The 56,558-nt window shown below is 63.8% G+C and carries 48 protein-coding genes, 1 tRNA gene, 3 rRNA genes, 1 other RNA gene, 1 pseudogene and 1 riboswitch (2 of these 55 running past the window's edge); of the genes and pseudogenes, 25 read left to right on the top strand and 29 right to left on the bottom strand.

The features are described from left to right. On the bottom strand, window positions 1-393 hold the start of the coding sequence (locus M1D40_RS00870; protein ID WP_461169857.1) for a hypothetical protein. 441 nt of this gene lie to the left of the window's left edge; the window shows 393 of its 834 coding nt (coding positions 1-393); its start codon is at window positions 391-393; the stop codon falls past the left edge of the window. Window positions 394-545: 152 nt separating this feature from the next. Then, a riboswitch (SAM riboswitch) is annotated at window positions 546-661 on the top strand. A gap of 36 nt (window positions 662-697) precedes the next feature. On the opposite strand from M1D40_RS00870, the gene M1D40_RS00875 reads away from it, so the two are divergent. Together M1D40_RS00875 and M1D40_RS00880 are read left to right on the top strand one after the other, a co-directional pair. Continuing rightward, window positions 698-2,113, top strand: coding sequence for an LLM class flavin-dependent oxidoreductase (locus M1D40_RS00875; protein ID WP_461169858.1), 1,416 nt, complete (start codon window positions 698-700; stop codon window positions 2,111-2,113). 121 nt (window positions 2,114-2,234) lie between these two features. Further along, window positions 2,235-2,852, top strand: a complete 618-nt coding sequence (locus M1D40_RS00880; protein ID WP_341394708.1) for an alpha/beta fold hydrolase — start codon at window positions 2,235-2,237, stop codon at window positions 2,850-2,852. Window positions 2,853-2,880: 28 nt separating this feature from the next. Here the strand turns inward: M1D40_RS00880 and M1D40_RS00885 are convergent, their stop codons facing one another. Together M1D40_RS00885 and M1D40_RS00890 are read right to left on the bottom strand one after the other, a co-directional pair. Continuing rightward, window positions 2,881-3,654 (bottom strand): MerR family transcriptional regulator, encoded by a 774-nt coding sequence (locus M1D40_RS00885; RefSeq protein ID WP_461169859.1) that lies wholly within the window; start codon window positions 3,652-3,654, stop codon window positions 2,881-2,883. Continuing rightward, window positions 3,641-4,942, bottom strand: coding sequence for an MFS transporter (locus M1D40_RS00890; RefSeq protein ID WP_461169860.1), 1,302 nt, complete (start codon window positions 4,940-4,942; stop codon window positions 3,641-3,643). Before M1D40_RS00890 ends, M1D40_RS00885 begins: the two co-directional genes overlap by 14 nt. A 287-nt stretch (window positions 4,943-5,229) precedes the next feature. Here M1D40_RS00890 and M1D40_RS00895 point away from each other — a divergent pair, with 287 nt between their 5' ends. Beyond that, window positions 5,230-8,943 (top strand): DUF5979 domain-containing protein, encoded by a 3,714-nt coding sequence (locus M1D40_RS00895; protein WP_461169861.1) that lies wholly within the window; start codon window positions 5,230-5,232, stop codon window positions 8,941-8,943. Window positions 8,944-9,050: 107 nt separating this feature from the next. Next, window positions 9,051-9,479: a CoA-binding protein gene (locus M1D40_RS00900; protein WP_461169862.1), complete on the top strand. Its 429-nt coding sequence runs from the start codon at window positions 9,051-9,053 to the stop codon at window positions 9,477-9,479. A gap of 6 nt (window positions 9,480-9,485) precedes the next feature. Here the strand turns inward: M1D40_RS00900 and M1D40_RS00905 are convergent, their stop codons facing one another. Then, window positions 9,486-10,313, bottom strand: a complete 828-nt coding sequence (locus tag M1D40_RS00905) for a DUF1206 domain-containing protein (RefSeq protein ID WP_461169863.1) — start codon at window positions 10,311-10,313, stop codon at window positions 9,486-9,488. Window positions 10,314-10,437: 124 nt separating this feature from the next. Between M1D40_RS00905 and M1D40_RS00910 the strand changes: the two genes are divergently transcribed. After that, window positions 10,438-10,824 (top strand): MmcQ/YjbR family DNA-binding protein, encoded by a 387-nt coding sequence (locus tag M1D40_RS00910; RefSeq protein WP_461169864.1) that lies wholly within the window; start codon window positions 10,438-10,440, stop codon window positions 10,822-10,824. Beyond that, a complete protein-coding gene (locus tag M1D40_RS00915; RefSeq protein WP_461169865.1) occupies window positions 10,821-11,390 on the top strand; it encodes a DUF1990 family protein in 570 nt (189 codons plus the stop codon). Before M1D40_RS00910 ends, M1D40_RS00915 begins: the two co-directional genes overlap by 4 nt. Here M1D40_RS00915 and M1D40_RS00920 read toward each other — a convergent pair. After that, window positions 11,366-11,944, bottom strand: coding sequence for a GNAT family N-acetyltransferase (locus M1D40_RS00920; protein ID WP_461169866.1), 579 nt, complete (start codon window positions 11,942-11,944; stop codon window positions 11,366-11,368). The two genes, M1D40_RS00915 and M1D40_RS00920, sit on opposite strands and share 25 nt — an antisense overlap. 208 nt (window positions 11,945-12,152) lie before the next feature. Here M1D40_RS00920 and M1D40_RS00925 point away from each other — a divergent pair, with 208 nt between their 5' ends. Then, on the top strand, window positions 12,153-13,145 hold the full coding sequence (locus M1D40_RS00925) for an endonuclease domain-containing protein (RefSeq protein ID WP_461169867.1): 993 nt from the start codon (window positions 12,153-12,155) through the stop codon (window positions 13,143-13,145). 38 nt (window positions 13,146-13,183) lie between these two features. Here the strand turns inward: M1D40_RS00925 and purL are convergent, their stop codons facing one another. The 4 genes from purL to M1D40_RS00945 form a co-directional block, all read right to left on the bottom strand. Then, complete coding sequence (purL, locus tag M1D40_RS00930) at window positions 13,184-15,490, bottom strand: phosphoribosylformylglycinamidine synthase subunit PurL (RefSeq protein WP_461169868.1); 2,307 nt, start codon at window positions 15,488-15,490, stop codon at window positions 13,184-13,186. Beyond that, a complete protein-coding gene (purQ, locus tag M1D40_RS00935; RefSeq protein WP_445818913.1) occupies window positions 15,491-16,267 on the bottom strand; it encodes a phosphoribosylformylglycinamidine synthase subunit PurQ in 777 nt (258 codons plus the stop codon). Continuing rightward, the gene (gene purS / locus M1D40_RS00940; RefSeq protein ID WP_461169869.1) at window positions 16,267-16,521 is read right to left on the bottom strand and encodes a phosphoribosylformylglycinamidine synthase subunit PurS; all 255 of its coding nucleotides are present in this window, start codon (window positions 16,519-16,521) and stop codon (window positions 16,267-16,269) included. The genes purQ and purS overlap by 1 nt, the downstream gene beginning before the upstream one ends. A gap of 230 nt (window positions 16,522-16,751) precedes the next feature. Next, on the bottom strand, window positions 16,752-17,162 hold the full coding sequence (locus tag M1D40_RS00945; RefSeq protein ID WP_341394720.1) for a hypothetical protein: 411 nt from the start codon (window positions 17,160-17,162) through the stop codon (window positions 16,752-16,754). A 156-nt stretch (window positions 17,163-17,318) separates the two neighbouring features. Here M1D40_RS00945 and M1D40_RS00950 point away from each other — a divergent pair, with 156 nt between their 5' ends. Continuing rightward, complete coding sequence (locus M1D40_RS00950; RefSeq protein WP_461169870.1) at window positions 17,319-17,879, top strand: DUF4442 domain-containing protein; 561 nt, start codon at window positions 17,319-17,321, stop codon at window positions 17,877-17,879. Here the strand turns inward: M1D40_RS00950 and M1D40_RS00955 are convergent. Next, window positions 17,842-18,162 (bottom strand): serine protease inhibitor, encoded by a 321-nt coding sequence (locus M1D40_RS00955; protein ID WP_461169871.1) that lies wholly within the window; start codon window positions 18,160-18,162, stop codon window positions 17,842-17,844. The genes M1D40_RS00950 and M1D40_RS00955 overlap by 38 nt on opposite strands. Between M1D40_RS00955 and M1D40_RS00960 the strand changes: the two genes are divergently transcribed. After that, window positions 18,131-18,412 carry a hypothetical protein gene (locus M1D40_RS00960; protein WP_461169872.1) on the top strand — a complete coding sequence of 94 codons (282 nt, stop codon included), beginning with the start codon at window positions 18,131-18,133 and terminating at the stop codon, window positions 18,410-18,412. The genes M1D40_RS00955 and M1D40_RS00960 overlap by 32 nt on opposite strands. A 24-nt stretch (window positions 18,413-18,436) precedes the next feature. On the opposite strand, the gene M1D40_RS00965 is transcribed toward M1D40_RS00960, so the two are convergent. The 3 genes from M1D40_RS00965 to M1D40_RS00975 are packed head-to-tail and all read right to left on the bottom strand — an operon-like array spanning window position 18,437 to window position 20,350. Further along, window positions 18,437-18,973: an SRPBCC domain-containing protein gene (locus M1D40_RS00965; protein WP_461169873.1), complete on the bottom strand. Its 537-nt coding sequence runs from the start codon at window positions 18,971-18,973 to the stop codon at window positions 18,437-18,439. Then, window positions 18,916-19,896, bottom strand: a complete 981-nt coding sequence (locus tag M1D40_RS00970; RefSeq protein WP_461169874.1) for a 3-methyladenine DNA glycosylase — start codon at window positions 19,894-19,896, stop codon at window positions 18,916-18,918. Before M1D40_RS00970 ends, M1D40_RS00965 begins: the two co-directional genes overlap by 58 nt. A 7-nt stretch (window positions 19,897-19,903) precedes the next feature. Further along, window positions 19,904-20,350 (bottom strand): MarR family winged helix-turn-helix transcriptional regulator, encoded by a 447-nt coding sequence (locus M1D40_RS00975; RefSeq protein ID WP_461169875.1) that lies wholly within the window; start codon window positions 20,348-20,350, stop codon window positions 19,904-19,906. Window positions 20,351-20,448: 98 nt separating this feature from the next. On the opposite strand from M1D40_RS00975, the gene M1D40_RS00980 reads away from it, so the two are divergent. Both M1D40_RS00980 and M1D40_RS00985 read left to right on the top strand, forming a co-directional pair. Beyond that, window positions 20,449-20,661, top strand: coding sequence for a hypothetical protein (locus tag M1D40_RS00980; protein WP_341394726.1), 213 nt, complete (start codon window positions 20,449-20,451; stop codon window positions 20,659-20,661). Window positions 20,662-20,806: 145 nt separating this feature from the next. After that, on the top strand, window positions 20,807-21,121 hold the full coding sequence (locus M1D40_RS00985; RefSeq protein ID WP_461169876.1) for a hypothetical protein: 315 nt from the start codon (window positions 20,807-20,809) through the stop codon (window positions 21,119-21,121). Window positions 21,122-21,224: 103 nt separating this feature from the next. Here the strand turns inward: M1D40_RS00985 and M1D40_RS00990 are convergent, their stop codons facing one another. Next, entirely contained in the window at window positions 21,225-22,511 is a 1,287-nt protein-coding gene (locus M1D40_RS00990; RefSeq protein WP_341394728.1) for an aspartate kinase, read from the bottom strand. A 235-nt stretch (window positions 22,512-22,746) separates the two neighbouring features. Between M1D40_RS00990 and M1D40_RS00995 the strand changes: the two genes are divergently transcribed. Together M1D40_RS00995 and M1D40_RS01000 are read left to right on the top strand one after the other, a co-directional pair. After that, window positions 22,747-23,733: an ABC transporter ATP-binding protein gene (locus M1D40_RS00995; protein ID WP_341394729.1), complete on the top strand. Its 987-nt coding sequence runs from the start codon at window positions 22,747-22,749 to the stop codon at window positions 23,731-23,733. Then, window positions 23,730-24,821 carry an ABC transporter permease gene (locus M1D40_RS01000; RefSeq protein ID WP_341394730.1) on the top strand — a complete coding sequence of 364 codons (1,092 nt, stop codon included), beginning with the start codon at window positions 23,730-23,732 and terminating at the stop codon, window positions 24,819-24,821. The genes M1D40_RS00995 and M1D40_RS01000 overlap by 4 nt, the downstream gene beginning before the upstream one ends. Before the next feature lie 21 nt (window positions 24,822-24,842). On the opposite strand, the gene recR is transcribed toward M1D40_RS01000, so the two are convergent. From recR to M1D40_RS01020, 4 genes are all read right to left on the bottom strand, one after another. Then, window positions 24,843-25,439: a recombination mediator RecR gene (recR, locus tag M1D40_RS01005; protein WP_268910227.1), complete on the bottom strand. Its 597-nt coding sequence runs from the start codon at window positions 25,437-25,439 to the stop codon at window positions 24,843-24,845. 89 nt (window positions 25,440-25,528) lie between these two features. Next, a complete protein-coding gene (locus M1D40_RS01010) occupies window positions 25,529-28,558 on the bottom strand; it encodes a DNA polymerase III subunit gamma and tau (RefSeq protein WP_461169877.1) in 3,030 nt (1,009 codons plus the stop codon). A gap of 79 nt (window positions 28,559-28,637) precedes the next feature. Further along, window positions 28,638-28,733, bottom strand: an RNA gene (ffs, locus tag M1D40_RS01015) — signal recognition particle sRNA small type. Between the two features lie 7 nt (window positions 28,734-28,740). After that, window positions 28,741-29,292, bottom strand: a complete 552-nt coding sequence (locus M1D40_RS01020) for a GNAT family N-acetyltransferase (RefSeq protein ID WP_461169878.1) — start codon at window positions 29,290-29,292, stop codon at window positions 28,741-28,743. An 845-nt stretch (window positions 29,293-30,137) separates the two neighbouring features. Between M1D40_RS01020 and M1D40_RS01025 the strand changes: the two genes are divergently transcribed. The 5 genes from M1D40_RS01025 to M1D40_RS01045 all read left to right on the top strand — a co-directional run bounded on the left by M1D40_RS01025 (window position 30,138) and on the right by M1D40_RS01045 (window position 36,954). Continuing rightward, window positions 30,138-31,667: ribosomal RNA gene (locus M1D40_RS01025) — 16S ribosomal RNA — on the top strand. Window positions 31,668-32,194: 527 nt separating this feature from the next. After that, window positions 32,195-35,360 (top strand): 23S ribosomal RNA (locus tag M1D40_RS01030). A 314-nt stretch (window positions 35,361-35,674) separates the two neighbouring features. Continuing rightward, window positions 35,675-35,791, top strand: a 5S ribosomal RNA gene (gene rrf, locus M1D40_RS01035). Together the 16S, 23S and 5S rRNA genes form the textbook arrangement of a ribosomal RNA operon. Before the next feature lie 363 nt (window positions 35,792-36,154). After that, the gene (locus M1D40_RS01040; protein WP_341395894.1) at window positions 36,155-36,802 is read left to right on the top strand and encodes a TMEM175 family protein; all 648 of its coding nucleotides are present in this window, start codon (window positions 36,155-36,157) and stop codon (window positions 36,800-36,802) included. A gap of 67 nt (window positions 36,803-36,869) precedes the next feature. Next, window positions 36,870-36,954, top strand: a tRNA-Ser gene (locus tag M1D40_RS01045). Window positions 36,955-37,042: 88 nt separating this feature from the next. On the opposite strand, the gene M1D40_RS01050 is transcribed toward M1D40_RS01045, so the two are convergent. The 4 genes from M1D40_RS01050 to M1D40_RS01065 all read right to left on the bottom strand — a co-directional run bounded on the left by M1D40_RS01050 (window position 37,043) and on the right by M1D40_RS01065 (window position 40,591). Continuing rightward, complete coding sequence (locus tag M1D40_RS01050) at window positions 37,043-38,137, bottom strand: phosphatase PAP2 family protein (protein ID WP_461169879.1); 1,095 nt, start codon at window positions 38,135-38,137, stop codon at window positions 37,043-37,045. 125 nt (window positions 38,138-38,262) lie between these two features. After that, a complete protein-coding gene (locus M1D40_RS01055; protein ID WP_461169880.1) occupies window positions 38,263-38,940 on the bottom strand; it encodes a DsbA family protein in 678 nt (225 codons plus the stop codon). A 194-nt stretch (window positions 38,941-39,134) separates the two neighbouring features. Continuing rightward, complete coding sequence (locus M1D40_RS01060) at window positions 39,135-40,037, bottom strand: oxygenase MpaB family protein (RefSeq protein ID WP_461169881.1); 903 nt, start codon at window positions 40,035-40,037, stop codon at window positions 39,135-39,137. Between the two features lie 128 nt (window positions 40,038-40,165). Beyond that, window positions 40,166-40,591, bottom strand: coding sequence for a winged helix-turn-helix transcriptional regulator (locus tag M1D40_RS01065; protein ID WP_461169882.1), 426 nt, complete (start codon window positions 40,589-40,591; stop codon window positions 40,166-40,168). A 132-nt stretch (window positions 40,592-40,723) separates the two neighbouring features. Between M1D40_RS01065 and M1D40_RS01070 the strand changes: the two genes are divergently transcribed. Continuing rightward, entirely contained in the window at window positions 40,724-41,596 is an 873-nt protein-coding gene (locus M1D40_RS01070; protein WP_461169883.1) for an oxidoreductase, read from the top strand. A 55-nt stretch (window positions 41,597-41,651) separates the two neighbouring features. Here the strand turns inward: M1D40_RS01070 and M1D40_RS01075 are convergent, their stop codons facing one another. From M1D40_RS01075 to M1D40_RS01095, 5 genes and pseudogenes are all read right to left on the bottom strand, one after another. Continuing rightward, the gene (locus M1D40_RS01075) at window positions 41,652-45,005 is read right to left on the bottom strand and encodes an ATP-binding protein (RefSeq protein WP_461169884.1); all 3,354 of its coding nucleotides are present in this window, start codon (window positions 45,003-45,005) and stop codon (window positions 41,652-41,654) included. Next, the gene (locus tag M1D40_RS01080; protein WP_461169885.1) at window positions 45,002-45,802 is read right to left on the bottom strand and encodes a DUF4194 domain-containing protein; all 801 of its coding nucleotides are present in this window, start codon (window positions 45,800-45,802) and stop codon (window positions 45,002-45,004) included. The genes M1D40_RS01075 and M1D40_RS01080 overlap by 4 nt, the downstream gene beginning before the upstream one ends. Continuing rightward, a complete protein-coding gene (locus M1D40_RS01085) occupies window positions 45,795-47,297 on the bottom strand; it encodes a DUF3375 domain-containing protein (RefSeq protein WP_461169886.1) in 1,503 nt (500 codons plus the stop codon). The genes M1D40_RS01080 and M1D40_RS01085 overlap by 8 nt, the downstream gene beginning before the upstream one ends. 597 nt (window positions 47,298-47,894) lie before the next feature. Next, window positions 47,895-48,752: a hypothetical protein gene (locus M1D40_RS01090; protein WP_461169887.1), complete on the bottom strand. Its 858-nt coding sequence runs from the start codon at window positions 48,750-48,752 to the stop codon at window positions 47,895-47,897. A 971-nt stretch (window positions 48,753-49,723) separates the two neighbouring features. Next, window positions 49,724-50,254, bottom strand: a pseudogene (locus M1D40_RS01095) (integrase core domain-containing protein); the annotation flags it as partial. Between the two features lie 719 nt (window positions 50,255-50,973). On the opposite strand from M1D40_RS01095, the gene M1D40_RS01100 reads away from it, so the two are divergent. After that, window positions 50,974-51,228 (top strand): hypothetical protein, encoded by a 255-nt coding sequence (locus M1D40_RS01100; RefSeq protein ID WP_461169888.1) that lies wholly within the window; start codon window positions 50,974-50,976, stop codon window positions 51,226-51,228. Between the two features lie 87 nt (window positions 51,229-51,315). On the opposite strand, the gene M1D40_RS01105 is transcribed toward M1D40_RS01100, so the two are convergent. Beyond that, window positions 51,316-51,573 carry a hypothetical protein gene (locus tag M1D40_RS01105; protein WP_461169889.1) on the bottom strand — a complete coding sequence of 86 codons (258 nt, stop codon included), beginning with the start codon at window positions 51,571-51,573 and terminating at the stop codon, window positions 51,316-51,318. A gap of 413 nt (window positions 51,574-51,986) precedes the next feature. Continuing rightward, on the bottom strand, window positions 51,987-52,781 hold the full coding sequence (locus M1D40_RS01110; protein WP_461169890.1) for a TIGR04255 family protein: 795 nt from the start codon (window positions 52,779-52,781) through the stop codon (window positions 51,987-51,989). Window positions 52,782-52,995: 214 nt separating this feature from the next. On the opposite strand from M1D40_RS01110, the gene M1D40_RS01115 reads away from it, so the two are divergent. The 5 genes from M1D40_RS01115 to M1D40_RS01135 form a co-directional block, all read left to right on the top strand. Next, the gene (locus tag M1D40_RS01115) at window positions 52,996-53,835 is read left to right on the top strand and encodes a MerR family transcriptional regulator (RefSeq protein WP_461169891.1); all 840 of its coding nucleotides are present in this window, start codon (window positions 52,996-52,998) and stop codon (window positions 53,833-53,835) included. Between the two features lie 152 nt (window positions 53,836-53,987). Continuing rightward, a complete protein-coding gene (locus M1D40_RS01120) occupies window positions 53,988-54,605 on the top strand; it encodes an ArsR/SmtB family transcription factor (protein WP_461169892.1) in 618 nt (205 codons plus the stop codon). Beyond that, entirely contained in the window at window positions 54,602-54,820 is a 219-nt protein-coding gene (locus tag M1D40_RS01125; RefSeq protein ID WP_461169893.1) for a hypothetical protein, read from the top strand. Before M1D40_RS01120 ends, M1D40_RS01125 begins: the two co-directional genes overlap by 4 nt. 553 nt (window positions 54,821-55,373) lie before the next feature. Beyond that, complete coding sequence (locus M1D40_RS01130; protein ID WP_461169894.1) at window positions 55,374-55,655, top strand: PLD nuclease N-terminal domain-containing protein; 282 nt, start codon at window positions 55,374-55,376, stop codon at window positions 55,653-55,655. A gap of 289 nt (window positions 55,656-55,944) precedes the next feature. After that, window positions 55,945-56,558, top strand: partial view of a PhzF family phenazine biosynthesis protein gene (locus M1D40_RS01135; protein WP_461169895.1) — the 5' portion only. Its footprint extends 223 nt past the window's final position; only the first 614 of its 837 coding nucleotides appear in the window; it begins with the start codon at window positions 55,945-55,947; its stop codon lies off the right edge, out of view.

Genomic DNA, 56,558 nt, shown 5'->3' on the forward strand with positions numbered 1-56,558 from the left:
CACTGTTTCGCCCGGTTCCAGAACGATTCCCCACACTTCAAGGGACGCCGGCCGGTGTCCCGCCGAGAGTTGTGCAACCAGGTTTCTGGCCGCGGCCCATGAGTTCTCGTAGTTTTGTTGAAGATTTGCCTGGGCCTGCTCCGACTTGGTGAGATGGCCGCCGGACCGCCGATAGCCGCGGAAAACGCGGTAACCGTTCCGCACCGTACGGATCACCAAAACAATGGTGAGCACAACCCACATCAGGAAAATGGCGAGTTGAATGAGGGCCTGAACATTGACACTGCTGCCGGACTGGAGGTTGATGTTTGTCCCCAGGGCCGCGCCGAGATAAAGCGCAAAAACACCAACAAACGGCACGATCCAGCTCAGGTGTCTTTTCATGTCGCACACAATAGCGACTGGGCGCGCCAGCGGAAGCGTGTTTTGGGTCCGGCAACGGGCGGGACCCCGGCCGGCGGCAGGGGTGGGCAGCAACGGGCAGGTTCACAAAAGGTCATTGACTTCCCAAGCGCTGCAGTGCTGTGCAGATACTGGAGCCGAAGGATCATGAGTCCCAACGCGAAGCTCTGGCTGGTTGGGCGGCAACCCTCTTCTCCGTAGCGGGGTGCCCCAGATGAGGATCCGGCCGTCCCGCGTCCGCGGACGGCAAGTACGGCGCTCCTTTGCGGGTGCGTCCCGTTCCGAAAGGTTCGCCATGTCAGAGCAGAGCATCCCCGCGACCGAAGAGAGCAGCCGGCGGCAGATCCGCTTCAATGCCTTCGACATGAACTGCGTGGGCCACCAGTCGCCGGGCCTGTGGCGCCACCCGCAGGATAAGTCCGCCGAGTACACCGACCTCCGCTACTGGGCCCATCTGGCCAGGACCTGCGAAAAAGGGCTGTTTGACGGCATTTTCCTCGCGGATGTGCTGGGCACCTACGACGTGTACGGCAGCTCCAACGAGGCCACCCTGCGGCAGGGAACCCAGGTTCCGGTCAATGATCCGCTGCTGCTGGTGTCCGCGATGGCCCTGGTCACTGAACACCTCGGCTTCGGCGTCACTGCCGGAACCGCGTACGAGCATCCTTATCCGTTTGCCCGCCGGCTCTCCACGCTTGACCACCTCACCAACGGCCGGGTCGGCTGGAACGTCGTGACCGGGTACCTGCCCTCCGCCGCCCGGAACCTGGGGGCTGAAGACCAGCTGGAACACGATGAGCGCTACAACCACGCAGATGAGTACCTCGAAGTAATCTACAAACTGCTGGAAGGCTCCTGGGAGGACGGCGCCGTCGTCCGCGACAAGGAGACCGGCGTTTTCACCGACCCGGCCAAGGTTCATGACATCAACCATGAAGGCAAGTACTTCAAAGTTCCGGGAATCCACATCAGCGAGCCGTCGCCGCAGCGCACGCCGGTGATTTATCAGGCCGGCGCCTCCCCGCGGGGCATTACGTTTGCGGCTGCCAACGCCGAGGCGGTTTTTGTCGGAGCGCCCACCAAGGAAAAGCTGAAGGCAACGGTCACGAAAATCCGGGACGCCGCCGAGGCCGCAGGCCGGGACCGGCATTCCATCCGGATCTACACGCTGATGACCGTTATCACTGCCGCCACCGCAGCAGAAGCCGCCGCCAAACACGAGGACTACCAGCAGTACGCCAGCCATGAGGGTGCCCTGGCGCTGATGTCCGGGTGGATGGGCGTGGACCTGTCCGGCTACAACCTGGACGAGCCGCTGGGCAACGTGAAATCCAATGCCATCCAGTCCGCCGCGGGCAACTTCCAGAAGCCCAAGGACGACGGCGAACCCTGGACGGTGCGCGACATCGCCGATTCAGTGGGGATCGGCGGCCTGGGGCCGCGGATGGTGGGTTCGGGAGCGGAAATCGCCGAGGAGATGATCCGCTGGGTGGAAGAGACCGACGTCGACGGTTTCAACCTTGCCTACGCGGTTACGCCGGGCACCTTCGAGGACATCGTCGAGTTTGTGGTGCCCGAACTGCAGAAGCGCGGCGCCTACCGGACCGAATACAGCGCCGGCACGCTGCGTAACAAGCTGTTCAACCGGGGAGACAAGCTGCCGGAGGAACACCGCGGCGCCTCGTACCGGCTGCAGCCGGCGGTGCATTAAACCGGAGTACGCAAGTCGGCTCTGCCTCCGCCGCCATTGACCGTACCCGGGGCCGCTCCTACGTTTGAAAGGTGGCGCATCCAATCCGGTGCGTCGTCCCCAGCCTGTGCAGGAGCATGCCATGGAACACTCTCCCAGCGCTTCCGGAATCGCTCTGTCCGCAGACGGAACCCGCATTGCCTGGTCCCGGCAGGGCAGCGGCCCGCCGCTCGTGATCGTCGATCCCCTCACGGCGGACCGCAGCAGCTCCAGCACGCAGGTTCTTGCCGACCTGCTTTCGGAGAACCACACGGTTTACACCTATGACCGGCGCGGCATGGGGGAGAGCGGAATGGGGGAGGAATACACGGCAGAGTCCGACGTCGATGACTTGCTGGCGGTGGTGCAGGTGGCCGGCGGTTCCGCGAGCCTTTACGGGTTTGCCTCCGGCGCTTTCCTGGCGCTGCGCGCCGCTGAGGAGTCGGCGGTGATCACCCGGGTGGTGGCGCTGGAGCCAACTCTGGCGCTGGAGGAAGGTGAGGACGAGCTTCTGCTCCTGCAGACCGAACTTGAAGGACTGGGCGGCGTCCAGGTCCCGGTTCTCGTTCTGGCGGGCAGCACCAGCGGCGACGAAACCCAGGACCTGGCCCGCCGCGCCGCGGCCGCTCTCGATGAGGGGGAGTTCCAGCTGCTGGAGGGCGATACGACGAGCGTGCCTGACACAGCGCTTGCGGACGCCATCGAGTCCTTCCTGAACTAGCGCCGGCGAAGTATCCGGCGTCGCCAGCTCAGCCCACTCCCTCCAGCCGCTCTGTGATCCGGGCCAGGGCCAGCTGCTGGGCCGGATTCAGTGCGCTTTGCCGGTACTCGTCAAAAACGGCCGTGACGGCGGACTCGTCCGCGGCCAGAAGCTGCCCGGAACCCGCGAGCGCGTCCCGGACGGGAACAGCGACTGTTTCCACGAAACCGGTAACCAGCTGCTCCAGCTCTTCGTCGGAGGTTTCCTGGGTGAGCCCGGCAAAGTCGGTGTAAAACTGCAGCACCCCGTCGGCAAGCTCCGACGAGCTCAGTTTCTCGTAGACCTCCGCAAGGCTGTCAACACCGTCCTCACCCGCAAGATGTGCCAGCAGGATGGCCTGTTCACGATCCATCTGCCGCACGGATGCAGGAGCTGACGCGGCGAAGGCGTCAACCACCTGCGCCAGCTCCGGCGGCAGATCCAGTGCGCGGGCCGTCCTGAGCCCGGTGATCAGCCGTTTCCGGCGCTGCAGCAGGTCCATTTCCGCGTCAATGCGGGCCTCCAGCTCGTCCAGCAGGGCCGTGGCTTCAGCTCCCGGGCCGCCGGTTCCGCCGTCGCCGTCCAACAATTCCGCCATTGCGTCCAGCGGAATTCCGATGGCGCCAAGCCGCTTGATACGAAGAAGGCGAATGAGGTCCCGGGCGTCGTAATTACGGTACCCGTTGTACCCGCGCTCCGGTTCCGGCAGTACTCCCAGCTGGTGGTAATGCCGCAATGTCCGCACCGTTACACCGGCCAGCGCTGCCATCTCACTGCTTTTCATCTCCCACCGTCCTCTCGGGGTCCATTGTGCCCGGTGCCGCGGGCGTTCCGGGTGTGGACGCGGAGGCCTCGAGCGGAACCTGCGGGGCAAGACGCAGGGAGGGCGATCCCAGTGCCCACCCCGCCGCCGCGGTCCACAGGCCTGCCACGGTCAGGCCTGCCGCAACCAATCCGTGCCGCTCGGCGACAAGGGCTGCTGCCGCCATCCCCGCGGGCGCTGCCAGAAGGGCCAGGGAGTTCTGGGTTCCCATGATGCGCCCCAGCATCTGTTCCGGGATGCGTTCGACCATGACGGTTCCGGTTACGCATCCGAGCAGGGCGGAGGCGAGGCCCAGGATCAACGCTCCGGTGAGCATGGCCCACGACGCCGGCAGTGTGCCGAGAATGGCCAGGCCGGCTGCCGTTCCGGCCAGACCGGCGGTGAGCCAATACCGGCGGAGCCCCGGTCGTGAGGCCAGGACTGCGTAGAGTGTCCCGCCCGCCAGCGTCCCGGCGGCGAGTGCGGCGAGGACGAGCCCCAGCTCTCCGGGCCGGTTCAGCAGGAAGAAATGCGCGGGCAGGATGATGCCCTGCAGGGCAACCAGGACGCCCACCATCATCAGGGTCAGGAGGGTGGCCGCGCGCAGGGTTTTGTCGCGCTGAAACAAGACGCTCCAGCCCTGCCGCAATTGATTCCAGGCCGGGCGATTTTTTGTTAGGGACTCCGGCTCGGGTTTAAGGGCGCAGGCACTGCCTGGAATGAGAAGCGTCACCGCTGCTGCCGCAAGGGAGGTCCCCGCGGTTATCCAAAGGACCGTGGACCCCTCAAATAAGACCATTAGTCCGCCCGCGGCCGCCGGCCCGATCACCATGACCAGCGCTCCAATGCTCTCCCGAATTCCGAGGAGTTTCCCTGCGGAAAGACCGGCCGCACGGGCTATTGCCGGAAGGAGCGCCTCCCGTGCGGTCAAACCCGGCATATCACCTACTGCGCCAAGAATGCCGAAAACAATAAACCAGCCCAGATCCAGACCGGTCAACGCATCAACCACCGGCAGAGCCGCAAGTGAAACGGCAGAAACAGCGTCGGCAGCAGCGGAGGCGGTGCGCCGGTTGACCCGGTCGATCACCACCCCCGTTAGCAGGCCGGCCAGGAACGCGGGGACGGCGGTGGATGCCGCCAGGATGCCCGCAGACATGATGCTGCCCGTTGCCTGAAGCAGGATCAGGGGCAGGGCAATTGCCGCAATGGAGTTTCCCAGCAGTGAAAGCGAGTACGAGGTGAGGTAGAAGACTGCGGTTGGTTTCATGCTCTCGAGTAAGAACTATGACGCTGCGTCGGAGTCAAGTTTCCGTTTCCGCCCGCACGGCAGTATCCGTCCCGTATGTCTTCGATTCGAAAACAAGTATCAGTCCGGCAGGGGAAAAGGAACCTCCGGTGGTTTGCTCCACCCACCGGACGCAGTTTCTAAAAAACTTCTTCCCGGAAACAGCCAATTTTGCTTTCTGCTCTGGAATACCCCAGCAGCCGGCCTATAGGTTCAGGGCTCCGAGCGTTCCACTGCGCTTTTGATCTCACTTTAGGCAGGCACACCCTATGAGTCGTTTCCAACCACTTCATGAGGCTCGATCACACACCGGGCGCAGGCGGCTGCGAATTGCCGCCCGAGGCCTGCTGGGTGTGCTTCTGGCGATGCTGATGATCGCTCCGCTCGCTTCACCGGCGTCCGCCAGAATCGATTATGCGCGGGAGGTGCCGGCCAACAATCCCTATGGCCCCAACACCGACATCGTCATCAGCCGGCTGGGGGAGGGCCAGTCGCTGACCGGAGCCCTGCCTCCGGTGGGGACCACCTGGCCGGTTGCGTCATATCCAACGTCCATTCCCTCGGGGTACCAGACCAACAACCCCGGCTTTGCCGGCGTCATCGTTACCGAGGACATCAACGGCGAAACAACGGCACCCATGTACTGCATCGATATCCGCACCGAAACACGTGTCGGGATCGGCTATGAGAACGGCACCTGGGACGAAGCGACAGTGCCCAACATCGGGTACGTCAACCGGATTCTCAACTCGTATTACCCCACCGTCCCCAACCAGCCGGCGGGGCTGAACAACAACCAGCGGGCGGCAGCCGTCCAGGCGGCCATCTGGTTCTTCAGCGACGGCTACGTCGTGAATCCCCGGAACGAGCTCTACCCGGCCGTTCAGGCCATCGTGAACGCCACGATCGCCGCCGGCCCTCTTACCGAACCGGACGCTCCGGATATCAGCATCACCCCGGCCACTGCAGCGGGACCAAGCGACGGAGTCACAGGCCCCTACACTGTGGCGGCCGAAGGCGGCGCGACGGTGACCCTCAGCGTGCCCCGCGGGTACGGCCTGTTCGCGAACGCAGCGGGCACCCAGCCGCTGGACAATCCCGTTGCGTCCGGCAGCCAGTTTTGGGTCCGCAGCACTACCGGTGCGACCGAACCTGCAACCATAACGGCACGCGGTGTGGTCACGGTGCCCACCGGAAACGTCTATTTGTACGACCAGACGAATCCGGACGTGACGGCAGCGCAAAAGCTGATTCTCGCCAGCACCCGCGAACTTTCCAGCACGGCCACCGCCACCGCAGAATTCTTCGCCGTCGGGTCCCTGACCGTCACCAAAACCATCCTCGGTGAGGCCGTCGGCAGCCAGGGCGCCATCAGTATCAACATTGACTGCGGACCCGGTTATCAATTTACCCTCGCGGTGGACGCGGGCAGCACCACCGGGGCATCCCAAACCTTCGACGGGATTCCGGCGGGTAATACCTGCACCGTCACCGAACCGGCCAGCGGGGCCAATGACACCGTCCTCGTCAGTACGGCGCTGCCGCAGCCCGTCATCATCGAGGCCGGAACGCCGGCGCAGGCCACAGTCACCGACACCTACACCTTTGCGCCGGGCACTCTCGTAGTGCAGAAGCTCTTTACCGGCGAAGCTGCCGGCAACCACGGCGTGGTTGTCCTGCAGGTCACCTGCGGCAGCGCACTGAACACCACGGTGACGATTCCGGCGCGGCAGACCGAACCCTTCTCCACGGAATTCTCCGGCGTGCCCGCGGGGACGGTCTGCACCGTCACCGAACCGACCACCGGCAGCACAACCGAAGTAACCGCAACACCAACTCTTCCCGCCGACGTCACCATCACGGCCGCCGGGAGCGTGACCAGCACGGTCAGCAACGACTACACCTTCAACCCCGGCGTGATTGGGGTCAACAAGACGATCGCCGGTCCCGCGGCCGGACAGCAGGGCGACGTAGTGCTGTCCCTGACCTGCACCAGCGCCGGCACAACTGTCTTCACCCAAACCGTCACTATCCCGGCCGGCTCCACCGGCACGGTCCACAACGAATTCCCCGGAGTTCCCGCCGGCGCCACCTGCTCCGTGGTGGAAACCGCCACCGGTGCCACCACCGCCGTCGGAGTCGTCACTGAAAGCACGGGAGACGTGACAATTCCACCCGCCGGAGGAGCGGAAATCACGGTGACCGACACCTACTCGCTCAACCCCGGCAGCCTGGCCGTCACGAAGGCACTGGCAGGTCCGGCGGTGGGACAGCAGGGGGCAGTGACCCTGCAGGTGACCTGCACCAGTGACGGAGCCACCGTACTGAACGAGACCGTTTCGCTGGCCGCCGGATCAGCCACCGGTGTCTCACAGACCTTCACCGATATCCCGGCCAACGCCGAGTGTGCCGTCACCGAACCGGCGACCGGTGAAACTGCGACTGTCGCGGTCGAAGTTGCACTGCCGGATACGGTGGTGATCCCGGCCGGCGGGAGCGCAGCCGCCACGGTCACCGACACCTACACCCTGAAACCGGGCATCCTGCGGGTGCTCAAGACGATCGACGGCGAGGCCGCGGGCTTCCAGGAGGCCTTTACCATTCTCATCAGCTGCGGCCCGGACGGATCCATTCTGCAGGAAACCTGGAATGTCCCGCCGGGTGTTACAGGTACGGGTGAATCCCAGTACCTCAACATTCCGGCCGGAACCGAGTGCACCGTCACGGAACCCGGCGCCGGAACCACGCCGGCCATCTCGGTGGTTACGGTGACTCCGGATCCGGTGACCATCCCGGCGGCCGGAGTGGCCGAGGAACAGGTGACCAACACCTATTCCTTCAACCCGGGCACGCTGGCGGTGCGCAAGACCTTTGCCGGTGAGGCTGCCGGCTCCCAGGGCGATGTGCAGCTTCTGGTGACCTGCACCGACGACGGCGACACCGTGCTGAGTGAGACGGTGGACATTCCGGCCGGTGAAACGGAAACCTTCGAGAGGGCTTTCGAGGATCTGCCCGCCGCCGCTGAATGCACGGTGACGGAACCGGTCACCGGCGCCACGGAAACGGTGGGAGTGCAGACGGTACTGCCGGATCCCGTCACGATTCCGGCCGGCGACGGTGCGGAAGCCGTGGTTGGCAACACGTACACCTTCATTGCCGGTTCGCTGGTGCTGAACAAGGTCCTGGCCGGAGAAGCAGCGGGGGCCCAGGATGAGATTCAGCTCAACGTCGTGTGCCTCTCCGGTGACGTTGAAGTGCTGAATGAGACCGTCACTGTTGCCGCCGGGACCACCGCACCCGGTTCCTGGACCTTCGACGCGGTGGCCGCCGGAGCCGAATGCGTGGTGACAGAACCGGTGACCGGTTCCACAACGGAAGTCGGGGTGACCACGGACCTTCCGGGCATCCTGACCATCGTCGGGGGCCAGGAAGTCGCCGGGACGGTGACCAACACCTACGGCTTCAACCCGGGGGTCATCACCGTCACCAAGGCCATCGCGGGAGAAGCTGCCGGCCAACAGGGTGAGGTCAGGCTCGCCGTCCGGTGCGTCATCGGTGAGGACCTGACCCTGGAAACGGAGATCAGGGTTCCGGCCGGCTTCACGGGCAGCTACAGCCAGGAAGTTCCCGGAGTGCAGGCAGGGTCCGAGTGCATAGTGACGGAGCCGGAAGACGGCAGCAGTGAAAGCGTTACTGTGCAGACCACTCTGCCTGAGCCGGTTGCCGTGGCCGCCGGCAGCACTGCGGACCTGACGGTAACCAATGCCTACACCGCGGTGCCGGCTCCCACCCCCACGCCGGCACCAACCCCCGCGCCGGAAAAGCCGGAACGGCCGGAGAAGCCCGGAAAGTCGGGGAAGCTCCCCAAGACCGGCAGCGACGGAACGGCCCTGGCCGTGTCCGCCGGAGTCGGAGCCCTGGGGCTGGGCGGGCTGCTCCTCCTCGCGGCAAAGCGGCGCCGCGGATCCGGTGAGGATCTGTAACCGGGATCCCCGAGCTTCATGCCCGGGCTGCGGACACCTCCTCGCGGGTGTCCGCAGCCCGGGCGTAAGCTGGAGCCCCCTTTACGGTTTCCATCGAAGGACGGCACATGGCAGTTGACGGCGCACACGTAAATGACCCGGCGGTAGTCGAACGCCTGCTTCGGCAGAAGGGCCGGTGGGCCGTCGTCGGGCTCTCCAATAACCCCATGCGCACGGCCGTGGGCGTATCGAAGTACGTCCAGGATCATCTCGGCATGGAGATTATTCCGGTCAGTCTCAAGGGCGACGATGTCCACGGCAACAAGGGCTACCGGCGGCTCAGCGACATCCCGGGCCCGATCGACGTCGTCGACTGCTTTGTAAACTCCGCCCGGGTGGGCGATGTGGTGGACCAGGCCATCGCCGTCGGGGCGAAAGCCGTGTGGTTGCAGCTCGGCGTCATTGACGAGGCAGCCGCCCGCCGCGCAGCCGATGCCGGCCTGGACGTCGTGATGGACACCTGCCCCGTCATTGAGGCTCCACACTACGGCTTGTGAGCGTTCCTACAGCTTGGCGAACCGCGCCCGCAGGATCCCCGTGTAGAGGCCGTAGCAAATCAGCCCCGCGCCCACCGCGCCCAGTGCCAGCCAGCCGAAAGGCTGCTCGCGCAGGGCGTGCAGGGCGCCGTCGAGGCCGCTGGAACGTTCCGGATCGGCGGTGGCGGCTGCAACCATCACCAGCACTCCAAGAATGGCCAGGGAAATGCCCTTGGCAACGAATCCCAGCACGCCCGTGACCGTAACCGCCCGGTTCCATGTTCCCGGCGGAACGGCGCGGAGGTCATTGCGGAACCGGCGGCTGGCGCCCTTGAACACAAAGTAGCCGCCGACGACGACAATTCCCAGGCCGACCAGGCCCAGCAGCAGCGCCCCGGCAGGCTGGGCCATAAGCCGGGCACTCCAACTGGAGGAACTCTCACCGCTGTCCGTTCCGCCGCCGAGGGCGAAAGAACCAAAGGTCGAGCCGATGGCGCCGTAGGCAATGGCCTGCCCGGCGGCCGAGCCGCGCATCTTCCACAGGTCCTTGCCCTTTAGCCCGCCGCCCTCCAGCCAGATCCGCGAAAGCTGGAAGAGGGCCAGGGTGAGGCAGCCCAGGAAGCAGACCCAGAGCAGGATCAAGCCGCCGGGCTGCCCGGCCAGCGCCGCCACCGCACCGGAGGAATCGGCGTCGCCGCTGCCGCCTGACGCGATCTGCAGTGCAATGACCCCGATGAGCAGATGCAGCAGCCCGCTTGCGACGTATCCCATGCGGGCCGCGCGTTCAAAGCCCTTGGAATCGGCAGCCTTCGCCGCGGCCGAGGCCAGCCTGTCCCCGTGTCCTGTGCGAGCCAAAGTGTCCTCCGTGAGTGAATGAGCGAGTGAGGCGCACGCCATGGCATGCGCCGGTTAGGGTTGTGGGTTCCTTCCATCCTGTCACCTGTGGCGCCGCCGCGCGGCGTCGGACTAGGCTCGGAGGATGGATGCGGCAGAGGTAAGGCGGGTGTGCCTGCAGTTCCCGGGCACCTATGAGGACTTTCCGTTCGGGCCCGATGCCTCCGTGTTCAAGGTCCAGGCATCGGGCGGCAAAGCGAAAATGTTTGCCCTGTGCTGGCTGGACGGCTCGCCGCTGACCATCAGCCTCAAGTGTGAACCGGAGCTGGCGGTCCAGCTGCGCGCCGCCCATTCCCAGATCAACGGGGCGTGGCACATGAACAAGAAGCACTGGAACTCTGTGCGCCTCGACGACGGATTCGCTCCGGACCTGGTGCAGGACCTCGTCGAGGATTCCTATGATCTGGTGGTGGCCTCGCTGCCGCGGCGGGACCGGGAGTCGCTGATGTGGAAAGGACTGGCCGGCGGATGAGCCGGTCCCTGACCTACCCGGACTCCGGCTACACCCGCCGGCCCTATCCCCAGCCGCTGACGCACCGCTGGCCCGAGGGGTACCGGCTGGTGCTGCGCCGGGAGCAGCTGAGCGTTCCGGATCCGGCGGCGGGATTCCTGAGGCTGGCCAACGGCATCCTGGACTGGGATCTGCACCGGCTGTCCGGGCTGCGCGTCGCTGCCTCCACGCCCCACGCGGCTCCCGGCGTGGAGATGTCTTCCGGTGTTGGGCTGGGGCCGCTGCGCTACTTCGCGCCGTGCCGGGTTTTGTGGGCCGAAGAACCCGCAGTCGACGACGCCGGGGCTCCCGTTCCGGGCCAGCGTGCCGGTTTTGGCTACGGGACGCTGAAGGGGCACCCGGAGCAGGGCGAAGAAGGCTTTTATGCCGAACTGGACGGGGACGGCAAGCTCATCTTTCGGCTGGCGGCCTACAGCCGGCCGGCCAACCGGCTGATTGCCGCCGGAGATTTCGCCAACCGCGCCGTGCAGCAGTTCATCACCCGGCGCTATCTCGCGGCAGCCTACTCGTTGGCTTCGGGAAGCTGAGCTGCCTGAAGGATGAAGCCAAGGCCCAGGCCCGGGGTTTCCACCGGGAGGAATCCGGCCGTGAGCAGCAGCGCCTGGGAAGCGGCGTTTTCCGGCTCCGTGTACGCAATGACCCGTGACACCGCAGCCTGGTCCAGGGCATGCCGGGCCAGGGCGGTGAGGGCCTCGGTGGCGTAACCCTGCCCGCGCCGGGACGGCACCACGCTGTAGCTGACCTCAACGTCTCCGTCTTCGGGCAGCAGCAGGAATCCGATGGTGCCCACTACTTGGCCGGTTACGCTTTCCCGGATGAGCCGGGTGCTCAGGGCATCTTCCACGGTGTTCAGGCCCGCCTCGAAAAACTGCCGGGCGGCGTCGTGGTCGGTGGGCTGCGGGAAGTCCGGGGCCCAGTCCGGCAGCCGGGACTGGATGATCAGGGCGTCCAGCTCGGCGGTGGTGATGGGAGACAGCCGCAGCCGGTCGGTGGAGAGTGCGGCGGGAAGGGCTGCGGGAAGGCCGGTGGCCGGCGTGGGGGGTTCCGCGGCCGATGCTGTGTCGTCAGGGGTCAAGGTCACTGAGTAATTGTGCCTGCCCGATTTCATTTTGCCGCTATTTGGTGAGCAACATCTTTTTCGCGTCCCGTCCCGTCCCGTCGCGTCCGCCCCTCCCCCGCGAACTGGCAGAAACTGCGCTTCCCAGCTCTGAAACGTGCACTTTCTGCCAGTTCGGCGGAGGGTGTGGATAGCGGCTGCAGAAGAAATGCGAAAGGGCCATTCTTCTGGCATGCGTATTCCCGAGCCATTGCCCTCTGGGTTCTCCACCGACCCTTTCACCGTCAGCGAGGCAGACGCGTCCGGCGTTTCCCGCGGCCGGCTGCGGCACGCCCGGATTATTCGCCTGAGCAGGTCCATCCGGTGGGTGGATTCCCGGGACCTTGCGGATCTGCAGAGCATGCCCCCGCACCGCCGCTACCGGGCTTACACACAGGTGACCCCCTATTCCGTTGCCTCCCATGACTCCGCGGCCGAAGTGTGGGAATTTCCGATGCCGTCCTTCGCAGACGACGGCAAGCTGCACATCACGCGGCTGACCGGTATGTCTCCGCAACGGCGTGGTGGGGTCAGCGGCCATACCGGACAAATGTTCGCGGGGGAGATCTGTGTCGTGGATGGCCTGTCGCTGACCTCGAGGGAGCGGACCTGGCTTGATCTGGCCCAGCGGCTAACCGTCGCGGATCTGACGGTCATAACCGACTACCTGATCCGCATTCCCCGCCCCGAGTATGAAAACAGAACGACGCCGTATGCCACCAAGGAGTCTCTGCAGGCGGTTATCGACCGGCACAGCGGCAAACGGGGGATCCGTAAGGCCAGGCTTGCGTTGGAGCTGAGCCGGATCGGAGCGGATTCGCCGCCGGAAACGCTGCTTCGGCTGGCGTTGGCGGACGCCGGGCTGCCGGAACCGCTGGTGAATAGACCGATTCTCGATGCCTTCGGCAATCCGCACCATCGGCCGGACCTTTCCTACCCCGATTACCGGGTGGCCGTGGAATATGAGGGGGCGGGACACTCCGAACCCGGTCAGGTGGAGCGGGACATCAGCCGTGAGGAACGGACTCGGACCCTGGGCTGGACTGAGGTTAGAATCTCGCGCCGGCACATGGCCGACGACGGCGGTGCGGCCGTGAGCAAGGTCCGGTCGGCGTTGATTGCTGCCGGCTGGCGCCTCGATTCCCCGTACCGCCGAGATGGCAGAAAGTGCGTCTCTCAGAGCTGAGAAGCGCACCTTCTGCCATCTCGCGGGATGGGAGGTGGCTAGCCGAAGTGCTTCGGCAGGGTCCCCTCGTGGGCTTCCTTCAGCTCGGACAGCGGCAGCGAGAAGTGGCCCTGGAAATCCAGGGCGCCGATCTCGGTGTCCACCACGCCGATCCGCATGTGGGCGTAGCCGCGGGCACCGCACATGTCCTTGAAACGGACCTCTTCGCTGCGGGCCACGGACACCACGGCCCGGGACTGCGACTCGGAGAACAGCATGGTGAACAGGTCCACGCCGTCACGCTCGCAGACTTCATCCAACCCGATCCGGGCGCCGACGCCGAAGCGGAGCGCCATTTCGGACAGGGCAGCGGCCAGACCGCCCTCGGACAGGTCATGTGCGGCGTCGATCATGCCGTCGCGGGAGGCGTTGACCAGCAGTTCGCCGAGCAGCTTCTCCCTTTTCAGGTCCACCGCCGGCGGCCGGCCGCCCAGGTGCCCGCGAAGGTTCGCGAATTCCGAGCCGTCCAGTTCGTCCTTGGTGACGCCCATCAGGTAAATGGCCTGGCCGTCTTCACGCCAGCCCGACGGCGTGCGGCGCGCGACGTCGTCGAACACTCCCAGCACGCCGACCACGGGGGTCGGGTGGATGGCGACGCCGCCGGTCTGGTTGTACAGCGAGACGTTGCCGCCGGTGACCGGGATGCCCAGCTCCTGGCAGCCGTCGGCCAAACCGCGGACGGCTTCGGCGAACTGCCACATGACCTCGGGGTCTTCGGGGGAGCCGAAGTTCAGGCAGTCGGAGACGGCCAGCGGTGTTGCGCCCGACGTGGCGACGTTGCGGTAGGACTCGGCCAGGGCCAGGCGGGCGCCCTCATACGGATCCAGGTAGGTGTAGCGGCCGTTGGCATCGGTGGAGATGGCCACGCCCAGCCCGGTGGTTTCATCCACGCGGATCACGCCGGCGTCGTCGGGCATGGCCAGCGCGGTGTTGCCCTGCACGTAGCGGTCAAACTGGTTGGTGACCCAGGACTTGTCACACAGGTTCGGCGAGGCCATCAGTTCCAGCATGGCCTTCTTGACCGCTTCGCTGCCGAACGGACGGGTCCCGGCGAAGGAATCCGCCTGCAGCTTGTCCTGCCACTCGGGGCGGTGGAACGGGCGGTGGTAGACCGGTCCTTCGTGCGCAACCGTCTTGGGGTCGACGTCGACAATGGTCTCGCCGGCCCAGTCGATGACCAGCCGGCCGGTGCCGGTGACCTCGCCGAGCCAGGAGTACTCCACGTTCCACTTGGCCATAATCGCTTCAAACGCCTCGACGTTCTCCGGCGTCACTACGGCCATCATGCGTTCCTGCGACTCGGACATCAGGATTTCGCCCGGGGTCAGAGTGGGATCGCGCAGCAGCACCTTGGTCAGCTCTACGTGCATGCCGCCGTCGCCGTTGGAGGCAAGCTCCGACGTCGCGCAGGAAATGCCGGCCGCGCCCAGGTCCTGGATGCCCTCCACCACGGAGGCCTTGAACAGTTCCAGGCAGCACTCGATGAGCACCTTTTCGGCGAACGGGTCACCCACCTGCACGGCGGGGCGCTTGGAGGGCTTGGTGGAGTCGAAGGACTCCGACGCCAGCACGGAGGCGCCGCCGATGCCGTCACCGCCGGTGCGCGCACCGAAGAGGACCACCTTGTTGCCGGTGCCGGAGGCGTTGGCCAGGCGGATGTCCTCGTGGCGCATGACGCCTACGGCCAGGGCGTTGACCAGCGGGTTGCCCTGGTACACGGAGTCGAAGACCAGCTCGCCGCCGATGTTGGGCAGGCCGAGCGAGTTGCCGTAGCCGCCGATGCCGGAGACGATCCCGTGCACCAGCCGGGCGGTGTCGGGATGGTCGATCGCACCGAAGCGCAGCGGATCCATCACGGCCACCGGACGGGCACCCATGGAGATGATGTCGCGGACAATGCCGCCGACGCCGGTCGCGGCGCCCTGGTAGGGCTCCACGAAGGAGGGGTGGTTGTGGGATTCAACCTTGAAGGTCACGGCCCAGCCCTCGCCGATGTCGACGACGCCGGCGTTCTCGCCGATGCCGACCAGCAGGTGTTCCTTCATCTTGTCGGTGACTTTTTCACCGAACTGGGACAGGTGCACCTTGGAGGACTTGTAGGAACAGTGCTCGGACCACATGACCGAGTACATGGCGAGTTCCGCCGCGGTGGGGCGCCGGCCCAGGATTTCGACAACGCGGTTGAACTCGTCTTCCTTCAGGCCCAGATCGGCCCAGGGAAGCTCGGTGTCGGGGGTCGCGGCGGCGTGTTCAACCGTGTCGATGCGGAACTTCTTCGCCTCGGTGGAGGCTGCGGAAACGGTCATTTATTTGCCTCCGGCAACGAGCGAGGTGAGTACTGAGGTGAACATGCCCAGGCCGTCGGTGCCGTAGCCCAGCCCGACCTCGCCGTAGGCCGAGGAATCCGGCCCGAAACCGGCCTCGACGGCATGTTCGGGGTGCGGCATGAGGCCGACGACGTTCCCGGCGGCGTTGGAAATGCCGGCAATGTTTCGGCGTGAGCCGTTCGGGTTGGCGCCGTCGTAGCGGAACACCACGCGGCCTTCGCCCTCGAGCTCGTCTAGGGTTTTTTCGTCGGCGACGTACTGGCCGTCCTGGTTCTTCAGCGGAATGACCATGCCGGAATCCTTGGCGTAGGCAGAGGTCCAGGCCGTGGTGTTGTTTTCCACGCGCAGCAGCTGGTCCGCGCAGGAGAACTTCAGGTGGTTGTTCTTGATCATGGAACCGGGCAGCAGGTGAGCCTCGGTGAGGATCTGGAAACCGTTGCAGATGCCCAGCACGGGCATGCCGGCCTTTGAAGCGTCCACCACTTTGTCCATCAGCGGGGCGAAGCGGGCAATGGCTCCGGCACGCAGATAGTCGCCGTAGGAAAAGCCGCCGGGAATGATGACGGCGTCCACGGACTGCAGGTTGGCTTCGTTGTGCCAGAGGCCGACGGCGGTGCCGCCGGCGAGGGTTACCGCACGGGCGGCGTCGCGGTCGTCAAGGGTGCCGGGAAAGGTGATGATGCCGATCCGGACGGCCCGCAACGCGTCGTTGGCGGGCGCAGCGGCGAAATCGCCGATCAGGGGAGTGCTCAAAATCAGGCCTCCGAGATTACTTCAACGCGGGTGACGTCCTCGATGACGGGATTGGACAGCAGGGTGGCTGCTGCGGTGCGGGCCTGTTCGAGGATTTCTTCAGTGACGTCTCCGTCAACGGTCAGCTCGAACCGCTTGCCCTGCCGGACCCCGGTGAACCCGGCCAGGCCCAGCCGCGGAAGGGCACCGGCGATGGCCTTGCCCTGCGGATCGAGGATTTCAGGTTTGGGCATGACGTCAACAACGATCCGGGGCATCCGGGCAACTCCTGTGAGAGAAATGGGTGGCCGCGGACCCTGCCGTCTCACGCTGATTCAGCGCTCCGCGAGCTTGCGCTTTCATTCTAGCGGCGTTTCCCCCGGCCGTCTTTTCGTGTCGCCGGGCCATGGCTTAAACGTCTTCGGGCCGTCATCCAACTATGGATAACGGCCCGAAGACGGATGTGCGGCGCCGGGCGGCGGCGGTGCTGGCCGCCGCCCGGAGGGGATCAGGCCGGAACGCTCATTTGGAAGCCGCAGCGGCACCGCAGCACTGTGGTGTCGAGCTGTACTTCCGGGACGGTGATGGTGTCCGGTCCGGTGTAGACGGGTTCAAAGATGGACACCGAGGTGGTGTCCTTCGGCTGCATGGGCTCGCCGCAGTGCAGGTATTCGGCGTCGGTTCCGGTGGTGTTCATCCGGCGGGCCCAGACGGGGGAGTGCCGAACCGGGTGCCCGTAGAAACGATCGCACTCCGAGCAGGTGTAGCTGATTTCCAGGAACTCCGCGGCATCTTCGCCGACTGCCGGTTCCACGGATTCGATGATCAGGTATTCATCCGTCCCGCAGTTGGTGCACCACGGGGCGTTGGGTTCCGGGGCGGGATCGGCCGCGCCTTCGGGTCTTGCTTGCGTTGACATAATCGTTCCTCCAGTTCAGGTCCGGACGGAGAACTCCATCGCCCAGAACAGGTAGTAAGTATGCTTACTCATTCTACGCAAGCGTCTCCGGCACAGACAAGTCCCGGAAACACGTTCCCGGTCCGGGTGCGTTTGCGGGGTCGTTAGAGTGGGGGCGTGAAGCCTCTTGCTGCGAAACCGGCCATGGTGCGCCGGTCCATGAACCTCTGGCCGCCCTTCGCCTTTTCCGGCATCCGCATCACGCATCTGGATTCCCTGTCTGCGGAGGTGAGGCTGCGGCAGCACTGGTGGAACGGGAATGTCGCCGGGGTGCATTTTGGCGGCTCGCTGTTCGCCATGACCGACCCGTTCTGGATGATGCTCCTGCTCCAGCATCTGGGCCGGGACCATCTGGTCTGGGACCGCGCGGCCGAGGTGGAATTCCTCAAGCCGGGCAGGGGCAATGTTACCGCCCGCTTCGTCCTCGCCGAGGAGGACGTGGAGCGGATCCGCACGCTCGCTGCCGGCGGAGGCAAGGTTCTCGAGTGGTTTTCCGTAGACGTAACGGACGCCGACGGCGACGTGGTGGCCCGGGTGCGCAAGCAGGTCTATGTGCGGCGCAAGCGCGAAGAAGCGGCCGTGCCGGTGGCAGCAGGAGAGTCTGCGCCGGGCGAGCCGGCACCTGCTCCGGCTGCATCAGCTACAGGGTGGCCTCGGCGGGGCCGAACAGCCCGGTAAGGCTTTCCCAGCGGGGAATCTCGCAGCCGTTGGCGAGCGAGAACTCACGGTCCACGGCTGCCCCGTCCAGCGTGCCGCTCACGTGCGCCCGCTGCGGCCCCTTGATCATTTGCGTGCACATGAGGTTCGGGTCCAGCGGGGCAAAAACTTCGGCACCCTGCGCGGCGAGGGCGGCGCAGGCGGCAACGGGATCCGGGGCGGCGGAGCTGCCAACCGGGGCGGCGCCGTCGCACTCCAGGGAGTATGTGTCCGTGACATCGGCGCCTTCTGCACGGAACTCCACGGTCAACGACGTGGCTGCCGGCGACGACGGAGCCGCGGCGGGGCCCGAGGACGCGGGGCTGGACGGCGTCGGGCTCGACGGCGCTGTGCTCGAAGGTTCTGTGCTCGCAGTCGCTGTGCTCGAAGGTTCCGGGGAAGATTCGGACGTCCCGCTGCCGGGCGAACCGCCGCAGCCGGCAAGCACCAGGACGGTCGCAAGGGGAATCAGCAGACTGCGAAGCGGACGGAACATGTGTGAGACCTCCAGCTAGGGTGGTCCCAGCCTAGTCGGATGCCTAGGCGGTTTCCCCGGAATCCCCGCCGGAGTCAGCCGCTGCCCGGGCCTGGGCCAGGAAATAGGGGCTTTGTCCGGGATAGTACTCATCAAATGCGGGAACTGTGCTTCCGGCGAGGCTCGCCGTCAGCCGGTCAAGGTAGTACTCCCAGCCCGGCCCCACGCTTTCCGCAGCCAGCGGGTCCTCAAGATGGTGGGTGAAATCCAGCCGGGTTCCGCCGGCACTTTCCCGGAACCGGACCTCCAGGTCCCAGCTGCCGTATTCGTCTTCGACCACCAGCCGGAGCAACTCGGGCGCCGCGCATTCCGCGATCTGCAGCCGACTCCAGGGGAGTCCTTCCTCATAGAGCATCTGAAGGTCAATGCTCTCGCCCCGTCCGGGGTTCCCCTCCCAGCGCCCGAACCACTGTCCGGCCTGCTCCGGGTCGGTGAAGCTGCGCCAGAGCGCCGACGGCGGTTCGGCGAAGTTCCGGCTAAACGTCAGGTTGTACGTCTGCGGTCCGGTGCGGCTGATCCGGCCGGTGGGTTCGCGCTGCATAGGTGCTCCTGAAGGGGTTCCAGCAAGCCAAGGATGCGGGCCCGCAGCTGCTGTGATTCCTCGCTGAAGCCGCGTTGGGCCGCCACATACTCGCTCCGCCCGGCGGGTGTCTCCACGGGAATGGGGGTGTAGCCCCAGTCCTGCAGATCATAGGGGGAGGCGCGCATATCCATGACCCGGATTCGCCAGGACAGCTCGAAGCAGTCCATCACCAGGTCACTGGGCAGCAGGGGAACCAGCTTGTAGGTCCACTTGTACAGGTCCATATTCGCATGCAGGCATCCGGGCTGTTCAAGGTCCGGCTGGTTTTCGCGGGTGGGCGTGAGCTCATTCAGCGGAACGGCCTGCGGCGTGTAAAAGCGGAAGGCGTCAATGTGGGTGCATTTGATCCGGCTCTTCTCCACCAGCCGGTCCGTGCCCTCCGCGCCCAGGCGCAGCTGCAGGTAGTCATGCCGGATGCCGTTGACTTCGGACTTGTAGGCCATGGCCCACTCGTGCATGCCGAAGCAGCCGAGTGACGGCTTCCGGGCCGCCGTCCGCGACAACAGCGTGCGGGTGAAGTCGACGGCACTGCCCCGTGCCGAACCGAAGGCCGCCAGGTCCACCGTGACCGCTGTTGTGCCGCCGTCGAGCCCCTGGGCGGCGAGTTCGGCGTCGGTGAGGGGCCGGTAGAATTTCCAGTCCGTCCGCTCTGCCGCCGCGGCACCGGTCAGGACGACGCCGGCGCCGGGGTGCCAGCGCAGCAGCTGCCCGGGTTTCTGGGAGTAGTAGGTAAAAAGGAAGTCCTCCACCGGATGCTTTCGCCCCGCTGAGCGGCGGTCCAGGAAACCGTCTACGAAGGGCTGCACGCGCTCGCGGTGCTGCCGGCTCAGCGGCAGCCACTGGTCCTCGGTCAGGACGGTGGGAAACGGGGAAGGGGTCACGGCACCATTATCCCGCTCCCTGCGCTGCGGAAATCAGCCGGCGCATGGAGTCGTTGAGTTCCTGCACCTGCGTGCGGGTCAGGCCCAGCCTGCCCATCATGGTGCCGGGAACCTCAGCGGCGTCGCTGCGCAGTGCCCGGCCTTCCTCGGTCAGGTCGACGGCGAGGGAGCGGTCGTCCCCGGGGGCCCGGTTGCGGGTGAGGAGCCCCGCTGTTTCCAGCCGTTTCAGCATGGGTGAGAGAGTGGCCGGGTCCATCGCCAGGGCGTTGCCCAGGCTGCGGACGCTGCGGGGACTGTGCTCCCAGAGGGCGAGCATCACGAGGTACTGCGGGTGGGTCAGTCCGAGGTTCTCCAGCACCGGCTTGTACGCGCCGACCACACTGCGGGCAGCCACGGAGAGGGCGAAACAGAGCTGGTGCTCCAGCAGGAGGTCCTCGTCAGCCTGGTCCATCATCCGCTCCCTCTTTGCCGGTCTTTGCCGGTCGATCGTTAGTGCACTAATGATTAGCGTACTATGGCAGCAGGATTAGTCGCTGCGGAAAGGTGCGGGAGATGGCGGACAAAGAGAGCTTTACCTCGAAATTCATGCGGACCACCGGCAAGGTACGGATGATTTTCGGCCCTGCCCAGACCAGTTCCCTGGACCACCCGATGACCGAGGAAAACCAGCAGCTGCTCAAAGAACAGCAGGCCCAGGAAAAGGCCCAGTGGCAAACCGTCACCCGGGCTGACGGCAGCTCCTACATTGTTCCGCGCCAGGAGTAGGCCCGCCGGGAGTAGGCCCAGCGGGAGCCAGCTGGGAAACTTTCCGGATTCCGCCCGTAAGGCAGGGTCCAAAGCGTACGGTTGATTAACCCCCGGAGCCCTCATCCAGGAATTTCTCCGGCCTCGACCGCACAAGGAATTCTCCATGAGCGATGAAATTTCTCCCCGGCCCGCACCCGTTTTGCACGGCACAGGACCGCTGGGCAGGCTGGCACGCATGGTCTCCGTCTTTTACGGGGACGCTGAACGGGACCGGGTAACCGAACCGGTCCGCCACCTGCATGATCCGGTGGAAGACGAGATTGACCGGCAGCTTGCGTCCATCTCTGTTGAAACCGATACCGGCGGCCGGCATTACGCCGTCCGCAGGTTGGCTCCCGCAGCTCCGGACCCGGCGGGCCCCGGAGTCACCTACCGCTATTTCGCCAACCGCCCGCTGCTGAACGCCCCGGAAGCCTAAGCCGTTACCGGCCCTAAGCCTTTACCGGTGGTCCTAAGCCTTTACCGGCCCGGGGCGGCTCGATGGCCGCCCCGGGGGCAGCGGGGATCAACCAGGAAGCGCCTTAGCGCCCGGTGCCGCCGTACACGGTGGCCTCGGCGTCGCCGTCGAGCCCGAATGCGGCGTGGACAGCGCGAACAGCCGTGTCCAGGAGCTTGGCGTCGGTGACAACCGAGATGCGGATTTCGGACGTGGAAATCATGTCGATGTTGACGCCGGCGTGGTGCAGCGCTTCAAAGAAGCGGTGCGAGACGCCCGGGTTGGACCGCATGCCGGCGCCGATCAGCGAGAGCTTTCCAATCTGCTCGTCATAGTCGATCGTGTCGAACCCGACGTCTTCCTTGGCGGCGTTGAGGGCATCAATGGCGTCCTTGCCGTCAATGATCGGCAGGGTGAAGGAGATGTCCGTGCGCCCGGAACCCTGGGTTGAGACGTTCTGCACGATCATGTCGATGTTGGCGTTGGCCCCGGCGACAATCCCGAAGATCTCCGCTGCCTTGCCGGGAATGTCGGGCACACCGATCACCGTGAGCTTGGCCTCCGAACGGTCGTGTGCAACGCCGGAAATGATGGGCTGTTCCAAGGGTTCTCCCTCTTGAATCTTGATCTTGTCATCGGGGCTGGGCAGAACCCAGGTGCCCTCATGCTGGCTGAAGGAGGACCGCACGTGCAGCGGCACGCCGAAGCGGCGGGCATACTCCACGCAGCGCAGATGCAGGATTTTGGCGCCTGAGGCGGCCATTTCCAGCATTTCCTCGCTGGATATCTTGTCGATCTTCTGAGCGGATCCGACCACGCGGGGGTCGGCCGTGTAGATGCCGTCAACGTCGGTGTAGATTTCGCAGACGTCGGCACCCAGTGCAGCGGCGAGCGCGACGGCGGTGGTGTCGGAACCTCCGCGGCCCAGGGTGGTGATGTCGTGGCTTTCCTGGCTCATGCCCTGGAATCCGGCGACGATGGCGACGTCACCCTTTTCGATTGCCGTTTTGATCCGGTGCGGCGAGACGTCGATGATGCGGGCCTTGCCGTGGATGGCGTCGGTAATCATGCCGGCCTGGCTGCCGGTAAAGGACTGCGCGGATCCGCCGCGTTCGTTGATCGCCATGGCCAGCAGCGCCATGGAGATGCGTTCTCCTGCGCTCAGGAGCATGTCCATCTCGCGGGCATTGCCTCCGCTGGTGATCTGTCCGGCGAGGTCCAGAAGTTCGTCGGTGGAATCGCCCATCGCGGAGACCACCACCACCACCTCGTTGCCGGCGGCGTGGGTGTCCACAACCCGCTTGGCGACGCGCTTGATGCCTTCGGCGTCCGATACGGAGGACCCGCCGAATTTCTGCACTATCAGGCTCATGCGTACACGCTCTCTGCATCACTTCCGGTTGCTGCGCGGCGACATCCTCGGCGCGGTGCATCTGGTTTTCTTCCCCGGGAATCCGGGGAGACAAGGCCGCAAAACCTGCGGCCGATCAGCAAAAGTCTATCGTTGCTGCTCTGGCGTGCCGAAATACCGGGGATATATGAACTTAACGTCACGTTTGGGCGAGTCCGCCGGTGCTGCTGGGACAGACGGCTCCTAGGGTGGGCCCATGGTCAACGGCGAGCCCGCGAAGAACCCCTCGATGAACAACGAGCACAGGGATGCCGGTGGTGTGCCCGCAGGGGTGAGCGCCCTGGGCGTCCGCCGCCGGTTCGGATCCGTTGAAGCGGTGCGGGGAATGGACTTCACGGCTCCGCCCGGGGCAGTCACGGCCCTGATCGGTCCCAACGGTTCCGGGAAAACCACACTGCTGCTGATGCTTGCCTCACTGCTGGCGCCCGACGCCGGTGAGGTGCGGATCTGCGGCTTTGATCCCACAGCGGATCCCGGGCAGGTGCGCAGCCGTGTTGGCTGGATGCCCGACACCCTGGGGACCTGGGACTCACTGACGGCAACGGAAATCCTGGTCACCATGGGTTCGATGTACGGCATGGCGCCGGCCGCGGCCAGGAACCGTGCCGCGGAACTGCTGGAAACCGTGCACCTGAGCGACCTGGCGCTGAAGCCGGCGCGGGTCTTTTCCCGCGGCCAGCAGCAGCGGCTGAGCCTGGCGCGGGCGCTGATCCACGATCCCGAGGTGCTGCTGCTGGATGAACCCGCCTCCGGGCTGGACCCCGGCTCGCGGGTGGATCTGAGACTGCTGCTGCGCAGGCTCGCCGGCGAGGGGAAAACGGTGGTGGTCTCCTCGCATGTGCTCGCCGAGCTGGATGAAATGGCGGACCGTGCGGTCTTCGTGGCACGCGGGGAAACCGTCACCACCCAGTCACTGGCCGACGCCGGGGTGCAGGCACGCTGGTACACCGTCCGGGCGCTCGACGACGGCTCCCTGATGCGCCAACTGGAAGCGCTGCAGGTTCCGCACCGGATGCAGGGTGATGACCGCAGGCCTGCGGTGCAGGTCCGGCTCGCCGGGGAGGGCGCTGCGGCGGAGCTGCTGCGGTCCCTGGTCCGGGCCGACGTTCCGGTGGTCGCCTTTGCTCCTGCCGGCGGCGCGCTGGAGGAGACTTACATGAGTTTGGATACCGATCGCCGATGAGTACGCAAAGTTCCGCACCGACCGCACCTGCCGCGCCGTCGGCCCTGGGTACCCTCGCCGGCGTCCGGTCAGTTTTTGTCCTGGAAATGAAGCAGCGGGTGCGCTCCCGCGGCTGGTACATCCTCCTGGGAGTCTGGTTCGCCGTCATCGGGCTTGTCGCCATGCTGACGGCGTTGAATGCCTCCGCGTCCGAGGGCCCCGCGGGGCCGGTGCTCTATGAACTGATTGTTGGCTTTGTCCTGTTTTTCGGGCTGCTGCTGGCTCCCGCGCTGTCCGCCAACGCGGTTAACGGCGACCGCGCCGCGGGCACCCTGGCGATCCTGCAGGTGACTTTGCTGAGGCCGGGGCAGATCCTGGCCGGAAAGTGGCTGGCCTCGTGGGTGGCGTCCCTCGGCTTTCTGGTGGCCAGCGTGCCGTTCCTGATCTGGGGGCTGGCACTGGGAGGCGTGCGTCCGCTGTCCGCAGTTGTCGCCGTCGTCATGCTGGCCGTGGAGCTGGGCATAGTCTGCGCCATCGGGCTCGGTGTGTCCGCGCTGGCCAACCGGCCGCTGTTTTCCATTGTGGTCACCTACATGCTGGTGGCTCTGCTGGGGCTGGGAACACTGATTGGTTTTGGGTTGAGCCTGACCCTGGTCCAGGGAACGGTGAAAACCAACTTCCCCACCTACGAGCCCTACACCGAGGTGCCCCTCGACCCGGACCTCGCCCCCGGATATACCTGCGACGGGCCAATCGTAGACATCCCGGTGGCGCACACGGATCGGGTGGCCTGGATTCTTGCCGCCAACCCGTTTGTGATCGTGGCTGATGCCATTCCGCACGGAGAGCCGGATCCCGAGAGGTCCATGTATGAGCCAACAGGGGTGATGCAGGGAATCAGCAGCACGGTCCGGCTGGCACAGGCAGGGCCGGAATACTCCCAGCCGTGCGCAAACGGTGAGGCCCGGTCCAGTGCTCCGGAGACCTTCCCCATCTGGCCGCTGGGGCTGGTGGTGCAGCTCGCGCTCGCCGCCGTGCTCCTGGCCTTCGGGCGGCGCCGGCTGGTCACACCCGTCCGCCGGCTGGCAGCGGGGACCCGGATCGCCTAGCCGCGGACGGGGGCCGGCGCGCTAGGACATGCTGCGGCGGCCCTCGAAGGCCCGGCCCAGCGTGATTTCGTCGGCATACTCAAGGTCTCCGCCCACCGGGAGCCCGGACGCCAGACGGGTGACGCTGATGCCCAGGGTCTTCAGCATCCGGGAGAGGTACGTGGCGGTCGCCTCGCCCTCGAGGTTCGGATCGGTGGCGATGATGATTTCGGAGATCTGCTCGTCGGACAGCCGGCTGAGCAGTTCCCGGATGCGCAGCTGGTCCGGGCCAATCCCGGCAATGGGATTAATGGCGCCGCCGAGCACATGGTAGCGGCCGCGGAAGGAGCGGGTGCGTTCCACGGCAATGACGTCCTTGGACTCTTCAACCACGCAGATCATGGTGGGATCCCGGCGGGTATCGCGGCAGATGGCGCAGGTTTCCTGTTCCGTGACGTTGCCGCAGATGCTGCAGAACTTAACCTTGTCCTTCACCGTGACGATGGATGAGGCAAGCTTCCGCATGTCGTCCGGGTCAGCTTCCAGGATGTGAAAGGCAATGCGCTGGGCAGACTTGGGGCCGATGCCCGGGAGCCTGCCGAGCTCGTCAATAAGTTCCTGAACGGCACCTTCGTACACGTGACCTTCTCTGCTGGATAGATGTGCGCTGTGTTTGTGCGGCCACTCGTGGGGAGACCTGCAGATGCCATGTGCCGGAGCGGCACTGGTCAGCGGCCGTCGAGGCTGCGTTCCTCAATCAGCCGGCCGCCCAGGATCCGTTCAATGGCTTTTCGGCCCACCAGTCCTGAATCCTCAAGTCTGATGTCGTCGGCGCTGGGGATGTCCTCCACCAAGTTTACGTTGCTGCGCCCGGCCGAGACGTTTGCCGGGCCGCCGCGCTGGGCTGCTTCATTCAGCAGCTTCTGGTAGCGGCTCAGCGGACGGCTGCCGTTGCCGGCCGCCGCGGGAGCGGACGACGACGGCACGGGCGCCGGAGGTGCTGACGACGACGGGGTAGGCGACGACGGGGCCGGTGCCGGTTGCTGCGGCCGCACCTGAGGTGCGGCTGGCGCTGCAGAGGCCTGCGGGGAAGAATCCCGGGGGGAAGAGGCCTGCCCCGGCGCACCGGCCGGCTGGCTGCCCCGGTCTTCCCGGCGCGCGGGAGACGAACCCGTGCCGGCCCAGTTGGTGGCAGCCCATTCGGTATCCGACAGGTGTCCGGCCGAGTACACGTCAACGGGCGGTTCAGCCTGTTCCCAGGCATTGCTTTCCGGTCCGCCTGCATACGGATCCTCAGGAGGCTCCTGCTGCCAGTCTTCCGGAAGCGGACCGGCCGCAGCTTTGCGGGTTCGGCCGGCGGGCTGCGGCGCTTCGGACGTTTGCCCGTTGTGCCGTGCCGTGCCGGAGGAACCGGTCTGGGAACCTTGGCTGCGGCGCCGGTTCAGGGCAGCCGCTGCCGCAGGTCCCGATGCCACGGGCGAAGCTCCGTGTGCGGCGGGGGCAGCAGGGGCACCGGGGACAGCTTCTGCAGGAACGTTAGGTTCAGGTGCTGCCTCCGCAGCGGGCACCGGGATGACGGCGTTCGGCCAGGCCGGAGCCTTGCCGCCGGCGGCACCGTTAGGAACGTTTGGTGCTGCTGCCGCCTCCGCCTGTACCGGAGCGGTGCGGGCTGCGGATGCCGCAGGTGCTGACGACACCGATACCGGCGATTCAGCGGATGCGGGAGCGTTGCCCGGCTGTGCCGACGGCCGAGAATTCGACTGCTGCGGCGCGGACTGCTGCGGAGCCGACGGGGCGGCCTGCCGGGGTGCGGACTGCTGCGGAGCCGACGGCGCGGACTGCCGGGGAGCGGACTGCTGCGGGACGGACTGTTGCTGGGACGGAGCCTGGACCTGTGCGGAAGCCGGCGCCGGGGTTAGCCGGCTACCTGCTTTTGGGCCCGACTCACCCGCTGCCGCCGAACTGTCGTGCACCACGTTGACCTGACAGTCCACACCGAGCACCTGGGTGACCGCCTTGCGGAGGTTCTCCAGGTGATCCGGCCGGTTGAAGTTGGTGGCAGCGCCCTGGTTGCTGAAAGCCAGCTCCAGGATCCGCCCGTCAAAGGACTTGGGGCTGGCGTTCTTGCTGACGTTGAGCCAGGTTGCACGCCGGATTCCGGTGAGGGCATCCATGATTTCGGGCCAGGCGCGGCGGATCATTTCGATCTGTCCGCCGCCCGGAGCAGCACCCGGTGCGGAAGCAGCGGCAGGGGAGGGCTGCCGGTCCCGTTCCGGAGCGGGAGCGTCGGCTGCAGGGCGTGCCGGGGCGGAAACGGGGGCCGGAGCGTTGGACGCAGCAGCGGAGCCGTTCGCCGCTGCCTGCGGTTCGGGCGCGGTGGCCCAGGTGCCGCCCCAGTCCAGCGGGGAGCTGTCCGGGGTTGCGGCCGGAGCCGGGGCCGGGGCTGCAGCTGCGGCGGGTGCGGGTTCGGTCCGGGCAGGAGGCGCGTCGGCCACCACGGCGGGTGTCTCCGCCGCCGTCGGGCGCGCTGCCGGGATGGACTCGACGGGTGACGATGCGGCAGCCGCGCGGCCAACCGCCTCGGTGCTGTCGCCGGCGTAGCTCAGCCGCCGTTCGATGCGGTCCACACGCGCTGCGGTGCCCCGCTCGGTCTGGTCGGAGGCGGGCAGCAGGATGCGGGCGCAGAGCAGTTCCAGGTGCAGCCGCGGAGACGTGGCCCCGGTCATTTCCGTCAGCGCCGTGTTCGTGATGTCGGCGGCGCGGGAGAGCTCGGCGCCGCCGAGCTGGGTGGCCTGGGTGCTCATCCGGCTGATCTGGTCTTCGGGCATGCCGCGCAGCACTGCTGCGGCACTGTCCGGCATCGCGTGCACGATGATCAGGTCACGGAAGCGTTCCAGAAGATCTTCGACGAAGCGCCGCGGATCCTGTCCGGTCTGGATGACCCGGTCCACCGCGCGGAAAACGGTGGCGGAATCGCCGGCGGCAAAGGCATCGACGACGTCGTCGAGCAGCGAGATGGGCGTGTAGCCCAAGAGGTTGACGGCCAGCTCGTAGTCCAGGCCCGCGGGTCCGGCTCCGGCCATCAGCTGGTCCAGCACGGACAGCGAGTCGCGGACGGAACCGCCGCCGGCGCGGATCACGAGGGACAGCACTCCGGGCGCCACCGGAACGTTTTCCTGCTGGCAGAGCCGGTCCAGGTACGCCAGCAGCGGTTCCGGCGGTACCAGGCGGAACGGGTAATGGTGGGTGCGGGAGCGGATGGTGCCGATCACCTTGTCCGGCTCCGTGGTGGCGAAGATGAACTTGATGTGCTCCGGCGGCTCTTCGACGATCTTGAGCAGCGCGTTGAAGCCGGCGGAGGTCACCATGTGGGCTTCGTCAATGATGAAGATCTTGTAGCGATCGCGGACGGGGGCGAAAGTGGCGCGTTCGCGCAGGTCGCGGGCATCGTCCACACCGCCGTGGCTGGCGGCGTCAATCTCGATCACGTCGAGGCTGCCGGAGCCGTTGCGGGCCAGCTCAACGCAGCTGTCGCACTTTCCGCAGGGGACCGGCGTCGGACCCTCGGCGCAGTTCAGGCAGCGGGCCAGGATGCGGGCGGACGTGGTTTTGCCGCAGCCGCGCGGGCCGGAGAAGAGGTAGGCGTGGTTAACGCGGTTTTTGGAGAGGGCCGCCATCAGCGGCTCCGTGACGTGCTCCTGCCCGATCACATCCGCGAAGCTCTCGGGACGGTAGCGGCGGTAAAGGGCTGTACTCACAGATAGAACCCTATCGGTTGGCACTGACGGTTTGCATCCCGGCACCTGGCACGGGGAAAACCGGTTGGTCCTGAAAAAAATTAAAGACCCCTCATGCACCTGCCAGAGCCCGCTTACCCTTGCTACCTTCCGGTCCTGGGGGAGTTCACAGGATGACACCACATGAGGGGCCGCGAATCAGTCTACCCGATTTTTGGACCGGTTTTGCGGCGGCCGGTTTCCGGCGGTTCCACGGTCCGCAGATAGCGGTACATGTCCCGCCACTGGGTTCCGATCTTCTGCCAGGAGGGCAGCAGCCTGTCCCTCCGGTAGCCGGCACTTTCGGCAGTGCGCCAGGAGCCCTCGTTCCACGGCTCTATATACAGTTCAATCCGCGGCATCCGCCGGACCGTCAGAGCCCACTCGGTCAGCAGCTTCAGGGCCTCGCCGGCGTAACCCTGCTTTCGGTGTCCGGGTCCTATCCAATAGCCGATCGTGTCGGGGTTCCCGGTGCGGCGCGACGACTGCCCGGGCCACAGCCCAATCTGCCCGACGGCGGCGCCGGTCGCGACATCTGCGACGGCGAAGGACCAGCCCGCACCGCTTTCCAGACGGTAGTGCTGCCGTTTGATGAAGGCCAGCGCCTCCTCCTGTCCTGGTGTGGAGGGGACCGAGGTGATCAGCGGAATCAGGGGGTCCTGCGAGGCCGACTGTATAAGGACGACGTCGGCGGGCGTGAAGGCGCGAAGCGTCACCCGGGAACTGTGGAGGACAGGAAGCACGAGGGGCGTTCCCCGCGGAGCTCTTGGTGCCGCAGGCATGGTGTTCCTTTCGTCGTCGCTAACGGGCGGGGGTTCGGTTCCATCCTGCCCATTAAGGCTCCCTTGTAGGGGCTCCGTTTCTGCTCCCCTTATAGAGTGTCCGTTCTGGCGCGCTACAGAGGGTCCGTTCTGGCACCCTATAAGGGAGTCAGCGGCCTGCTCCCCTTATAGGGCTGTAGGGCGGCGATCGTGCCCTGGATCTAGCCGCCATGGGGCGTTTGCGGTGACTGCCTGCGGCGCTGTTCGGAGAGCGAACCCGGGTACATATCCGGCCCGTCCGGGGGTCGTTTGGGGGCCTCCGGGAGCCGAGTTGCGGCGGGGTCCAAACCTGTGTAAAGTCTTCTAAGTCGCCGCGGCCGGGAGTTGAAAAACTTACCGAGCAGGGCGGCCAAACCCCACCAAAAACATCCTGGTGATCCATCCTGCCCCACGGGCCGGGAGCGGAAAGCCGGGGCTTTTGTGCGGGCTCCTCCGGAGGAAAAAGACGCGGTTTCGGGAATTATCCCGAATTGCTAAAACAGTCCGGATGAAATAGAATAAAGAAACACTGCAGCGAAGAGAAAAGAAAAACAATCAATTGTTTTTCCGAGTATTTCGGATGCATCTGTTGTTTGAGAACTCAATAGTGTGCCAAGTTTATTGATACCAATTATTTTAATTGGTTGAACTGGTTCTTCCGCCCACCCCGTGGGCGCGGAGGACTTTTTTAGCTGGTTTCGAATTTAGTGCAGGACCGTGCAGCCAATTTTCCTTGGCTCCGGCCCTGTGTCTGTAACACATTTACGGAGAGTTTGATCCTGGCTCAGGATGAACGCTGGCGGCGTGCTTAACACATGCAAGTCGAACGATGACTTTTGTGCTTGCACAAAATGATTAGTGGCGAACGGGTGAGTAACACGTGAGTAACCTGCCCTTAACTTCGGGATAAGCCTGGGAAACCGGGTCTAATACCGGATACGACGGACCACCGCATGGCGGTCCGTGGAAAGCTTGATGCGGTTTTGGATGGACTCGCGGCCTATCAGCTAGTTGGTTGGGGTAATGGCCCACCAAGGCGACGACGGGTAGCCGGCCTGAGAGGGTGACCGGCCACACTGGGACTGAGACACGGCCCAGACTCCTACGGGAGGCAGCAGTGGGGAATATTGCACAATGGGCGAAAGCCTGATGCAGCGACGCCGCGTGAGGGACGAAGGCCTTCGGGTTGTAAACCTCTTTCAGCAGGGAAGAAGCGAAAGTGACGGTACCTGCAGAAGAAGCGCCGGCTAACTACGTGCCAGCAGCCGCGGTAATACGTAGGGCGCAAGCGTTATCCGGAATTATTGGGCGTAAAGAGCTCGTAGGCGGTTTGTCGCGTCTGCTGTGAAAGCCCGGGGCTCAACCCCGGGTCTGCAGTGGGTACGGGCAGACTAGAGTGCAGTAGGGGAGACTGGAATTCCTGGTGTAGCGGTGAAATGCGCAGATATCAGGAGGAACACCGATGGCGAAGGCAGGTCTCTGGGCTGTAACTGACGCTGAGGAGCGAAAGCATGGGGAGCGAACAGGATTAGATACCCTGGTAGTCCATGCCGTAAACGTTGGGCACTAGGTGTGGGGGACATTCCACGTTTTCCGCGCCGTAGCTAACGCATTAAGTGCCCCGCCTGGGGAGTACGGCCGCAAGGCTAAAACTCAAAGGAATTGACGGGGGCCCGCACAAGCGGCGGAGCATGCGGATTAATTCGATGCAACGCGAAGAACCTTACCAAGGCTTGACATGAACCGGAAAGGCCTGGAAACAGGTCCCCCACTTGTGGCCGGTTTACAGGTGGTGCATGGTTGTCGTCAGCTCGTGTCGTGAGATGTTGGGTTAAGTCCCGCAACGAGCGCAACCCTCGTTCTATGTTGCCAGCGCGTTATGGCGGGGACTCATAGGAGACTGCCGGGGTCAACTCGGAGGAAGGTGGGGACGACGTCAAATCATCATGCCCCTTATGTCTTGGGCTTCACGCATGCTACAATGGCCGGTACAAAGGGTTGCGATACTGTGAGGTGGAGCTAATCCCAAAAAGCCGGTCTCAGTTCGGATTGAGGTCTGCAACTCGACCTCATGAAGTTGGAGTCGCTAGTAATCGCAGATCAGCAACGCTGCGGTGAATACGTTCCCGGGCCTTGTACACACCGCCCGTCAAGTCACGAAAGTTGGTAACACCCGAAGCCGGTGGCCTAACCCCCTTGTGGGGAGGGAGCCGTCGAAGGTGGGACCGGCGATTGGGACTAAGTCGTAACAAGGTAGCCGTACCGGAAGGTGCGGCTGGATCACCTCCTTTCTAAGGAGCACCTCAAGGTTGCGTGTCCTTCCACAGTGTGGGATGCGTGCTTTGCAGGAGATGCCCATATCGAAGGCGTTTGTTCTTCGGTGGGTGCTCAAGGGTGGAATATCAATAGGCAGGTGCCCGGCGTTGAGCCCGGCAGCATGAGTACGCCGTTTCTTCCCCGCTTGCGGGGGTGGACCGGTTGGAAAGGGTTGCCGGTGTTTCGAGTACCGGGTTTTACCGTTTGGCACACTGTTGGGTCCTGAGACAACAGGACCGTATGAACTGACAATCGTTATGGTTGGAAGTGGCACGGGTTCGTGTTGTTTCTGGTTGTTCCTGCGCAGACCTAAGGCTTTCACGGTGAATACGTGGGGGGTGCGGGGTGTGACGGGGTTGTTGTTTGAGAACTACATAGTGGACGCGAGCATCTTAAAATTATTAAGTGCAATTTCAGATAAACCTGGTGGATCCGGGTGCTCTTCGGGGTGCCTGGTGAGATCGTGGTTTTCTCGATAGCGATAATATTTATTGATCTTTGTGGTCAAGTTTTTAAGGGCACACGGTGGATGCCTTGGCATCAGGAGCCGAAGAAGGACGTAGGAATCTGCGATAAGCCTGGGGGAGTTGATAACCGAGCGTTGATCCCAGGATGTCCGAATGGGGAAACCCCGCCCGGCGCGCGAGTGACCGGGTGACCCGCATCTGAACACATAGGGTGCGTGGAGGGAACGTGGGGAAGTGAAACATCTCAGTACCCACAGGAAGAGAAAACAACAGTGATTCCGTTAGTAGTGGCGAGCGAACGCGGAAGAGGCTAAACCAGTGGTGTGTGATAGCCGGCGGGCGTTGCATCACTGGGGTTGCGGGACTTTCCGTACCAGTTCTGCCGGATTGGTGAAGTGAGTGCAGGTGCATAGGTGAACCGGTTTGAAAGCCGGGCCGTAGAGGGTGTTAGCCCCGTAACCGGAATGTATGCTGCCGCTTGGAGAGGATCCCAAGTAGCACGGGGCCCGAGAAATCCCGTGCGAATCTGCCAGGACCACCTGGTAAGCCTAAATACTCCCTGATGACCGATAGCGGACAAGTACCGTGAGGGAAAGGTGAAAAGTACCCCGGGAGGGGAGTGAAACAGTACCTGAAACCGTGTGCCTACAATCCGTTGGAGCAGGGCGATGCCACTTGTGGTGTTGTGCTTGTGACAGCGTGCCTTTTGAAGAATGAGCCTGCGAGTTAGTGTTACGTCGCGAGGTTAACCCGTGAGGGGAAGCCGTAGCGAAAGCGAGTCTGAACAGGGCGATGCAGTGGCGTGATCTAGACCCGAAGCGGAGTGATCTACCCATGGCCAGGTTGAAGCGCGTGTAAGAGCGCGTGGAGGACCGAACCCACTTCAGTTGAAAATGGAGGGGATGAGCTGTGGGTAGGGGTGAAAGGCCAATCAAACTCCGTGATAGCTGGTTCTCCCCGAAATGCATTTAGGTGCAGCGTTGCGTGTTTCTTACCGGAGGTAGAGCTACTGGATGGCTAATGGGCCCTACAAGGTTACTGACGTCAGCCAAACTCCGAATGCCGGTAAGTGAGAGCGCAGCAGTGAGACTGTGGGGGATAAGCTTCATAGTCGAGAGGGAAACAGCCCAGACCACCAACTAAGGCCCCTAAGCGTGTGCTAAGTGGGAAAGGATGTGGAGTTGCGAAGACAACCAGGAGGTTGGCTTAGAAGCAGCCATCCTTGAAAGAGTGCGTAATAGCTCACTGGTCAAGTGATTCCGCGCCGACAATGTAGCGGGGCTCAAGTACACCGCCGAAGTTGTGGCATTCAAATATTAGCCAAGCGGATGGTTTATCCATTTTCGTTCAAGCGTTTGGATGGGTAGGGGAGCGTCGTGTGGGCAGTGAAGTCGCGGTGTAAACCAGCGGTGGAGCCTACACGAGTGAGAATGCAGGCATGAGTAGCGAAAGACGGGTGAGAAACCCGTCCGCCGAATGATCAAGGGTTCCAGGGTCAAGCTAATCTGCCCTGGGTAAGTCGGGACCTAAGGCGAGGCCGACAGGCGTAGTCGATGGACAACGGGTTGATATTCCCGTACCGGCGAAAAACCGCCAATACTGAACGGGGGACACTAACCGCCCGATACCTGACCGGCCGCCCTTGTGGCGACCCGGTTTTTGGTGGAGCGCGGGACCTGATCCCGGGAGGTAAGCGTATTAACAGGTGTGACGCAGGAAGGTAGCCGGGCCGGGCGATGGTTGTCCTGGTCTAAGGATGTAGGGTCAGCGATAGGTAAATCCGTTGCTGTGTCTTTGATGACGATCCTGAGATCTGACGGGACCCACTTTGGTGGGAATCCGGTGATCCTATGCTGCCTAGAAAAGCATCGGCGCGAGGTTTTAGCCGCCCGTACCCCAAACCGACACAGGTGATCAGGTAGAGAATACTAAGGCGATCGAGAGAATTATGGTTAAGGAACTCGGCAAAATGCCCCCGTAACTTCGGGAGAAGGGGGGCCCCAACCTTGATGGACACTTAGCTGTCCGGAGGGGATCGGGGCCGCAGAGACCAGGGGGAAGCGACTGTTTACTAAAAACACAGGTCCGTGCGAAGTCGCAAGACGATGTATACGGACTGACTCCTGCCCGGTGCTGGAAGGTTAAGAGGACCGGTTAGCCCTTGCGGGCGAAGCTGGGAATTTAAGCCCCAGTAAACGGCGGTGGTAACTATAACCATCCTAAGGTAGCGAAATTCCTTGTCGGGTAAGTTCCGACCTGCACGAATGGAGTAACGACTTCCCCGCTGTCTCAACCATAAACTCGGCGAAATTGCAGTACGAGTAAAGATGCTCGTTACGCGCAGCAGGACGGAAAGACCCCGAGACCTTTACTATAGTTTGGTATTGATATTCGGTGTGGCTTGTGTAGGATAGGTGGGAGACTGTGAGACCCGGACGCCAGTTCGGGTGGAGTCATCGTTGAAATACCACTCTGGTCATACTGGATATCTAACTTCGGCCCGTAATCCGGGTCAGGGACAGTGCCTGATGGGTAGTTTAACTGGGGCGGTTGCCTCCTAAAGAGTAACGGAGGCGCCCAAAGGTTCCCTCAGCCTGGTTGGCAATCAGGTGGCGAGTGTAAGTGCACAAGGGAGCTTGACTGTGAGAGAGACATCTCGAGCAGGGACGAAAGTCGGGACTAGTGATCCGGCGGTACATTGTGGAATGGCCGTCGCTCAACGGATAAAAGGTACCTCGGGGATAACAGGCTGATCTTGCCCAAGAGTCCATATCGACGGCATGGTTTGGCACCTCGATGTCGGCTCGTCGCATCCTGGGGCTGGAGTAGGTCCCAAGGGTTGGGCTGTTCGCCCATTAAAGCGGTACGCGAGCTGGGTTTAGAACGTCGTGAGACAGTTCGGTCCCTATCCGCTGCGCGCGCAGGAAATTTGAGAAGGGCTGTCCTTAGTACGAGAGGACCGGGACGGACGAACCTCTGGTGTGTCAGTTGTACTGCCAAGTGCACCGCTGATTAGCTACGTTCGGATGGGATAACCGCTGAAAGCATCTAAGCGGGAAGCCCGCTTCGAGATGAGATTTCCATACACCTTGTGTGTGAGAGGCCCCCAGCCAGACCACTGGGTTGATAGGCCGGATGTGGAAGCGGGGACTAAAGACCCGTGAAGCTGACCGGTACTAATAGGCCGATAACTTACACCACACCACAATCTGGGAGGACACGACTTCAAACGGTCCTCCAAAGTATAAAGGGTTGTGTTAGATCATGTGCTGCTTGCGTCCACTATGTGGTTCCCGGATAACAAACCCGTGTGGTTTGTCACTCCTGGAACCGGCACCATCGCTCTCTTAACAGGGGGCGGGTGCCGTAGAATGAAGAATGTATTCACCTATGGGGAATGCATGCCTGACTGTTCGGCCTTTAGGGGTTGGTGGTTGGGGTGTGTTTCTTGTTGTGACCATTGTTTTCCCCTCACCCCGGGGTTTGTAGTGCCGGGGTGGTGCGGGTGGAAGGGTTACGGCGGTCATAGCGTGGGGGAAACGCCCGGTCCCATTCCGAACCCGGAAGCTAAGACCCACAGCGCCGATGGTACTGCATCCGGGAGGATGTGGGAGAGTAGGTCACCGCCGGACAAATTCTGGCAGAGAGGTTGAGGTCCGCACCGTGTGGTGCGGGCCTCAGCTGTTTAACCCCCTGCTTCCCCTCGAGGGGAGGCCCGGCAGGCGGGGTTGAGGGAGGGGGCTGGGGGAGTGATTGCTCACGGCGGACGGCTTTCATGGACCCGGGCCGGGAGCACGAGCGCCGGCACCTGGAAGCAACCCGGGCTTCCGGCACGGCCGCAAAGCCCGCAATGCTTGGTTCCCATCCCGTTCCTCTCACTCGAGATGGCAGCAACTGCACGTCTGAGCGCCGGGAAGAGCACTTACTGCCATCTCGCGGGGTGGGAGGGGTGACGTGGGCAGGTGCAGTCCACCAGACTGGACCCTGTGTCCCGCATGAGCATGAACCAGGCCTTCAACCAGCGGTTCAATTCCGGGCCGGACGTTGAGCGCACGGCCTTCTTCAGCGATGCAGTGTTCGCCATTGCCCTGACCCTGCTGGCCGTGGACATCAAGGTGCCGCAGGTACCCGCCGATGAACTGGGCCGCGCCGTCGGCGAGCAGCTCCCGGAATTCGCAGCCTACCTGCTGTCCTTTGTGGTCACCGCTGCCTACTGGCTCAGCCATCACCGCCTGTTCCGGCTGCTGTCCGGCTTTACCGTAGTGCTGCAGCGGTTGAACCTGACGCTACTGCTCTTGGTCGCGCTGATCGGCTACGCCGCAGACATGATTGCCTTCTACAGCGACCAGGTGCTCGGCGTCGTCGTCTATGCCGTGATCTTGGGGCTCATTGGGGTAGCGAACACGGCCATGTGGATCTATGCCGGCTATCGGGGGTTGTTCCAGGATGACGTCCATCCCCAGCTTCTGGCATATGCGAGGACCCGTGTGGCCGTTACCCCTGCGGTATTCCTGCTCTCCATTCCGATCGCCTTTCTCAGCCCGGCGGCCGCCACCTTCTCCTGGGCTGCCATCGTCGTCGTCAATCTGCTGTTTAGGCTGTTGGGGAGCAGGGCTGCTGCGCCGGCGGAAACGGTCCCCTAATCTCCCGATTCGTTGTAATAGCCCTGCATCGGGTAGTCTTATATCTGCTTCTTACGGAGCAATGCCTGGAGGATTCGCCTAGCGGCCTATGGCGCACGCCTGGAACGCGTGTTGGGTTAACGCCCTCGGGGGTTCAAATCCCCCATCCTCCGCAAAAGAGAAACACCCCGGTCTTCGGACCGGGGTGTTTTTCTTTGTCTGCGGCAGGTCGCGGCAGCGGGGCTGCTCCCGCCGGAAGAGCTACCGCGCGGCCGGGGCGAGTTCCGGTTCGACGTCCGGCGCCGCCTCCTTCTCCACGCGCCCTGCGGCCCCGCTGTCCCGGGATTTCGGGACGCCGCCCACGGCCTTGGCGGCCAGCCACACCGACACGGCGCCGAGGGCCAGGCCTGCGAATACGTCCAGGACGTAGTGCCAGCCGAAGTAGACCGTGGCCAGGGTTGTGAGGGCCACGTAGACCCACATGATCCAGCGGGCCACCCTTGGCAGGCGCGTCAGGTGTGCCACCAGTGCGGCAGTGAAGACGATGGAGGTGTGCAGGGAAGCAAAGGCTGCAATGCCGTGGACGGCGTCGGTGGCGAACGGATCCGCCAGCACCTCGATCCGGTTCTCGTACAGGGTGTCCTGCAGGCCGGAGACGGCGGTTTCGGGAAGGTCGCTGAAGGGTGCGGCGTCGTGGTAGATCGGGCCCAGGGACGGCAAGGCGTAGTAGCTGACGGTGCCGAGGATCCAGTTGAACGACAGCGCTGTGGCGTACCAGGCGCCGCGCTGCAGGTTATCGGACCAGACCAGAGCTGCGGCGAGGGACACGGGAACAAAGACCATAAAGATCATGTAGACGCCCGAGAGCAGCTCCGCACTGAAACCGGTGCCGAGCAGGCCCTGCAGGACGTCGGCGGGGTAGCTGCCGCCGGCCAGCCACTTGTCGGAGTCCTCCAGCAAGGCGTCGGTCAGATGCTCCTGCAGGAAAGGCAGGAAGCTCTTGAGATTCCGGTAGGACATGTAGGCGAGGTAGAAGGTGATCAGTCCCGCCACTGCCACGGCCAGCCGGGGACCTGACCACCGTGTCCGCAGCACATCGGAGGCGGCTGCTCTCAGGCCTCCGAGCTTGCGTCGCCGGGCCAGGACGCGCGGTACGACGTCGGCGGCGATCATCAGCAGCACCATCAGCGGCAGCCGCACATAGCTGGGACCCAGGAAACCTTCCGGATCCCGGATGGGCAGGTCCGCCCACAGGGCGGTCAAAAGCATCACCACGCTGAAGGCGAGGGAAATAAGCAGGGGAACGCCGAAAAGGCGCTGCCAGGCGGGCCGGTCGGCCGCGGCGCGGATAGTCATTAGACATGTTTATCCCAAGAAAGGGGCAAACCTTTATCAAGGAACCCTGATTATCAGTATGCTTTCAATCACACCTTCAGGCCGTGAATCCGCCGGCCAGCCCGGCCCTGCCCGCTGGAGGAGTTCTAGTTGTTCAGGGCAGCGTCCAACTGTTCCTGGATGGCGCTGTAGTCCATGGAATCCAGCATCAGCACCTCGTTGTCGAGCACCAGTGATGGAGTGCCCGGCAATTCGAGGTCCTGGGAGTCCTGCAGATCCCTGGCCACCCGTTCCTTGAGCGCGTCGGAGTTGTAGTCGGCGCGGAACTGCTCCGTATCCAGGCCCAGGTCCCCGGCGTAGGAGACAAAGAGGTCTTCCACGTCTTCCTGGTTCTTCCAGTCCTGCTGATGCTCGAAGACGACGGCGGCCATCTCTTCCAGCGCACCCTGTTCTGCGGCTGCCTCCACCGCCCTTGCCGAGGTTTCGGCGTTCTGGTGCTTGGGCAGCGGGTAGTTGCGGACGAGGATGCGGATCTGGTCTCCGTAATCGTTCTTGGCCTGCTGGATCAGGGTGTCCATCATGGCGCAGTACGGGCACTGGTAATCGGTGAAGAGCACCAGCGTCGCCTGCGGATCGGCGGGATCGGTAATGGCCCTGGCGTCCGCGGGAGCCACCTGATCTACGCGGTCCGTCGGGACGGCGGTTGCTGCCGGAACACTGGCCGAGGTTTCCGGTGCAGGGGAGTCCGACGACGTCCCGCAGGAAACCACGCCGCCGCTAACAAGCAGGCCGGCGATGAGCAGTGAGGGTAGAACCCTGCGCATAGTCCCCTTTCCTGAAGTGGCGAAGCGTGCGCAGAGGCACGCAGCGGGCACTGGGTGCAGTTGGCTTTCCTTTTAATGGTTTCACCCGGTTCCGGGGGCTGGAAGCGGGGCGCGGCGTGATTTTCATCCGGCGGTCCTGTGTCCGGCGCAACGCCCGTCGCCGTGCCGCGTCCAGCGGAGGGTAATCACCGCCGTCAGTGGGCGGCCAGCCGCTCGATCCGCTCCCGGGCGGAGCGCTCGCTGGGCCCCTGCGGGCCGAGGCCCAGCCGGATGACGCCGAGCACGGCCTTTACCGGCAGCCGCATCGGAATCCGGAACGGACCCAGCCGCGGTTCCTTCAGCCCCAGCATCTGCCGGTGCCGCGGCTCCAGCGAGGCAACGGCGCCGGCAAACAGGATCCGGTAGCCGAACAGCTGGGAGCGCGGCAGCGGCGGCCGGCGCAGGAACCCCAACGCCTCCCGGACATAGGCGCTGTCCCGCAGTTCGCCGTCGTATGCTGCCATCTGCGCGCGCAGCTCGGCCTCGGACCGCGGCGGATTGTCGATGCGCATCAGCTCGCCGGCCACCGCCCATTCGGAGACGTAGGCATCCGCTCCGCCGGGAATCGGGCCGCCGAAGCGCTGGTGGGAGCTCAGGAACGCGTCGGTGAACGCCAGATGTACCCAGCAGGCGATCTCCGGATCATTTGCCGAGTAGGGGCGTTCGACGCCGGCGGCATCCTCGTACGTCCCGTGCACGCGTTCATGCAGCCGCAGGACCCACTCGGATCCGGAGCGGGCCGCCTTCGTATCCCCGTACGTGACGGTGAAGATCCAGCGTATGGTGCCGGCGAGCCGGCCCAGCGGATCCTCCTTGTAGTCAGAGAAGTCGTGCACTCCGGCCATGGCGCCGGGGTGCAGGGCCTGCAGCAGCAGGGCGCGGATGCCGGCGATGATAGGCGTCATGGACCCGTGCACCGCCCACACTGCCGATTCGGTGCCGAAATAGCCCGTGTCGTCGCCCTTCGCCAGGTCCAGTTCCCACTGCGGGATTTCGGCGGCGTTGTTGCTGAAGGTGCCGATCAGCTGCCGGCGCCAAGTCTCAAGGATTTTTAGCACCCCACCAGTCTCCATCCCCGATGCCAGTCACGGCTACCGTTCGCCGCCACCCGCTACCCGCCACCCGCCACCCGCCACCCGATACCCGCCACCCGCCACCGGTGGCCACCAGCGGTGCCCAGACCGGATCACTCCCCGCCGGCATCGAAGGCGGCACGCTGGGCGAGGACATCGTCCATGTGCAGTTCGGCCCAGGACTTGATGCCCCGCACCAGCCCGTGCAGGGAGATCCCCAGATCGGTGAGCTCGTAGGACACCGTCACGGGCACCGTGGCGGTGGCGGTCCGCGTGATGAGGCCGTCCCGTTCCAGGGCGCGCAGGGTCTGCGTGAGCATTTTCTGGCTCACACCGGAGAGGACACGGGACAGTTCGGAAAAACGCATCGGCCGCGGCTCGCCGGAGCACTCCGGCCCGCTCCCCAGGGCAGCGATCACCAGTGTGACCCACTTGTCGGAGATCCGGTCCAGCAGCATCCGGCTGGGGCAGGCGGCCAGAAAGGCGTTGTAGACGGTCTTCTCCCGGGCCCGCTTTTCCGCTGCCGTGAGGGTGGCCATCGCGTCTCCTGCTTCGTTTCGGGGTAACTAAGGCACTTCAAAGTGCCTGCTTCCCAAAGGGAAGTTACCTATCCATAGTGAAGTACGGCTCCTTGGAGCACCACGAGTATTTTTGCGACGACAGGGCAGGACATGAACACTTTTACAACTTCGCTTCCCGGCGGTACCTGGACCCTCGGCGACCTCAACGTGTCCCGGTTCGGTTACGGCGCCATGCAGCTGGCAGGTCCCGGGGTCATGGGTCCGCCCGCGGATTACGACGGCGCACTGGCGGTCCTGCGCACGGCAGTGGACCTGGGCATCACCCACATCGACACCGCCGAGGCCTACGGACCCCGCGTCACCAACCGGCTTATCCGGGAATCGCTGCACCCCTACCCTGAGGCGCTGCATCTTGTCACCAAGGTCGGGGCCGTTCGCGATGACCAGGGTGGCTGGCCGCAGGCCCGCACGCCGGAGCAGCTGCGCCGCGCCGTGGAGGAGAACCTGGAGACTCTGGGGTTGCAGTCGCTCGACGTCGTGAACCTGCGGATGGGGAACAGCGGCGGGCCGGTGGCGGAGTCCCTCGCGGAGGCCTTTGAAACGCTCGTAGAGCTGCAGGAGCAGGGGATGATCCGGCACCTGGGCCTCAGCAATGTGCTGCCGGAGCAGGTGGCGGAGGCGCGGGCCATCGGGCCGATCGTTTCCGTGCAGAACATGTACAACCTCGCCTTCCGCCGGGACGACGCGCTGATCGACGCCCTGGCGCAGGACGGCATCGCCTACGTGCCGTTCTTCCCGCTGGGCGGCTTCACCCCGCTGCAGTCCGAGGCGCTCCTGGCCGTGGCCAACCGCCGGGAGTTCACGCCCATGGCCGTAGCCCTGGCCTGGCTGCTGCAGCGTTCCCCGAATATCCTGCTGATCCCGGGCACCTCCTCAGCGGCGCACCTGCGTGAAAACGCCGCCGGCGCCGCCCTGGTTCTCTCCGCTGAAGACCTCGCCGAGCTGGACCGGATCGGCGGGTAGCCGGGAGACGACGACGGCGGCCGGGGCACGCCGTCGTCGTCGCCCGCAGAACCGCCTACCGCAGGAGGATGTTCACCGGCACCGAGCCGGAGCCGCGCCGCATCTCGCGTTCCAGCACGCCGGAACGGTTGGCGGCGTCGTCGCGCAGGATCTCGGTGACCGAGCCCAGGAACCGGGACAAGTCCACCTTGTCCTCGGGTGCGGCGAGCAGCAGCTGGAAGCCGAACTCGTGCAGCGCGTTGATGGACGCTTCGGCGAAGGACAGGGACGACTTCACAAACGCCTCATCCATCATCACCGTGCCGTAGGTGCTGAAGCCCTGCGAAACGATGCCCAGCTGGTAGGCCAGCGCGGAGGCCATGATGAACGCCGTGAACCGCTGGCCCTCGCCGCCGGACATCAGTGACGCCTGCAGGTTGGTGTACGCCTGGCCGTTGGCGAGGCGGTGCGTGCAGGTGATGGTCACGTGGGAGCGCACATCCAGGACCTCGGCCCGCCAGCGGCGTTCCTCCGGATCCTTCAGCCGGTCCACCAGGTTCTCCAGTGCGGTGTAGCGGGCGTCCATGTCCGCCTTGTTCTGCCGCAGCCCCATCATCGGCAGCGCGTTCTTCAGTTCGGTGCGGAACTTGTGCGCGGCGTCGGGCACCGTGGTTTTGACCTCGATCTCCAGGTGGCTGTCCACGTGGTATTCCACCCGCTGCAGCACCGAGTTCAGCGGCAGCAGGCGCGAGGAAATGCTGCGCCGTTCCTCGTCCAGCAGGGCGAGCAGGTCGCTGAAGCGCTCGTAGGTGCGGTTGTTGAAGTATTCGCGGAACTCGGTTTCGTGCTGCGGCAGGCCCTCGGACACGATGCTCTCGAACCGCTCCGCATAGGCGCCGGCGGCATCCACCGAGGTGCCGAAGTCCGAGCCCCACTTGTCCGTGAACGTCTCAAAGGTCCGCTCAAGCCGGTTCTTCGTTTCCAGCAGCGTCTTTTCCAGCCGGGCACCCTCGGTAATCAGGGTCCGCTCCACCTCGGAGGCGGCCTCCTGCAGGCGCACGACGTCGGTGATCTCGCCGAAGGGGGCAAACAGTTCCTCCAGCGCCTCCTGCAGGGATGCATCCAGGGCGCCCAGCGCCTTGGCGGCCAGGGTGTCCCGGCGGGCGGTTGCGGCGGCGAGCTGTTCCCGGGTGCGGGCCAGATCGCCCTTGAGCACGCCGATCTTCTCGATCGCCGCCGTGTGGTCCAGCTCGGCGGTGTCCAGTTCGAAGCGGATCTGCTCCAGGTCAGTGTTCGCGTCCCGGGCGGAATCGAGGGCGTCGGTGGCGGCAGCAACGGCGTCGCGCTGCGAGGAGGCGGAGAGTTCCTCCCAGGTGCGGGTGTCGGCGGCGACGCGGCGGACCGCGGCGAGCCGGCTGACCAGCTCGGCCTGGGTCTGGGCCTGCGCCTGGGAGCGGGTGTCGGCCTCCGTGTAGCGGTCCCGCAGGGCCAGCAGTTCGTTGCCGAGGGCGGCGACGGTGTCCTTGTTGTCAAAGCCCAGGACGTTGTCCGAGGCCTTGGCGTGCCGGTCGTCCTTCTCGGTGGTGGAGGAGTTGCGCTTGACCGCGCCGCCCAGGCTCACGCCGCGGGAGAGCCCGGCGAGCTCGTCCGGATCCTCCACGCAGACAAAGTCGTAGTGGGCGGTGATCTTGCGGGCGACCCAGCGGCCCATCTCGGAGTCCTGCGTGACCAGTTTGGTGATCAGGTCCCGCGGCCCGGGCTCGGACGGTCCCTCCACGGGCACGCTGACGTCAATGCAGCGCAGGAATCCGTTGAGGTTGGTTTCGGAGAGGTAGCGGGTGACGGCGCGCATGTGCTCGCCGGGCACCAGCAGCGCGGTGGCGAGGGAGCGCAGCGTGCGTTCGGCGGCCGGACGCCACTGCTGCTGCTCCGGCTCCAGATCGATCAGTTCGGCGGCGAACGGCAGGTCCGCCTCGTCCAGTCCGGTGGCGGCGCAGATCTTTGAGCGCTGGTCCAGGGATTCCTGCCGGATGTTGGAGGTGCGGCGGCGGAAGGAACCAATGTCGTTTTCCAGCTTGGCGATCTGCCCCTTGAGCTGCCAGGCCTGCCCGTGCGCGTCGGAACTGCGCTCGCGGGCTGCCTCCACCTCCAGGGTCAGGGACTTCACCAGCTCGGCGGCGCGGCTGCGGGCGGTGGCGAGGCCGGCAGGGGAGAAGTCCACCTCGATGCCGGCGGCGGCCAGTTCACCGCGGGCGGTTTCCTCCAGTACGACGCGGGAGTTCAGCTGCACGACGGCGGCCGCCAGTTCGCGTTCGAGCGTGGCGATGGTGCCGCCGCCTTCTTCGCTGTACCGGGCGGTGAGCGCGTTCAGCTTCTTCTTCAGCTCGTTCCGGCGGGTTTCCGCGGCGGACAGCTCGCGGGCGCCGGCTTCCTCCTGCGCGGTGAGCCGGGCGACGTCGCGCTCGTGGCTGGCCAGGGTCAGGCGCTGCCGGTACGCGGGCAGTCCATCCTTGGTGAGGGCGCGGTTGTGCCGCAGCTCGGTGTCCGTGCCGGTGTAGAGCCGGTGCAGCTCCGGAACGTCGGCGAGGTGGTCGCGCTGCTGACGGGCCCGTTCGAGCTGCCGGCGGATGCTGCGCAGGTGGCTGAAGTCCTCCACCGCTTCATCGGCTGCGGCCAGTGTTTTGGGGGTGTCCAGCACGTTGGTGCGGAAGAAGTCATTGACCGTTCCGCCCAGGCCCTTGCCGGTCTGCAGGATACGCAGCAGTCCGAAGGCCTTCTCGTCCTCCACACCCAGGGCGGTGCGGAAGCGTTCGGCGAACATCTTGTGCGAATCGAAGATGGCGGCGCCGGGCAGCAGCGCCTCGAGGCTGCCCTTGGTGAAGCGGCCGCGCATTTCGGTTTCCAGAGTGCGGATGTCCAGCGGCCGGTTGTGCACGGCGTAGAAGCGGCCCACGTGGTGTTCGGTGCCGTTGGCGGGCAGGTCCATGAGGACGGAGAGGGAGGTGATCTGGCCCAGTCCGTTGTCGAAGGTCAGGCAGACGGCGGACCAGGTGGCGCCGGGGCGCTGGTAGGCGGTGCCGTCAGCGCCGGCCGTGCCGCCGTCGTCGGGCCCGGTTCCGTTGCCCGAGCCCTGGGTGCCCAGGCGGCCGCGCATGTAGGAGAACGCAGTGCGCTTTTCCTCGGCCAGGCTGCCGCCGTTGTTCTGGGCGGCCTCGTTCATTTTCGGCCGGGCGTCCATGACTTGGAGCATCGCGTCGAAGATGGTGGACTTGCCCACGCCGGAGTCACCGGTGAGCAGGGTTCCGGCGCGGTCCACGTAAATGGTGTGCGCGCCGTCGAACGTTCCCCAGTTCACGATCTGCACGGAGGAGAGCCGGTTCTGGCCGGGGTTGATCAGGTCGCCCATGGGAAGGGTGGTTTCGATGCTCACGCGATGTCCTCGCCGTCGTTGGCTGTGGCCTGTTCGGGCAGTGTAGGTTCGGCCGGTGCGGGGTCGGGGAGCGCCGGGTCGGGCAGTTCACCGGACGCGTCCGTCAGGGCCTGCATGAAGGTGACAATGTCACCGATGTGTTCATAGGGCAGCGCCAGCGGCAGGGCACCGGAAATGACCCAGACGTTCTCCACTTCGGTGGGCAGCAGCAGTCGGCGTTCCTGCACGAGCTTGCGGATGGCGGCGTCGGCCACGTCCTCGACCGACTTGGCGTCGCGCTGGCCCGGATCGACGTAGCCCTCGATGATTTCCAGGATGTCGCTGCGGGCAATCACGGCGTCGTTGCCGGTGCCGGCGTGCCGGTCCAGCAGCAGGCGCATGCGCAGCAGCAGCAGGGTTTCCTCGCGGGTCATTTCGCGCTGGCGCTGCAGCACTGCGGTGTGCGGTTCGGGCATGTCCACCGGGCGCAGCAGGGCAACCTTGCGGTCCTCGTCGATGACCAGGGTCAGGAACAGCTCGCTGAGCCGGGTGTGCAGTTCGGCCTGGTTGTCCACCACCGTGTTGTAGACGTTGTCCGAGCTGGTCGCGTCAAGGTACGGGCCGCGCAGCAGCCGGATCAGGGCCTGGCGCAGCTTCAGCGGCAGGGTTCCGGTGTCGCCGGGGAACAGTTCGGGTCCGTCGACCAGGACGTCCCGTTCCTCGGCAGCTGTGTCGGTGTAGTCGTCCGCGTAGGGATCGTCGTCGGCCGGGTTGGCGGTGCCGGCGGTGCTGGTCGGATCGAGGCTGGTTTCACTCATGGGTGGGGGCTTTCGCGACGGCGACGGCGGGCAGCAGCGCGGTGCGCTCGCTGCCGTCGATCTGGGTGAAGGTGACGGATTCGGGTTGTGCGGCCAGCCCGGCGGGGGTGCTGCCGCCGCGGGAGCCGGGGGAGAAGTCAGCGGAACCGGCTTCCAGCGCCGCCGAGAGCAGGGCGCGGATGCTGTTCAGGTGCCGGTCCTCGGGGGCGAGTTCGGCGAAGATCTCTCCCACGGTGGCGGTGCCGCGTTTTCCGGCGGCCCGGGTGACGGCGTCGCGCAGTGCCCGGCGGTTGGCCTTGGGCGTGCGTGCGGAGCGGTGGATGTCCGCTTCGCTGAACGACGGCGGTGCCGGCAGCTTGGGCGGCGGGGCGTGGTCCTCGGGGTTAAACAGGTGCACCATGCCCAGGGATTCGAAGGCCGCGCCGTAGAGCTGGGGTGCCGGAACGACGGCGGTGCGCCGCTTGCTGCGTGGTGCCTTGTGGATGGCGGTCTCGGCGGTGCGGATCAGCTGGCGCAGCTGGACCGATTCGCGGTACTCGTCGCTCTGCACGTAGGTGTGCATGGATTCGGAGAGTCGGCCGTAGATGCGGTGGATTTCGGTGGCCTGGCCGCGCATGTCGCTGATCAGCCGGTGCAGGCTTTGCCGGTCTTCGGGGCTCATGTCCTCGGCGAAGTCCCGCTCGAGCACCTCGGCGATGGCGGCGCGGAAGCGGTCCTGCTGTTCGGCGTCGTTAAGGAAGGCGGTGAAGCCCTCGTAGGTGCGGCCTTCGCTGGTGTTGCGCAGCTTGCGGTCCGCCTCGAGGATTTCGCCCATGGTCAGGCCTTTGGCGGCGTTGGATTCCACCATTTCCTGGCGCAGGGCGTGCAGCATCTTCTCCAGTCCGTCGCGCATCCGCTTGAAGTCCGCCGGCAGTGCGGCTGCGAGGTCCAGGATGTCCTGCGCTGCTTCGACGGCGGTCTCACCGTCGACCGGGGCCGGAGCCTCGCCGGATTCCAGAGCGCGGATCATCTCCTCGCGGCGGGCAACTTCCTCTTTCAGCACCGCGATGCGTGCTGCGGGGTCCGGGTTGGTTTCGTGGGCCAGGTTTTCCACCCGGTCCAGCAGGGTGGCCAGCCGGGAGGAGTTCAGGCTGGTCTTGTCCGAGGTGAAGCCGTCCAGGTAGGAGAGGTAGCGGACCGAGGATTCGGTAAGTTCGTAGACGAAGCGGCCGTCGACGCGGGGGCGGGCCAGGAAGCGGCGGGCCACCCAGTCATCGGCGTAGTTCTTTCCGGTCCAGTCCTCGCGCAGGCTCACTCCGGAGATCCGCAGCTGGCGCAGGAATCCGTCGGTCATGTTGTGGAATTCCTCGAGCGGAATCCGCGGCCGGGTGCGGCTGAAGGCTTCCCGGAACAGGGCCAGCACCCACGGATTTGCGGTGGTGAGTTTCCAGCCCGGTGTGGCTTGGAGCCGCTGCAGTTCCGCCCAGTGGGCCACCGCGTTTTCGATAAAGGACATTCTGCGCTTTCCGGACCGGGAACAGGACAAACGGGCCTTGTCGATTTTAGCTGTCGACGGCGGGGAACCATGCATTGTGGTGTGCAAGGCATATGAAGTGCGCCAGCAGGACGACGTCCAGATTTAGGCTGTCCAAGGGGCGGGCTTCGGTATCCTCGGGCAGTAGCGAAAATGCTCTCCGCTCTTGGAGCGTAGACCATTTCCCGGGAGGACCAGTTCCTCTGTTTGTACTGCGATGCTGGAGGAGATCAGATGCGTTGAACGTACACGATAGCCATAGCAACTTCGAAGAGTTCTGCGATCGTCGCGGTGGTGTGGGTGCCATCCCTCGGCATGCGGAAACAAGTTAGGGCTTCCTGTGACGTTTGGGCTGTTACCTATGGATTCGGCCTTCGACTTTGTAGGCTGCAGTCTTGCGGGTGCAGGAAGGATAAGCCCTGATTCGGTTTCAGTGACCACAACGAGGAAGTTGAACGGCAGCCGCCCGACGGGTTGGTCATGGTAGGACCGGTTGATGCCCATTTTCGCCTTGCTCTGGCAACTAAGACGTGGCCGCCGCCATACGACGGCCACGCCCTTGTGCCCGCCAAAGGCCGATTATGGCATTGGCGTTGTTGAAGGGAGTGGAGGCGCTGGAGGGGCCTTCACCACCTCGCGCCGCTGAATGTCGTCTACGACGCTACGCACAGCGGGAAAACGGCGCTGAATCTCTTCCACCGCTGTCCACCGAGCCATGGCTATCGCTCCGGAACCTGCTGCTGCGAGAACAGTCCAGATTACAACGACCGTTCCCAAAACAATCTGGATACCTTCTACCTTATGCTTCAGCCATTCAAATTGAATCGGCAACAAGTCCATCCAGCCAAGGTACACAGTCAAGACAAAGAGATTAATGATAAGCAGTAGCAAGATAGGAAAGAGGGTTCGCCATACCCACGTCTTGCCCGTTTCAAAGGGTTGACCAGACGGGGAAGCGCGGGCAAATAGTATCCCTGCTGCTGTTGCTCCATTCACGGCTACGCTCAATAATAGGGTCGCAATGGCAGCCGACGAAGAATCTTCGTCTTTTACTGTCCAGTTGAACCAAATTGCAACGCCCGTCAGGGCGGCAACTTCGAGCAATAACAATAACAGGAGTCCCGCGACAACAAATTTCTCCCTTCGAGGACTGCTCAGTGCGCCTCTACTCCGCCAAACTTTGACCTGGAGTCTGTTCTCATCGATGCGGTGTCCCGGGGGGAGGTTCCGCTTCACGTCTTTGACTATGTCCTTGGAGTAGTTGAAGGACGTCGGTGTAAAAGAGAATGGAGGGATGGGCGGGCTGCCCGGAAACGAGTAAGTGGCGATATGAGTTTTCGGATCATTGGTGATCGGATTCCTGGATACATCAACGTGTACAACTGGCCTTTTCTGCAAGTGTCGCCACAAGAGACTGGTACTCATGTTGTTCCCCATAAGTTATCCTGCGTTCCCGGTATCTCCGGACTTCGAAAGTAGAGTGTATTGGCCAGAAGCAAATTTTCCATAAGCGAACGTAAGGGAACCAATCGCACGGCAAAATTTTGGCGCCTGTGTTCCCTATCATCTTAGGGTTTTCATGTCACAGTGGCAGAAGGACAAGATGGATCAAGGAGGGGTGCATGTCATGGCTGCCTGTGGCCCATTCATTCCTAAGTAAGAGGACGCTGCTCGTGCACCAACTCACCAATAGTGTCGGCGGAGACACGAAGGATTCCACGATGAGTTATCGAAACTTGGCGAAGCTGCTCGCCGCCAAGGAAACTGCTTTCCTCTGCTTGCGCTGCTCTTCGGTTGAGTCGTGGACCAGCAGTACTTCAAAGACCGACTAGCCACGCTCTCCATATGTACGGGCCACCCTTGTACTACCCGGTGCCTATCCGGTGCCGTAATCAGGGGACAATAGGGAGAGGCTGTCCCCTGACGAGCGGCAGAGGGGCAGCGTGAGTATCGACTGGGGTGTGCGGGGCGGACGTTCCGATTCGAGGATGCGGGGTCCACCGCGTTCTGCTCCGGGTTCGTCTCCATCCACTTGGGCGGCACAATGTTCCGGCCGAGGAACTCCGCCACCAGATCGGCGTTCTCGCCAGACATGGGTTTGAAGCCGACGGGCGCTTCGCTGATGCTGCCCAAGAAAGGTGGCGGTCGACGCCGATAAGTGGACCGGCCGGGAGTACGCCCCCTCTGGGTGACAGCGTTCCCGGTGAAGGGTATTCTGTACTTTCGCTTGGAGAGAGGAGAAATAGGTCTCCTCGATTTTAGCCCTTGGGGGTCACATCATGGGTCGCGGGCGTGGATGCGAAATCCGACGAGGTTAACCGCCGGTGATCAATGCAGCCGTTTCAAGCCAGTCGTTCGGATAAGTGCATGCTCAGAGCACATCGCGGCATAGAGGAATCAAGCCGGCCCTAGGTGTAACTCTCACGGAGGTTATGAACGCGGCTGATGGGGGCTCTGCCTCCGATGCCGGTATGGGTTCTGTGGTGATTGTAGTGGTGGAGCCAGGCCTTGTAGGTGTCCGCACGTTCGTTCTGTGAGGTGTAGGGCTTGGCGTAGGCCCACACGGTGGCCAGCATGCGGTCGAAGCGTGCGACTTTGCCGTTGGTCTGGGGCCGGTAGGGGCGGGTCCTGCGGTGCTTGACGTCAGGGCCCAGGGTAGCAGCGAAGGCCCGGGAGCGGTAACAGGCCCTGTTGTCGGTAAGGGCGGCCTTGACGGTGATTCCGTGCGCGGAAAAGAAGGCGATTGCCCGGAGCAGGAAAGCGGCGGCGGTTTCTTGTTTCTGGTCGTTGAGGGTCTCTGAGTAGGCCAGCCGTGAGTGGTCATCAACGGTGTGGTGGAGGTATGCGAAGCCGACCCCGGCACGGCGGTTGCGCTTCCCGACTGCCCGTCCAAGGGCGCGATGTCCGCCGCAGTCCGGGATGCGTCCGAGCACCGAAACCGTTCCGCGGCCCGGCGCAGTGTCCAGCCTTGCTCAACGACAAGGCGGGCAAGCTCTACCCTGCCCTTGGGTGTCAGCTCAGCGTTGGCATGGGTAACGTAGGACATGCGGGCCTCCTGGCATCGAGATGAGTGTGGTAACCCAAATCGATACCGGAGGCCCTCGCCCTTTACATCACGCCACGCTGTTCATAACCTCCGTGGGAACTACACCTAGGGCAGGATGGGCGACTGCTTCGCGGACGCTAGCGCCGAGTGAGCCAATTCGCCGAGACAGCGCTTCTTTTGAGCAGCAGTTAGGTTATGGCTGAGGAGCTGGAGAGAATATCAGACGCTATTAGGCTTTCGTGAGTCCTTCAAGGTCCTCACATGCTTTCTCATAGCTGAGCGTACAGAGGCTCGACTTTGAGGGTTTTGCAGCAACTGTTGCCAAGACTGGCCTCCCTCTATAGCCGGACTTCGAAGCCAACTGTGTGCGGCTTCAGTCTCGGTTGCAATGTCAGTGGGCTCAGACATCAAATCGTCACACCAGTCCTCCACTAAATCTGCTTCCTCGAACTGTTCCTCGGTAACTTTCTGGTACTCAATGGTTGGTACTATAACCCTGCTGTTGTGGTGGACCCAACGCTGGAGGAGGAGATTGACTCCAGCTTGAGACATAGAAACGATCCGATTCTCCGCTAAAAGTAATTCTGACTCGATTAGGTCGGGTTCTTGGAGGTGAGCAGCAAAGTGCGTGTTGGATTCTTGCATTTCGGGGAGTGGCATGATCTTAAAGCGACGTTTCCATTCCCCGACCGCAATGAGTGGGTGTTCACGGACATCCGCCACCAACAGGCGTGGAGCCAGATCAACGCCATTGGTCCGCAGCGCGCAAGGGTGCTGGAGTACCAAGGTGATCTTGTCCTCATCGCCCACGCCAGCGACTCCCCGCAGGCGGAAGATGTCGCCTGTAAATATAGGGCGAGAAACTGAAACTTCATCACCCCGTGCGCGGTACAAAGCGCCCCAATTGGGGGTCTCTCTCGTGCCTGGAGTCTCAAGGACCTGCGACATCCTGAGTCAGCCCTTCATCCGTATTGACATGTCGCCGTCTTCATTGCGGAAGGTCTCGAAGTCGGAGTGATATGTTTCCCTCCATGAGGGGTCGAACCGGTCGAGGGCGGCCTCCGGGTGGAGGTGACCACTCGCGAATTCCAGAACGAGGAAAGCGTGGTGCGCCCAGAGATCGATCGGGGTCACGGGAATCCCGTCCACGAGAGGCATTTCAAGCCAAGATTCAATTTCCTTAATTTGGAACTGTGAAGCAATAAGATCCATGCCAGCAACCAAGCCTGCTAATTTCAGGCGATTCTCGCCCGAAGTCCGTTCACCCTTACGCCACTTTTGTATCGCAGGGACACTTACGCCTAGCATTCGGGCAAGATCCCTCCATGCCAATCCTGAATCTGAGATTAGGTCCAAGAGATCTTGGACCCCTGAGTTGGCTCTATTCTGGGTCCGAATCCGCCACTCCGAAGCCAGCGCATCAACATGCTGGGACCTGGCGGTTTCGGTCAATGAAGTTACACGGGAGACAAGAGAACCTGTTGACTGGGTGCGCTCAAGTGCCGATATTGGAGTTGGGGCCGAGGTGGGCCTGATCGAAGTTGTGGATGTTGCTGTGCCAGAGTCCCAAGCTTCCTGGCGGAAGCCTTGTCTGGAAGACTTCAAAGAGTATGCTGCTGAATTCATTAGCGGAGCACCTCGTTTCTCAGTCGGTCGGTAATTAATTCTTCGAAGGTACGTCGAATTGGCGTGTGGAGGTGCTCCGCGTATTCCATGAGGAGTGTATCTGAGAACTCAGGCACGCCGGACTCTGGAACCCAAAAACTGTCAATATCCAGGAGAAAAAAGGGCCCAGGGTATGGGGGTGTTTTACGGCGCAACTCTCCGTTCGGGTCAGTTGCGAAACCTTCACTGGATCCGTAGCGCAAGACTAATGATCGTCCTTCTGCGGGTCCATAGGCCGCGAGTCCTTGACTCTGTGCTAGGGGTAGATCCAACTCGCCAGCGATGCTGGGCCCTAGAAGGGAATCGCTAAGATAGTTTCCCCAGTCAGGACGCACATCGTCGTGAATGCGAATTTCATCGATATACCTCATCCCTATGCGTTCAACCCCGTCAATCCTTGACGCCTCGTTTCTGGCGAGGCAGACAGCAATAATTATCTCGCGGAAATGGTCCCATCCTGGATACTGGGTTGTTTCCACGACAATTGAGTTCTTCAATATTGAGGCGGCCAGAGTGCTATCCCGGTTTAAGTATTTGGGGAACTCTTCCGTGTTGAGCTGCTGAATTGGTCCGGAGGGACCGATCTCGAAAGTTTGAGTTGTGGACTGCTGGGTCTTCATAATGGGAAGGTACTGTCGTACCATCTCTTTAAAAAGAGATCTCTGATTTTGGGTAAATGGGGAAGACTCAGGGTGGCGAAGCTCAAAGGAGACGGACACCAGGGGTGCATTAGGGTAGATCTCACGCGAACTCATGGCTTGATGATACTCATACAACAACCAAAACTGTAACCGGGGTGCCGCATGGGTTAGTCCGTATGGCACATACTCGGGTAGCCTGCCGGCACTATGAATAAGACGCGTAACGGAGCATCGGACGCGGGCTTAGCCAGCCCCGGGTGCCGCTACCTGCCGCGCGCGGGCATGTGCTTGATGGTCTTTTGTCCCGGGCTTAAGGAAGGCTCCGCTCATGCACTTGTCCTTTGTTCCGCCACGGCACGTCGTCATCGGTGATGCGGCGTGGTTCGTCGGTACCACCTCGGAAGCGATCCGCAGCTACCACGAGACTGGTCTGCTCCCCGCGTCCGAACGGGGCAGCGACGGCCAGGGCCGATACGGATACGAATCCATGATCCGGTTGCTGTGGGTCCAAAAGATGGTCGACGGCGGGATCGCATTGGACGACATCCGTGACGTTTTTGCCGACACGGCTCCTGCGGGTGCGGGCAGCGGCCACGATACCGCCGTCGTGCAGCGCCTGCGCACTGTGGAGGGCAGGATGGGTCTGCTCTCCGACTTCGTCACCGGCCGGCTGGAGGGTCTGCCCGAGGGTTTCCTGCGCCAGACGGACCTGGATGGCCTGCTGGTCATGGAGCGGATCTTCGGTCCGCTCGCTGCGGCAGTCAACGCCGGCCGTTACGTCGCCTTGGCCACACATCCGGGTCTGCGGGAGGAATCCGATCGGGTTGATGCCGCCGAAGAGGCACTCGATGACACGGTCGCCGTCGACGACCCGCGCGTGGCACAGGCGGCTGCCAAACGGCACGCCTTCGAGTTGATGCTTCAAGCAGTCATTGAGGATTCCGGCCTGGCGGAGGGGGACGATGCACTTTTCGACTCCTGGGACGCATTACACCCCGCTACCGCTGATGAAGGTAAGGATGAGGCTGGTCAAAGCTGTAACAGGGGGGAAGAGTCCATGGGTATGGTCCAGGCCATTGGAATGATGCCCTACGACTACTCCCCGGCCCGCCTGCGGTGCCTGAAATTGACCATTGAACTCGACGCCAAGGAGTTATCCGCTTCCTAGACAGGGCGTAATGTCCCGGTTCAAAGGCCGGCCACACTTCTGGGGGCCCGTCTCGTTCGCGGATACATCGTGCCAGAACGCTATGGAGAAGTCCGCACCCCAAATGCAAAGAAACGTTTGCAAATAAACCTTTGCGGTGGCATGCTGTCACCATGACCCCAGCATCATTCCCCGAGCCGACTCCAACCCAGGACGGCGACCGCATTCTCGAAGGCCCCGTCCTCAAGGCCCTCGCCCATCCCCTCCGTGTGCAGCTGCTCCAGGTCCTCTCCCAGTACGGGCCACAAACAGCCAGCAGCATCGGCAAGCGGGTAGGGGAGTCGAGCGGTGCCACGAGCTACCACCTCCGGCAACTGGCCCGCCACGGCCTGGTCCGTGAAATCACGGACCGAGGTTCGGGGCGTGAGAGGTGGTGGCAACGCACGCGCGGAGCCCTGACCATCAACGCACCCACACAACAGGACCCCGCCGTCCGGGAAGCGGTCCGGCAGGTCAGCCGCACCTTTGAGCGCGGACGTGCAGAACTGCTGGCCGCGTTCATGGCAAGCGACCTGTCCGCAATGCCGCCGGAGTGGGCCGAGGCCCCGGTGATCAGCACCTTCAACGCCCACTTCACCGCAGAACAGCTGGAGGCGTTCACCCGGGACATGGAAACGGTACTGCGCGAGAAGCTCGAGACCTACCGAAGCGATCCCAAGACACCCGGGGCCCGCCCCGTTCAACTGCATTTCAACGCATTTCCACTCATCGACACACAGGAGCCGACATGAGTTCTGCCGTCCTCGGGTATTACCAGCCCGCCCCCACCAGTGCCCACGCAGGTTTCACCTCCCGCGCCCTGATCCGTCTGGGCACGGCTTTCATCACAGCCGGTTCTCGGCTCGCAGATCAGGAGGGCCCCGAAGCCGTGCTCCTCAAACAGCATGCTGAGCGCCGGACCGATGCGTCCGCCATCGCACACAGCGGACTCCACCTGCTGCTGTAAAACATTTGGTACCACCCGAAGCAGAGATGATCCCTCAGAATGATCCACTTAGTCCGGCGAACTCGAGTTGGTCAATCTCCAAAGCCTCACGAACAGTTATCGTGCTGCGGGAGCAAAGCGGTTCATCATCGCGGGAGTCATTAAGATAGCAACCGAAATACCTCGTTACCTTGATGCTCTCGGTTCTGAGGAAATGTTTATATGCCGCCTCGTGGCTCGTGGCTCGTGGCTCGTGGCTCGTGGCTCGTCCGGAAGTCCTGGAGTCACGTCTGCGCCGTCGAGATAATCCTGCGGGCTTGCTTTGGCACCTGGATCGAGTCGACAAACTCTCCAACGTTCTTGAAGCTGCAGATTTAGATGACCTGGTCTGGATTCGGCTGACATTCCCGCCGTAGAGCTGGCGCTGGCTGTCCGGCGGAATGCCGGCTGGGACTTCCCGTCAGCACGGCAGTGGGGCAAGTCCCGTGAAGGATCCCTGAAGGAACTCGAGATGTGCGCCTAGGGTGGAGACGGTGTCCGTATCTCGCCGGGCCCAGAAACAAGGGGGACTGTAATGCTGGCATGGACAGCAGCTCAAGGCGCAAACCCGGTCATTCCCAATCAGTGGGAGTTCACCGTTCTCGGGATTGGGGTGCTCTCGCTGCTCCTCTTTGTCGTGGTTCTCATCGACATTGCGCGCTCTCACCATCTCACCGGCCTCGCACAGGCGGTGTGGGTTCTCGTAGTGCTTGCCTTTCCCATGATCGGTCCGCTTCTGTGGTTTCTCATCGGACGCCGCGCCAACACCAGTACTCGGGATACCGGTAGCAGCCCGGCAAGCAGCACCAAGAGGTAAGGGTCAGCGGCTACCCCGGCACCGCTAGGGAAGGGCACTGCGAACAGGGTTGACGTTCAAGCGCTTCACCGTTGCATTGGCCCTGCCCGCAAATGCGCATGTTGGCGCATCGCCTTATGAGACTAGGCAGTCTGCCACTAAGTACTGCGACTCCATCGCACACAATCGTTCTCCACCTGCTGCTGTAGAACACCGGTCGCGACTGGAGCGGATATCTCTGCCGAAAGGTCCACGTGATCGACGACCCGGAGCCCCGAGGGCGCTGGAGAATCCTTGTTAAAGTAGCGCTATGAAAGCGCGCCCCTACAGTGCAGTTGATGTTTTCTCCGCCGACCCGTATCGAGGCAATCCACTGGCGGTGGTGCACGACGCCGACGGCTTGAGTACGGAGGAGATGCAGCGGTTCGCGACCTGGACAAACCTCTCTGAGACGACATTCCTCCTGGCACCCAGCAGTCCGGAGGCCGACTACCGGGTAAGGATCTTCTCCGCCAAGGAGGAACTGCCCTTCGCCGGCCATCCCACGCTGGGGTCGGCCAAAGCGTGGCTCGACGCCGGCGGATCCCCCAAATCCGGTGGGACCCTCCTCCAGGAATGCGCGGCCGGGCTCATCCCGGTCCGGGTCGAGGAGGAATTGCTGGCCTTCGAAGCGCCGCCCCTGACACGCTACGAACCCGTGGATGAACCGCTCACCCGCAGGATAGCGACGGTCCTGGGGGTTCCGAGAGAGGCCGTCCTTGCTGTGTCATGGCTGGTCAACGGTCCGCAGTGGATTGGTGTCCGTCTTTCCTCGGCGCAGGACGTCCTGAGCCTGGAACCTGATCCGGCAAAGGCCGGCGACCTGGAAATCGGCGTGGTGGGCCCGCACGACACCACAGCCGAAACCCAGTTCGAGGTGCGTGC

It is taken from the genome of Arthrobacter sp. Z1-15 (genome assembly GCF_054792395.1).

Bases quoted from the DNA above. Each gene is read 5' to 3' on its own strand.
- M1D40_RS01110 (WP_461169890.1), bottom strand. From the start codon at position 52,781: ATGAGTTCGCGTGAGATCTACCCTAATGCACCCCTGGTGTCCGTCTCC.
- M1D40_RS01050 (WP_461169879.1), bottom strand. From the start codon at position 38,137: ATGACTATCCGCGCCGCGGCCGACCGGCCCGCCTGGCAGCGCCTTTTC.
- M1D40_RS01130 (WP_461169894.1), top strand. From the start codon at position 55,374: ATGCTGGCATGGACAGCAGCTCAAGGCGCAAACCCGGTCATTCCCAAT.
- M1D40_RS00995 (WP_341394729.1), top strand. From the start codon at position 22,747: ATGGTCAACGGCGAGCCCGCGAAGAACCCCTCGATGAACAACGAGCAC.
- M1D40_RS00965 (WP_461169873.1), bottom strand. From the start codon at position 18,973: ATGCAGCGCGAACCCACCGGCCGGATCAGCCGCACCGGACCGCAGACG.
- M1D40_RS00895 (WP_461169861.1), top strand. From the start codon at position 5,230: ATGAGTCGTTTCCAACCACTTCATGAGGCTCGATCACACACCGGGCGC.
- M1D40_RS00945 (WP_341394720.1), bottom strand. From the start codon at position 17,162: ATGTCAACGCAAGCAAGACCCGAAGGCGCGGCCGATCCCGCCCCGGAA.
- M1D40_RS01065 (WP_461169882.1), bottom strand. From the start codon at position 40,591: ATGGCCACCCTCACGGCAGCGGAAAAGCGGGCCCGGGAGAAGACCGTC.
- M1D40_RS00915 (WP_461169865.1), top strand. From the start codon at position 10,821: ATGAGCCGGTCCCTGACCTACCCGGACTCCGGCTACACCCGCCGGCCC.
- purL (WP_461169868.1), bottom strand. From the start codon at position 15,490: ATGACCGTTTCCGCAGCCTCCACCGAGGCGAAGAAGTTCCGCATCGAC.
- M1D40_RS01080 (WP_461169885.1), bottom strand. From the start codon at position 45,802: ATGAGTGAAACCAGCCTCGATCCGACCAGCACCGCCGGCACCGCCAAC.
- M1D40_RS01115 (WP_461169891.1), top strand. From the start codon at position 52,996: ATGCACTTGTCCTTTGTTCCGCCACGGCACGTCGTCATCGGTGATGCG.
- M1D40_RS00900 (WP_461169862.1), top strand. From the start codon at position 9,051: ATGGCAGTTGACGGCGCACACGTAAATGACCCGGCGGTAGTCGAACGC.
- M1D40_RS00975 (WP_461169875.1), bottom strand. From the start codon at position 20,350: ATGATGGACCAGGCTGACGAGGACCTCCTGCTGGAGCACCAGCTCTGT.
- M1D40_RS00885 (WP_461169859.1), bottom strand. From the start codon at position 3,654: ATGAAAAGCAGTGAGATGGCAGCGCTGGCCGGTGTAACGGTGCGGACA.
- M1D40_RS01105 (WP_461169889.1), bottom strand. From the start codon at position 51,573: ATGGATCTTATTGCTTCACAGTTCCAAATTAAGGAAATTGAATCTTGG.
- M1D40_RS01090 (WP_461169887.1), bottom strand. From the start codon at position 48,752: ATGGGGAACAACATGAGTACCAGTCTCTTGTGGCGACACTTGCAGAAA.
- M1D40_RS00875 (WP_461169858.1), top strand. From the start codon at position 698: ATGTCAGAGCAGAGCATCCCCGCGACCGAAGAGAGCAGCCGGCGGCAG.
- M1D40_RS00985 (WP_461169876.1), top strand. From the start codon at position 20,807: ATGAGCGATGAAATTTCTCCCCGGCCCGCACCCGTTTTGCACGGCACA.
- purS (WP_461169869.1), bottom strand. From the start codon at position 16,521: ATGCCCCGGATCGTTGTTGACGTCATGCCCAAACCTGAAATCCTCGAT.
- M1D40_RS01000 (WP_341394730.1), top strand. From the start codon at position 23,730: ATGAGTACGCAAAGTTCCGCACCGACCGCACCTGCCGCGCCGTCGGCC.
- M1D40_RS00910 (WP_461169864.1), top strand. From the start codon at position 10,438: ATGGATGCGGCAGAGGTAAGGCGGGTGTGCCTGCAGTTCCCGGGCACC.
- M1D40_RS01085 (WP_461169886.1), bottom strand. From the start codon at position 47,297: ATGTCCTTTATCGAAAACGCGGTGGCCCACTGGGCGGAACTGCAGCGG.
- M1D40_RS01120 (WP_461169892.1), top strand. From the start codon at position 53,988: ATGACCCCAGCATCATTCCCCGAGCCGACTCCAACCCAGGACGGCGAC.
- M1D40_RS00990 (WP_341394728.1), bottom strand. From the start codon at position 22,511: ATGAGCCTGATAGTGCAGAAATTCGGCGGGTCCTCCGTATCGGACGCC.
- M1D40_RS01070 (WP_461169883.1), top strand. From the start codon at position 40,724: ATGAACACTTTTACAACTTCGCTTCCCGGCGGTACCTGGACCCTCGGC.
- M1D40_RS01055 (WP_461169880.1), bottom strand. From the start codon at position 38,940: ATGCGCAGGGTTCTACCCTCACTGCTCATCGCCGGCCTGCTTGTTAGC.
- M1D40_RS01040 (WP_341395894.1), top strand. From the start codon at position 36,155: ATGAGCATGAACCAGGCCTTCAACCAGCGGTTCAATTCCGGGCCGGAC.
- M1D40_RS00880 (WP_341394708.1), top strand. From the start codon at position 2,235: ATGGAACACTCTCCCAGCGCTTCCGGAATCGCTCTGTCCGCAGACGGA.
- M1D40_RS00890 (WP_461169860.1), bottom strand. From the start codon at position 4,942: ATGAAACCAACCGCAGTCTTCTACCTCACCTCGTACTCGCTTTCACTG.
- M1D40_RS01125 (WP_461169893.1), top strand. From the start codon at position 54,602: ATGAGTTCTGCCGTCCTCGGGTATTACCAGCCCGCCCCCACCAGTGCC.
- M1D40_RS00980 (WP_341394726.1), top strand. From the start codon at position 20,449: ATGGCGGACAAAGAGAGCTTTACCTCGAAATTCATGCGGACCACCGGC.
- M1D40_RS00925 (WP_461169867.1), top strand. From the start codon at position 12,153: ATGCGTATTCCCGAGCCATTGCCCTCTGGGTTCTCCACCGACCCTTTC.